Genomic DNA, 56869 nt, shown 5'->3' on the forward strand with positions numbered 1-56869 from the left:
GCTTAAGATATGTATTTTAATTTAACAATGCCCCAATTTTTATCAATGTTTCATAACATATGATCAAAGGTAAGCATCCCAAAACCAATAAATTATCATTCAAAATAATTTGGCATGGCGGTAGGATTGCCTGATTTATCAATATAATAAGCGTTATCACCATCTACGACATAAGTTGCACCTGATAAAAAATCATACGCCAAATCGTATTTAATATCAATCACCACTTTACCTGTTCTATCAATAAAACCGTATTTATGTGGTGATCTACCATGTTCATCCACCTTGTCTGTTTTCATCGTTACTGCCGCTAAGCCTTCTGAAAATCCTTTGGCAGAATCAAACTGTGGGCGGATGGCAATATTACCCGATTTATCCAAAAAGCCATATTTATCTTTTTGCTTAAAAAGAACCAAACCTTCTTCAAACCAATCGCCAATCACTTCATAGTTTGGGTGTATGACAATTTTACCAGTCGTATCAATAAATCCATATTTACCATTTTGCTCAATTTTGGCACGCCCTTCCGAAAATTCCCAAGCTTTGGTATATTGTGGAGCGATAACACTCTGACCAGATGTATCAAGATAGCCATAGTGATCATTTTCACGATACAACGCCAAGCCATCACTAAACGGATAAGCCGCCTGATAAACTGCAGGAATAACAAGCTCGCCTACGGTATTGACATAACCATAGTGATCGTCTTTGATGATTGGTGCCAGCCCTTCAGCATAACCGCAATCAGAACCGATGATAGCAAATTTAGCATCCTCTGGCAGCGGCGTGGCAGCACAAGCTGGCAAATCATCGTCATCAAAGCTGTGTGTGCTGATGGTATTTGCTAGTGTAGGCATCGTGATCATCAAAGTAATCATCGATAATGTGGTTATGATGGGTTTGATATTCATGACAATAATCTCAATATTGACGCAAATTGCTAAGTGGTATTTTGGCATAAAAATTATCAAATTATCAATAGTTGGTATATATTTTTATTCTTTAAAACCAATATTGGTACCAATTGCTTACAAAGATCAAGTAAATTAAGTTATTTTAAGATAATATTAAATGTAATTATCCTAATAAATAATCATCGATTAAATGAGGTATTAAAGATATTAACTCAATGCCTGAATGATCGCAGATTTTAATTTAGCCAAAGCATCATCATTCAAAGATACACCATGCAACCCACTTAAATAAAAGATATCCTCTGCTCGCTCGCCCAAAGTGGTAATGCGTGCGCCATGTACTTGAATATTTAGCTCGCTAAATACTGCACCGACTTTGGCAAGTAATGATGGTCGGTCTTTGGTGATCAGGTGCATTTTATGATGCCCTTGGTGTGCCAATGATGTCGCTTCTGAAAAGTAGACTTGAGTTGGTACGATAAAATGTTTAAGCTTACCATCCACTTCAAAAACTCTCGAAGGTACTGGCACACCACCAGTTTTTAGACCATGTTCAAGCCCTAATATCATCTGATTGGTGCGTTCAGGGCTTAACAATAACGGTATACTACTATCCGTTGGCAACAATCGATCAATAATGACATAAGAGTCCACCGCTGTACTTGTGCCGTCAATATCGGCTGATAAAATTGTCGCATCCAGTACCGATAGACCCAACTGATCCAAAATACAAACCGTCGTGGCAAATAAATTATCCTGATCAGGTGCACAAATCAACAGCTGCATCCCTCGCAAGGACACATCGCCATGCTCTCGGATGGCAATGATTGGTTTGCCTTGTTTTAGCTGATGTTCTGCTGCCAAGATTTCGGCGGATTGCCAAGCGATATCCCTGTGCTTTTGCTTTAAAAAATACTCTTCCCCAAAACCATCCCACAAGGCTTTTAGTCGCTGATTATCCACCATCGGCAATAAGTCTTGTGCTTTATTTTTTCTATCATCAATCACTCGATCTTTATCAACAACATGGACGCCCAAACTGTGTACTTGGTGGACGCTGGTGTACAGCTGCTTAAGTAGTGTCGCTCGCCAAGTATTCCAAAGTTGGCTATTGGTCGCATTCATATCCGCCACAGTCAAGACATACAAATGATTTAGCCGAGTGATGGAACTGGTAAATTCGGCAAATTGAGCAATCACCTTAGGATCGCTGATGTCTTGTTTTTGGGCGGTCAGCGACATCGTCAAATGCTCTAATACCAACCACCGCACAAGCTTACTATCTGCCTCACTCATGCCATGTACCAGACAAAATTCATAAGCATCAGCCGCCCCAAGCTTAGAATGATCGCCCCCTCGACCTTTGGCGATATCATGGAAAATCGCTGCAATGACCAAAATGTCCTTACGGGCAATCCTTTGATAAATCTCAGCCACCAGCCCGTATTTATCTTGATTATCAAGACGATCATCACCAAAGCGATGCAAAATACGCACCAATAATAAGGTATGTGCGTCCACCGTGTAGCGGTGAAACAAATCATACTGCATCAGCCCCATAATTTTACCGAAGGCAGGTAGATAATTACCCAAAACCCCAAAACGCTTCATCAGACGCAAGCGATGAAACAGATAATTTAACTCTTGTAAATTGGCTAAAAATAATTGGCGATGTACAGGATTTTTGCGGTATTCTTCATCAATCAAATCACTTGAAGCGTAAATTGCCCGAAGTGTACTTGCTGCGATCTGACGAATACCCTTTTGACCCATGACCAAAAAAATTTTTAATAAATTGGCTGGATCTGCCGAAAAAGCATCTGGGCGACGGATAGCAATTTTAGTAGGTCTTGATTGATGGTCAGAGCCAGACTGTATCAAATAAAATGTCTCATCAATATCAATCAGGCGTGCAGCAGCTGACAAATAATTTTCATAAAAATATTTACACAACACCTCTGAAAAAGCTGCAATTTTCATGGCATGCTGATAATACACACGCATCATTATCTCTAGAGCTTGTGTGACATCTTGATGGGTGGTATCTAAAGTGCGTGTATAATAGCCAAACCGCTCAGCGATGGCTTTTTGATAATCAAATAACAATCGATCCTCGCCACGACCCGCCAGTGTATGCAGATGATGGCGAATGCACCATAGGTAGTGCTGACCTGCCTGCAAGATGGTACATTCGTTTTCGTTGATAAAATCAGTGGTTGCAAGCACTTTGATATCTGAGCTACCAAAATAAAATCGCCCAAGCCATCCAATCATGTGGATATCTCTAAGCCCGCCAGGTGCGTTTTTGATGTTTGGTTCAAGATTATATTCTGTCGCATTATGTGCCAAATAGCGTGCTTTTGATTCTGCCATTTTGGCATCATAAAAAGACCCTATATCCCAGACCTCTTGAACCGCCTGAGTTGGTTGGCAAGATAAATCTTCATTACCTGCCAAAACTCTTGCCTCAAGCATGGCAGAAGCAATGGTTTGGTCACGGACGGCAGCACGCAGCTCATCGACACTTCGCACCGAAAAAGCAGGCGTGATACCAATATCCCAAAGCATCGCCACAAAAGATTCAATCGGCTTGGTGGCTTTGCCAATCTCATCACCAATCAATAAAATATCCACATCTGAAGCTGGCAAAAGCTCGCTGCGACCATAGCCGCCCACCGCAAATAACGCAAAATCTTTGGGAAATTGATAAAAATCAAACAACTGCCTTAAGATGATATCAATGGCAAGTGTACGCACTTTGAGCAGATTGGCAATATGATGAACCGCATGCATGCCATAAGCGACGACTTGATCATCAATGGCTTGATTTAATTTCTTAAGATAGGCTTGAATCGGCTCGCTGCTTATGAATGTATCTTGAATGGTTGGCGGCAACGCAATAGTTAGATGGCAGGTTTTGGCTAAGTGTTTAAAATTTTGGGCGGTAGAATTTGGCATGATAAATCCAGCATATCAGATACGCATTATCCTAGCACAAACCCATCATCACTCACAAGAAAAATCAAGGCAGCCCTAAGCTGCCTTAACAAAGATAAATTAGACTATGAATGATTATAATCAACTGCTTAAAAAGCTTAAATCCTCATCAGGGCGTGCTGTTGTTACAAGACAACCATTATCTGTGACAATCAATGTATGTTCCCATTGAGCAGATAGCTTACGGTCTTTGGTGATGGCCGTCCAGCCATCTTTCATAATTTTGGTCTGCCACACGCCCTGATTAATCATCGGCTCAATGGTAAATGCCATGCCTGTTTTAAGTTCAATACCTGTACCCGCCTTGCCATAATGCAAAACTTGGGGCTCAGTATGGAAGGTCTGACCAATACCATGCCCACAAAATTCACGCACAATGCTAAAACGCTCAGGCTCAACCACCGCTTGAATGGCAGCACCAATATCACCCAAATGAGCACCATTTTTAACCACTTTCATACCAGCATATAACGCTTTTTGAGCCACTTGGCAAAGACGCTGTGCCATCACTGAACCTTGACCGACAATCCACATCTTAGAGGTATCGCCATAGTAGCCATCTTTAATGACTGTAATATCAATATTAATAATATCGCCTTCTTTGAGCAGCCGTTCATGGTCAGGAATACCATGACAAACCACATGATTAATCGAAGTACAAATTGATTTAGGAAAGCCGTTATAATTCAGTGGTGCAGGAATCGCACCGTGATCAAGAATATACTGGTGTGCAATATCATCTAGCACGCCTGTACTGACACCTGTTTTTACATGTTCATCCAACATCACCAAGACATCAGCGGCAAGCTTGCCCGCCGTTTTCATTTTATCAATGGCAACATCATCTAAAATTGGGATATGTTTTGTCATCATACTTTTCTTAAAATATCATAAATTTATCAACCATTTTACCCCAAAAGCCTTTTAAAAGCTACCTTTGATCAGTTTTAAAGGTCGGTGCTTTTTTGGTACTCATCACATTTCTACCAAGCGATTTAAGTAAGCGTTATTATTAAGCTTATAAATTAATTAAGCCCATAATTAATTAAGCACATTAATCATTAAAATTTAATTGGCAGCTTATTCTTCATCTAACAAATCATGGTCACGAGCTGCCTGTAAAATAATGCTTGAGCGATTGCCACTACGACAAAAAATATGAAGCGGACGCTGACTTTGGTTGTAAAAATCTGCAAATTCTTGGACATGATGCATCTCAAGCATACCGCCTGCAAATGGAATATGCCGATATTCAATGCCATACTCGCCTGCGACTTTGGCAATATCATCAGATGATGGTTGGTTTGGTTCTTCGCCATCTGGACGATTATTGACCAGTGTTTTATATCCTTGATTTGCCAAAGATTTGACATCATCAACTGTAATTTGACCAGAGATTGTGATCAGCTCGCTCATCATATTTTCCTTACACTCAATAAATTTGGTATTAGCTTACTCCGATTTGGGTAATTTGGCAAATGATTTCACGATTTATAGCATATCATCAATTGAGCCTAGATGACCCATGAGTCAAATGCCAAAAAAACCCTGCTTGATTGTCTTAAAAATATGCTAAAATTTAGGGCATATCATCCATCATTACAAATCACTTTTTGTAAATTTAGCAAGTCTCGCTGCCCATCCGTCAGCGTCATGACAAGCCACAGGACAGGGATTAGCCATGCCATTACCATTTTTAAAACAGCGTCTCACCAAGATTATCCCGACCAAAGCACTAAGCACCAATCCCCAAGCACCAATCCCAAATAGCAACTATCCACACTTATTTGAGCCACTGGATTTAGGCTTTACTACGCTCAAAAATCGTGTTGTGATGGGTTCAATGCACACAGGTCTTGAAGATAGATTTTATCATTATGGCAAACTGGCTACTTATTTTGAAGCTCGAGCTAAAGGCGGTGTGGGACTCATCATCACCGGTGGGATTGCACCCAACCGCACAGGATGGCTAATACCTGCAGGCGGTACACTCAACCGCTTGGGTGATATCGTACATCACGCACGCATAACCCGAGCGGTGCATAAGCATGGTGCTAAGATTTTATTACAAATTTTACACTCAGGACGCTATGGATATCATCCTTTTGTTGTCGCACCCAGTCCAATAAAATCGCCCATTTCGCCATTTAAACCTCGCCAAATGAGCCAAAACAATATCCAATCAACCATCGATGATTATGCTCATACCGCCAAACTTGCCAAAAAAGCAGGCTATGATGGTGTTGAGATTATGGGTTCTGAAGGGTATTTAATCAATCAGTTTTTATCAGCTCGTACTAATAAACGCACAGACAGTTATGGTGGCAGCCTAGAAAATCGCATGAGATTTGCTATCGAGGTAGTGCGTGCGGTGCGTAAAGCGGCAGGTATAAATTTTATCATCACTTTTCGTTTATCGATGATTGAGCTGGTCGAAGATGGTGCAACCATGCAAGATGTCATCACGCTTGCCAAAGCCCTAGAGTTAGCAGGTGTGAGTATCATTAATACTGGCATTGGCTGGCATGAAGCACGCATTCCCACCATTGTCACAAGCGTACCTAGAGCAGCATTTACACGCTATACTGCCGCCGTCAAACACGCCATTAACATTCCAGTGATTGCCGCTAATCGCATTAATATGCCGCAAACTGCCGAAGAAATTTTGTCAAGTGGTCAAGCAGATTTGGTGCAAATGGCGCGTCCTTTTTTGGCGGACAGCGATTGGGTGAATAAAGCTGCAAGCAACCAAGATCATCTGATTAATACCTGCATTGGCTGCAATCAAGCATGTTTGGATCACACCTTTGCCAATCAGCGCGCCTCTTGTTTGGTTAATCCTTTGGCGTGCTTTGAAAGTGAAATCAGCGTCAAACCCACCAAAAAGCCCAAGAAAATCATTATTGTTGGTGCAGGGGTTGCCGGTCTATCAGCTGCCGTAACCGCTGCCAGTCGTGGACATCAAGTGACAATTTATGAGCAACATACGCACATCGGTGGTCAGTTTAATATGGCAAAAGTCATTCCCGGCAAAGAAGAATTTTTTGAGACAATTCGATATTTTCGTGAGCAAATCAAACACCTTAATATCACCGTACACCTAAATACCAAGGTGGATAAAGCCATATTAAATCAGTCAAGAGCAGACCATGTGATTATTGCTACTGGCGTAGTTCCACGCATGTTGCCCTCTCTGGAAGGTGCAAACTTGCCACAAGTCATCAGTTATAGCGATCTTTTGACTGGTAAAAAAATCGCAGGTGAGCGTGTGGCAGTCTTGGGTGCAGGTGGCATTGGTTTTGATGTGGCTGAATTTTTAACACATGGCAGCAGTGTATCTGATGCAGTCAATGATGCAACTTACAAGCCCAAAGCAATGGATGTCGATACCTTCTTTACACATTGGGGTGTGGACCAGCAGGCATGTTATCAGACCAAAGGGGCATTGGTTGAACCCAATTATACCACGCCTGTGCGTCAAGTTTATCTGTTGCAGCGTAGTGAAGGCAAGCTTGGTAAAACATTAAATAAGACCACAGGATGGGTACATAAAGCCGCCATCAAACAAGCTGGCGTCATTCAAATTGCAGGTGCCAGTTATGATAAAGTTACCAATGAAGGCTTATGGATCACCATTGATGGCAAGTCTCAGCTTCTGCGTGTTGATACGGTCGTACTGTGTATCGGTCAAGAATCTGTCAATGATTTGATGCCAAAGCTTGGCGATACACCCAAAGCAGACTATCAGGTGATTGGTGGTGCCAAATCCTCCGCTCAATTGGACGCTAAGCGAGCTATTAAAGAGGGTTTTGAGCTGGCTGCAAGATTATAAAATCCTCATATTTCAATTATTTAATATGATAAAATCTCCCAAAGCTTTATAACTTGGGAGATTTTTCAGGCAGCATGTCAGCGTGATTATTTGAATTCAATTATCGATAGCTTAAAGCTTCTGCCACATGTGCTGTTTTGATGTGCTCACTGGCGGCCAAATCTGCAATGGTGCGTGCTACGCGTAAAATACGGTGGTAACTGCGAGCAGACAAATTAAGCTTTGATTGAGCCATTTTGAGCATTTGCTGTTCTTTTTGACCCAATATGGCAAATTGATCAAGTTCATTGACCGTCAGCTCATAATTGGCTTTACCTTGACGAGCAATCGCCATATTGCGTGCTGCCACAACTCTTTGGCGAACATCATCTGATGACTCGCCCTTTGGTGCATTTTGTAAATCCTCAATGGGTAAAGCAGGCACAGTAATATGTAAATCAATGCGGTCTAATAACGGCCCTGACAGCTTGTCTTGATATTTTTTAATTTGCTCAGGTCGGCAGCGGCAACGGTTTGTGGTATCGCCATAATACCCACAAGGGCAAGGATTCATGGCGGCAATCAGCTGAAAATCAGCAGGAAATGACACTTGAGCATTTGCACGAGAAATGGTAATCTGTTTTGACTCAATGGGTTGGCGTAATGTTTCAAGTGTTTTACGATCAAATTCTGGAATCTCATCAAGGAAAATCGCTCCTTTATGAGCCAAACTAATCTCACCAGGTTTGGGTTTTGAGCCGCCACCAACCAAAGCAGTCGCAGAGATGGTATGATGCACGGCACGAAACGGCCGCTCGCCAAACGCATAATTGACACCTGCAATTGAATAGATACTTGCCACCTCTAAAGTCTCTGCATCGGTCAATGGTGGCAAAATACTGGGCAGACGCGATGCCATCAAAGTCTTCCCCGACCCTGGAGATCCTGTAAATAATAGCGAATGACCGCCAGCCGCTGCAATCTCAAGTGCTCGGCGTGCATGATGCTGCCCTTTGACATCTGCCAAATCATACGCATACTGCATCACTTGAGGCTGACTTGGCAAAGTTACGGGCGATAAGAGATGTTCTTGATTTTGGCTGATGCCGCTCACCACATCCAAATGACGACAAACCGTCTCTAAATTCTCAGCAGCCAGCACCGTCATATCGCCCACTTTGACCGCTTCATCAGCATTAATGCTTGGCATAATCAGCGTACGAGGCTTACCATCACAAGGACTGGATTTAATTGCACGAGCGATGGCAAGTGCACCAGAAACAGGTCTAAGCTCTCCATTAAGTGCAAGCTCTCCCACAAATTCAAACTGTGCTAAAACCTTATCATCAATCTGACCACTGGCTGCCAAAATACCCATTGCGATTGGTAAATCCAGTCTTGCCCCATCTTTTGGCAAGTCGGCAGGTGCAAGATTGATTGTCAAACGGCGATTGGGAAATTCGTATCCTGAGTTAATCAGTGCTGAGCGTACCCGATCTTTGCTTTCTCGTACCGAAGCTTCAGGCAGCCCGACAATCGTCAGAGCAGGCAACCCTTGAGAAAGATGAACTTCAACAAATACTTGTGGCGCTTGTAAACCAACAACTGAGCGTGTAAAAACTTTGGCAAATGACATAAAATGAATACTAAATAATGAAAAATAAGCCCAAAAACTACCAGTAATACATGATTTCTAGGCTGTGAATATGAATATTATTAAATCAGTCAGGTGCGACCGTTACCAAAACTCGAATGCTGTCGGGTACTAATGATAGGCTATCAAGTGCCTGCAAACCTTGGGATTTTCGTTGCTCAAGTGCCAAAATTTCATCATCACGAACATTGGGATTCACCGCCTGCAAGCGAACCAGACGCCCAATTTCTTTGTTCATATAATCCCCAAAAGCTGTTTTGGCTTGTGTGCTAATTTGATCAAGCTGCATACCTGCAATGCGTTTGGCGTCTTGGGTTCTGGCATCTATGACCCCTGCGCGCGCCTTGGCAACTTGACGAGCACGACCCTTATCCAAGCGATCGATGAGTGGTAGAATTTTTTCACTGGTGGCAACTTGGCTAAGATCATCGCCTCGTTCACTCAAAAATATACGCAAACTTTGTTTAGGTAAATAAGCTGATAAATTCAATGACTTAGCAGCAATCACCTCAATACGAAACTGATTTTCAATCATCAGCATCCCCTTGGGCAGTGCCGCTGATTTTAACAGGCCAACTTGTGTATTACCAAAAGTACCCGTCAAAATCATCTCAAGGATGGCTTGGATCAGTGGATGCTCATAGGTCATATAATGTATATCCTCACGAGCAAGTGCCTGCTGACGACTAAAGGTCAAGGTCATGCCATCTTCATCCAAAGGCAGGCTTTCAATGCCCTCCACATCAACCTCAGATGCATCAATCGGATGGATAATCCATGAGCCATCACGCTGTACACTATAATCTATACCCACAGCCGTCAAATAACGATCCAAAAACAGCGGCAGCAATTTGTTATCATCAAGCTCACGCATGGCAATCTCAATGCGTGCGGCAACATTTGGGCGGCATGAATTATACTCAAGCAATCTATCACGGCCTGCTTGTAGTGCCTCTTCTAACGCTTGGCGATAGATGGAAGCTTGTGCGATGAGTGTGGCTAAATTTTCACGATTTTGGGGAGTGTCAGCACCTTGAAGCAATGGCTTTAGCTCTGCAATAAAAGCATCTTGGACAGATTGAGCCGTTGGGCTGATTTGATTAAAGATATTTAATGCACCATCATACCAATTATACAAACGCTCTTGGGCAGTACCCATCACAAAAGGCACATGAAGCTTAATCTGTGCAATCTGACCGATACGATCAAGGCGACCAATGCGCTGCTCAAGCGTATCAGGATTGGCAGGTAAATCAAATAATACCAAGTCTTGGGCAAATTGAAAATTGCGCCCCTCCGAGCCAATCTCAGAACATAATAAAATCTGTGCACCAGCATCATCAGCAAAATATGCCGCTGCTTGGTCACGCTCAAGTAAGCTCATCTGTTCTGTAAAAATTGCCGTCTTGATGCCTGCATGTAACCGAAGTGCCGCCTCTAAGCTTTCGATGGTAGCACCGCTACGAGCAATGAGCAACACTTTTTTATGCTTAAGCTTATGGCGTAGTAGCTCAATCAGCCAAGCCACTTTAGGGTCATGCTCAAGCCATGCACCATCTGGATATTGCTCCTCACCCCACAGCTGTTCACGCAATTTGCCCTGGGTGTAGTGTGTATTTTGCCATGCCGTTGGCAGAGGCAGCGGATAAGGGATACTGGTTCGCCCAAAAAACCCTTGAACGCTATCACGAGTATTACGAAATAAAATACGCCCTGTGCCATGGCGATCTAATAGCTCATTGATAATATGTGTACGCAAACGCTCATTGGCATTAATATCAGCCAGCTCTATCTCCTCAAAGCCCAACAGATTTGCGACTGCACAAATTTGTTTGGCGGTGAGTTCTTGTCCATCAATCAACAAGGATGCCACCATCGCCACATCTGCAAAAGTATCTTGGGTGGCAATAAAATCATCCAAATCATCAAAACGGTGCGGATCAAGCAGACGCAAGCGTGCAAAATGACTCTCTACGCCCAACTGCTCAGGTGTTGCGGTCAATAGCAACACGCCTGCAATACTGGCAGCAAAATCGGCAACCAAGTCATACTTATCATTACCGCCTTGTTCGGCGTCCCAATGCAGGTGATGCGCCTCATCGACCACAAGTAAATCAAACCCAGCTGCATATGCTTGCTCATACAAATCATGATGGTCAAGCAATAAATCAATGCCTGCAATAATAAATTGCTCGGTCAAAAAGACATTTTGATCGGGATTATGTTCTTTGATGGCAGCGGTACGCACCAAATCAAACAACGCAAAATCTAAGTTAAAGCGACGCTTAAGCTCAATCATCCATTGATATTGTAAACTGTCAGGCACAAGTACAAGCACACGATTAACCTTACCTGTCAAGATTTGCTGATGCATAATCAGACCTGCCTCAATGGTCTTACCAAGCCCTACCTCATCTGCCAGTAGCACACGGGGCGCAAGTCGCTTTCCGACTTCATAGGCGATATACAACTGATGGGCAATGATATCAACTCTGGCTCCAATTAGCCCACGCAGTGGATGACGCGCAAGCATCGCCTGAATACGCAAGGCATCTTGGCGTAGCTCATACCAATCCGCTCCTTCAATACGCCCTGCCAGCAGACGCTCAAGTGGTTTTGATAAAGTAATATTTGCCGCAAGCCGTGTCTCCATCAAGCTTTTGCCACATGCCAAATGATAACGCATTACCCCTGAAATCTCTTCACAGCGTGCCACTTGATACAAATTACCCTCTTGGTCGGTAATATCATCACCCACCGAAAACACCACTCGTGACAGCAGTGCAGATGCCTTGGCATAGACGCGTGTTTCTTCGCTTTGGGGAAATAAGATATGGACACAGCGGTCATCAACATCAATCACCACACCAAGCCCTAAGCTTGATTCGCTGTCGGATAAATAACGCTGACCAATGGCAAAATTATCACTCATAAAATACTCAGTTAATGTGTTGTTTTCAAAATTGCTTGCTTTTGGCAAACTTGCTATTTTACTAAAAATAAGTAGAATTTACATTAACTTTCTTTATGGCTCTTTAGGGCAATATTTTCAAGATTTAAAAAGCATGACGTATGATATAATTACGCACGATATAATTACGCATGATATAAAAATCAACACATGAATAAAATCAATCAACGGAGATGACACATGAAAGCTGTTTTTTTGGATGCTGGCACATTTTCTAAGCAAGCGTGCCTACCCACGCCCAAAGGCGTGACGGACTATCAAGCATATTCACAAACCCCACAAGATGATGAGATTATCATTCAGCGTTGCTGCGATGCTCAGATTGTGATTACTAATAAAGTTGTCATCACACGCGATATTTTAAAAGCCCTGCCAAAGCTCAGGCTGATTCAGCTGACTGCCACTGGTATGGATAATGTGGATAAACAAGCCTGCCAAGACTTGGGCATAACACTTAAAAATGTCGCAGGCTATTCGGTCAATAGCGTGCCTGAACACACCTTGATGATGATGCTTGCGATTATGCGTGGTGCCAAATACTATCATCAGCGTGCAACCGATGGCACTTGGCAGGCAGATGGGCGATTTTGTTTATTAAATGAGCCGCTGTTTGATTTGTATGGGCAAACCTTAGGCATCATCGGTGCAGGCAATATTGGACGGCGTGTGGGTGAATTGGCAAAAGCTTTTGGCATGCATGTTTTATACGCCGAACATCAAGGCAAAACCCCGCGTAGTTCAGAATATACCGAGTTTGAAACTGTGCTAAACAGTAGCAATGTCATCAGTTTACATTGCCCATTAACTGACGCCACCAAGCACCTAATCAATACCGACACGCTCACCAAAATGCACCAAAAACCACTAATTATCAATGTCGCTCGTGGTGGCGTAGTATGTGGAGCGGACATTGTTGATGCACTCATCAATGATCACATCTTAGGTTATGCCTCTGATGTATTTGAGTCTGAGCCATTTGCCAAAAATGACCCGCTGCTTGGTATCGCTGATCATCCACGCGTACTGTTTACACCGCATAACGCTTGGGGCAGTCTTGCCGCTCAAGAAAAACTTTGGGAAATTTTAGCCAATCAAATCACTGATTTTATCAATAGCCACTCAACCCACAATCCCTAAACTGTCTTATCGCATTAAAAAAGCCTTTCGAGCTATCGAAAGGCTTTTTAAAGATGGTGGCGAGAGGCAGGATCGAACTGCCGACACACGGATTTTCAATCCGTTGCTCTACCGACTGAGCTATCACGCCAAAGTGAGCGTATTAAACCAAAAAAAGTGGCAACGGTCAAGTATTTTTCATGAAAATCACGGATTTTTCTTAAAAATAAAGCATTTTTATCCAATTTTAAGATTTTTCATTCAACTTTTCCATCAAAATCATGCCAAAATTTAACAATTTAAGGTATGATAAAGCATTTATCAATGACCCATTTATCATAAAATATCTAAATACCATGTCCAATCATTTCATCTTTGATTTAAGTACGCATCACATCACCGCCTTTATTCAAAATGCCAATCATCTTGATCAGGTAAGGCAGTGGCAAAGCAAAAACCTACCAAACCTATTAGACATTATCCTAACGCACTCAAGCCTGCCTGAACCATTAAACAAAGCTTGCCGCTATGCGATGAGTAACGGTGGCAAGCGTGTACGCCCACTTTTGGTATTATCAACTTTTTTAACGCTCATTAAAACAGGTCATCAAACAGATGATTTGACCAAAAAAATACAAATGTTATTTCGTGCCATGATGGCAGTTGAGCTGATTCACAGCTATTCTTTGATTCATGATGATTTGCCTTGTATGGATGATGATGCGTTACGCCGTGGGCAACCGACTTGTCATATTGTGTATGGTGAAGATGTCGCCCTACTTGCAGGCGATGCACTTCAGTCCATCGCTTTTGAAGTATTATTTGAGTGTTACGACAAAAATTCAGCCGATGATGCCATTGCATATAAATTAGCCAAACTCTTAAGTTGCCGAGCACGGCGTATGGTATCAGGGCAAATGCTTGACATCAAAGGGGAAAATCAAATGCTCTCTCAAGACAAGCTAGAAGCCATCCATCGTGATAAAACAGGCGCACTCATCGAAGCGGCAGTGATGATGGGTGCGATTTGTGCAGATGTGCAGACTGATACTTTAGGTTATCTTAAGCATTATGCTCGTGCAATCGGATTGGCTTTTCAGGTGCAAGATGATGTGCTGGATATCACCGCCGATACGATAACTTTAGGCAAGCCAGCTGGCAGTGATGAAAAACTTGAAAAATCTACTTATGTCAAATTGCTTGGCGTAAAAGGTGCTCAAGAGTACGCCAATCAACTGTTTGAGGAAGCCAGATCACAGGTTAAATATTGGGGTGATAACAACCTACTGCTTCAAATCACAGATTGGCTCCAAACAAGAAAATTTTGATGCTTAATTGCTACAGCTCAAAATCAGCCGCTTAGGCAGAGCTATTGCTAAGCGTCAAAAGCTTATGCATGGCGGCAGGCAACGGTAAATTATAGGGCGTATCCTTCCATAAATAGTCAATGCCCAAAGCAGTAAGCGTTTGATTAATTTGGTTAAATTGACTATGATTAAGACAAATTGACATGCCATAAAGATGCCAATGAACATGCGTGAGTGTATGGCGTAAATAGGCTGTTGAGGTTTGGGTGGGTATAGGCAGAATCTCAATGAGCTGGCTGTGTAGTAAATCATGCACCTTTTCATCACTTTGCCACGCCTTGAAAATGGCATCGCTTAAGGTGTTATTGTCAAGCTTTTGATTATCATCCAAAGGCAACATAAAAATCGGTAAACTCCAAAGCCCATCCCAAATACCGCCGCCGTTTTGTCGGTGCAACCATAAAGTCAGCCCGCAATGTGTCAGGGATAATGCAATACTGTGCCAATGAGGTTTGGGCGGTGCTTTTTTCTTGACAGGTAACTGACTTTGAACGCCCAACACATAAGCAATACAATCGTCTGTCACAGGGCAAAGATGGCATTTTGGCTGAGTTCGTGTACAAATTGTTGCACCCAAATCCATCATCGCTTGGGCATAGTGTCCACTATACTCTTTCGGGGTTAGTGCGGTGGCAATTTCCCAAAGCCTTTTGTCAGTTGCGCTTTTTGTCACATCACCAAAACCGCGCGATGGCGAGCAAGTACACGCTTGACATTGCCATCGCAGATGACGCCAAACTTCTTAACGCCCATCGCAACGATTGCGCCAGCTGTCGATCGCCCCACCCCTTTGACTGCTTGCCACTCATTGACCGTTTCAGGAAACCTGCCATGAGTATCAATAAAATCAGCCACTTGCTGTGCGCCTGCGTGTAAATTTCTTGCCCGAGCATAATACCCAAGCCCTGCCCAAAAAGACGCTACTTCTTGCCAATCTGCTACAGCAAGCTCTTGTACGGTTGCAAATCGTGCCAAAAACGGCTCAAAAAATTTCAGCACTGTCACAACTTGTGTTTGCTGTAGCATAATCTCAGATACCCACACAGCATAAATATCTGCTGACGGCTGATGATGGTATTGCCAAGGCAGTCCATGGCGACCATGTAACTCAAACCATGTCAGTAACCGCTTGGCAAAACTGTGCCGCTGCTCATCAGACGGATAAACGCCCTGCTCACTCATCTGAGCTATCGTACAAACATCTGTCGTTTTGGTTGTTGTCATCTTAAAAAACTGCTAAAATTCAAAGGGACATTATAAAAACCTTATCAATGAATTACAATGACAATATCCGCTCACAGTTATGATGCACCAAAGCCATGATCTATTTTAAACACCCAAAGCAAATATCAGCCTGGTTGCTCGTTATTATGATGAGTGCAACCAGTACTGCCCATGCCAACGACAGTGCCATCAATTCAGCAGAACAGCTGACAACTCACATCACCACAGCCATCAAGCAAACAATCGTCAAAAGCACAGACAATGACCGTTTATATCAAGACCCCAACCAACAAGCTGATGGTGAGATTGTTGGTGTGCGTTCATTTGATGATAGCTTTAGCGACTGTCAAAGTCAGTTTGCCAATCAGCAAGCACCAACACTGATCGGCAAGCAAGGTGAACGGCTGTCTACCATGGCGCGTGCTTTATGCTTTGAAGGATTTGCCACTTTACATTCAGGCATCGCTCGCACACCGCTATGGTCAGCATCTCATCTGACCCAAGCACGCATCAGCCAAGCCCGAACCTTGGCGCGTGTTGACAGCTTTCACGCAGAGTCCAGACTACCTGCTGATGAGCGTGCTGAGCTGTCTGACTATCGACGCTCAGGCTATGATCGTGGTCATATCGCCCCAAATGGTGATATGGCCACCACCGAATCCCAATATGATAGCTTTAGCCTAGCCAATATCGCACCTCAAAACGGTGAACATAACCGTCATCTGTGGCGTCATATCGAAACACAGACTCGTCAACTGGCAATCGAGTATGGGGAGGTTTATGTCGTGACGGGCGTTGCTTTTTTGGGTAAGACTTCTGAGCGTATTGGCGGACGAGTGCTTGTACCCAGTCATTTTTTTAAGGCGGTATATATTCCAAAATTATCGGCTGCTGGTGTCTATTTTTCCTCAAATGACAGTAGTGAAAATTATCAAATCATCAGCCTAGATGAGCTGGCTCGCCTGACGGGTATCAATGCCATGCCATCACTACCTACTCAGATTCGCCAAACTGCCTACGATTTGCCCAGACCTAGCAGCAATAAAAACCCAGAACAAAAGGTGCTTGATCATCAGCCAAGCAGCTGGTTTGATTTGGTCATCAGTGCCATGCGTTATGTCTTTGAAACACTAAACCGTACTTGATAAAACAAAAATCATTGAGGAATATACCATGATACATCCTTTTGAAAATGATGAGCAAGCGCTGACCATTGGAGATCTGACCATCGAGAATCATTTTGATGTTGTGCAAATCTTCGGTGAACTTTCTATCACTAAATGTCAAGATGGTCTAACTCAAGCGATGGCTTTACAAGATTTTGCTAATCGGTTGGTAGCGGCACTTAAAAATGAACCTTTAGATGAAATAAAGGCTCATGATATGTTACCATCTGAGCAGATTGATAATCCTTTTGCTTAACATTGCTTTTGCTTAACATTGAAAGTGTCGCCCCAATGCTCACAACAAAACGATCACCTTGCCAAATCATGATAAAAATTTCATACTAAGTATTTACAAATGGTCTTAAGCTTCGCTATAATAAAAATGAGTGAACAATTCACATTTATATCACCAAAGCCGATCTATCATACCAAAGTATTTCCAATACGGATCAATACATAAAAGGAGCTTATATGAAGCTATCTACCAAATTATTCACCTTAGGTGCAGGCGTTTTATTGTCAGTCTCAGCATTTGCCAATGATGCCATTGTTGGTAAGTGGAAGATGAGCGAAAAAGGTGAAGAAAAAGCCATCATTACCATCAGTCAAGCTGGCAACGGCTATCAAGGTGTGATGACACAAGGCTTAACCGATAAAGCCAAAAAGCGTGAAGGTACCATCGTATTGACAAATATCTCAAGCCAAGGTGAGGGTAAATATAAAGGCAAAGGTGCTCATCCTACTCTGCCCATCAAAGGCACTGTTAATATTACTGTGAATGGTAACACTATCACCATTAAAAGCATCGCTGGCACCCAAACAGGTGTAAGACAATAATCACGCCATTTGGTAGCAAAAACCAATAAAAAAGCACTGAATGTCAATCAAGTGCTTTTTTTGGCTTTAAACTAAATCAGCGATAAGCTAAATCAGTGATTGGTCATCGGCTCCAATACAGACTTTGCCTTATAAGGCACTTTCATCAAATTCGCCAGTTCGAATGCGAATGACACGCTCAAGCGGACTAACAAAAATCTTACCATCACCAATTTTACCTGTATTTGCAACTTTAATGATTGACTCAATAATTGAATCAACCATCTCATCACGACATGCTATCTCAATTTTAATTTTTGGTAAAAAATCAACCACATATTCCGCCCCACGATACATCTCGGTATGACCTTTTTGGCGACCAAAGCCTTTGACTTCAGTGACGGTGATACCATTGACGCCAATTTCTGAGAGTGCTTCTCGCACATCATCGAGTTTAAACGGCTTGATAATTGCAGAAATCAGTTTCATAAATATTCCTTGGCGGTTGGCAGTGTATATTAATCATAATAAAATTATTATATAAGGCAAGGCAATAATTCACAACATCATTTTGTAACAATTCACCGCTTTGATATCAGCTAATATAGCACACGAACCTGCTACCACTTAGTGCCAATACCTGTTAAAATAGCTCATAGGTCGTGATTATTATTGTGAGAAAATATTATGTCAAAAAAATATGCCGTCGTCGGTTTGGGCAGCTCTGGACTGTCAGCTGTGAATTTTTTGGTCAATCACGGTCACAAAGTTAGCATCATCGATGGTAATCCCAATCCTACCTTGGCAGATAAACTGCCCACAGGCGTTCATTGTCATTTTGGCAGCTTGGACAGTGAACTCTTAAGCTCAGCCGATCAGATCATCATCAGCCCCGGCATTAACCCAAGAACGCCGAGTATTGTCGCCGCCAAAGCTCAAGGCATTCCTGTGATCAGCGATGTTCAATTGTTCATTGATACACTCAAAGCACGAGATCTAACTCAAGCAACAAACACACCAATCATCGCCATCACAGGCTCAAATGCCAAAAGCACTGTTACGACATTAGTAGGCGAGATGGCAAAACATGCAGGCATGATTGTTGGTGTCGGCGGTAATATTGGCACGCCTGCACTTGAATTATTAACGATCCAAAATATGGATTTGGTGGTGCTTGAGCTGTCAAGTTTTCAGCTTGAGCATATCTCAAATTTGGCAGCTCAAGGGGCAACAATTTTAAATCTCTCCGCTGATCATCTTGATCGGCACGATGGCATGGTGGATTATTTGGCACAAAAATTGCGTATTTTTGAAAATTGCCAAACCGCCATCATCTGCCAAGACGATGCCAATTTAGCCAAGCAATGCTTGACCACACTGACAAGCGTTGCCCCAAATCACACCATTATCACAACAAATAGCTTACTTAGCCACCAAACGGCAGATTTTTATTTATTTGATGATGGTGATGGTATGGCATTATATCATCAAAAAAACAAACTTTTACCAATCCATCAATTAAAAATCAAAGGCAAGCATAACCTACTCAATGCCTTATCTGCACTTGCCTTAGGCACAGCTGCCAATCTTCCCATGGATGCCATGCTTGATACCCTTAAGACTTTCAAAGGGCTACCGCATCGCTGTGAATATATTGATGATATTGATAGCAAGGCATATTTTAATGATTCAAAAGGTACAAACATCGGCTCAACCATTGCAGCAATTGATGGGCTTGGCACGGTTTATGGCATATCATCACTGGCATTGATTTTGGGTGGGCTTGGTAAAGGTCAAGATTTTAGTGAGCTGTCAGCATATGTTATGCAGTGGGTGGATAGTGTGTATTTAATCGGTCAAGATGCCCCGATAATTGAGCAAGATTTACTCAAAGGTGATGCACATTTGGCATCTAAAATATATCAGGTTGGTACACTTGATCGGGCAGTATTGGCAGCCAGTCAAAGCACCGCTAGGGCTGTGCTTTTGTCGCCTGCTTGTGCTAGCATGGATCAATTTAAAAATTATAATGAGCGAGGTGATAAGTTTGTTAACATGGTTCACGCTTTAGCCCATGCACCCATTTAGCCCATCCATGCAAACGCCCTGCTTGATTAGGTACATAAATTGTAAGCACCGCTTTTGTCAAGCAGATTGCCCAACAGATTAACCTGACCAAATTACTTGAAATTTCCACATTTTTAATTCGAAAATCCGTTATAATAAACAGTTTATACAAAACCAACTCACAGCAACACTCATGTCCCAATTCTCCGATAAATTTCTTGGTTTTTTTGATAAGCTCAATCCACGAACGGTATTGCTTACCAGTTTGAGCTTGATCATCTGTATCAGCCTTTTGATGATTGCATCAGCATCCATTCCATTTTCTGCTGCTCGCGATTTGGCATCACTGAGGTTTTTTTGGTATCAGTTGGCATATGTCGTCATCGGTACTATGATTGCAATGATTGTTTATCGCATTCCTTTGAGAGTTTATTATCAACGAACGCATATCAATGTGGTATTTTTGATGTGGGTAACCGCTTTGGGGCTACTCATACTTACAGCAATGTTTGGTGATGTGATTAATGGATCGCGGCGATGGCTTGACCTTGGGATATTTAATCTACAAGCTGGTGAAGTTGCCAAAGCTGTCATGGTGTTTGTAACAGCAGATTATGTCGTGCGTCGATCTGCAGAGCTACGGAGCAATGTTTTTACAGGGGTGCGTCTATTGGCATGGTATTTACCAGTGGGCGGACTGTTGCTATTTCAACCAGATTTTGGTACTGTCTTGGTACTATTTGCCACTTTGATTGTCATCATCTTTGTCAGTGGTGCGCCTGCACTACAGTACGCTTGGATTTTATTCATGGCAATCGTTTTAGGAGGCATCGCAGCTTGGCTTGAGCCTTACCGCCGTGAACGAATTTTATCTTTTACCGATGCTTTTGATGATATTCAAGGTTCAGATTTTCAGCTGGCACGCAGTTTGATCGCTTATGGTCGTGGGCAATTAAGCGGCATTGGTTATGGGGATAGTGTCCAAAAATTATCACACCTACCCGAAGCACACACTGATTTTCTGCTTGCCATCACAGGAGAGGAACTTGGCTTTTTGGGTGTGGCAACAGTTTTATTTTTGGAGATGCTGATTATTCTTAGCATTATGGTCATTAGCCTAAGAGCATTAAAATGCCGACAACTTCGCTTAAGTTATACCATTTTTGGTTTTGCGGTGGTTATATTTGGTCAGGTCATCATCAATGCTGGTATGACCATGGGACTTGCACCCACCAAAGGCTTAACCATGCCATTTTTTAGTTTTGGTGGCTCATCCATGGTTGTGCTTTTGATTATGATTGGTTTTATTTTAAGAGTAGATAAAGAAAGCCTTGAGATTCATGCACAGCGTCTCAACGATAAATATTAGACCATCTTAACTTAATTTACCTATCTTTGATTGTTGATTAACATGACCGTTTTTATAGGATTGTGTGATTGATTGGTATCTATCCATCTGCTTGTACCATATCTCCCAATTAAGCCCGCTCACTGTTTATCACTTGGTTTTATACCCAAGCCAACTTATTTTATGACCTATTTGTATGCTATTAGATATCACCCGCTTTGAATATCGTACTTATAAAAAAGAATTATCAGCACTTATTCATTTAAGTACGCCCATGCTGCTTGCCCAAATCGCCCAAGTAGGTACAAGTTTCATCGATACCATTATGGCAGGCGGTGCGGGCAAAGGTAATTTAGCGGCAGTGGCTCTAGGCGGCAGTGTTTTTATTACTGTTTATGTCACCTTAATGGGTGTGATGACTTCGCTCAATCCCATGATTGCACAACTATTTGGTGCCAAAAAGTCGCATGAGATTGGTGAAATGGGGCGACAAGGTCTTTGGTATGGGGTACTTATGGGTGTGCTTGGCATGATTTTAATGTGGCTTAGCATCACACCTTTTGGACTTTGGTTGGATATCGATGAAAGCACTTTTATTATCACCAAGCAGTATTTATGGTTTATTGGTCTTGCCATGCCTGCGGCAATGATACATCGTGCTTTACATGCCTATGCTTCTAGCCTAAATAAGCCCAAAATCATCATGTGGGTCAGCTGGCTATGTTTTTTGATTAATATTCCACTGAATTGGATTTTTGTCTATGGTAAGTTTGGTATGCCAGCATTGGGCGGTGCAGGTTGTGGCTTGGCAACCGCAATTGTATTTTGGCTAAATGCAATCATTCTTTTCATCTTAATCCAAAAAGACAAGCAACTACAAGCCTTTGGGCTAATGGATAAGTTTAGCCTGCCTAATGTTAAAATCCTGCATGAGATTACTCGGCTTGGCATACCCATTGGCTTATCATTTTTTATTGAAGTTAGTATATTTACTTGTATTATGTTTTTGGTCGCTAGGTTAAATGGCAACACAGAAGATTATGTCGCTGCCCAACAGATTGCGATCAGTTTAACCAGTTTAATTTTCATCATTCCCCAAAGCTTAGGGATTTCGACCACCGTGCGTGTCGGTTACAGCTTAGGGTGTGAAGAGTTTAATCGTGCTCGCTATATTTCAGGCGTTTCTATTGCCACAGCCATACTCATATCCATCGTAACAGCAATTTTCTTGGTGGCTTTTCGCTATCCTTTGGTGAGCATGTATACCGATGATATGGCGGTGATTGGCATTGCAGGCAGTGTTATTTTATATGCCGCTGCTTTTCAATTGGGCGATGCCATACAATGTGTTGCAAGCTATGCTTTGCGTGGTTATAAAGTCACCACCATTCCGATGGTGATTCATATCATTGCATTTTGGGGATGTGGCTTAATTCCAGGGTATTTTATGGCATTTCATGGCGGTATGGGGATTTATGGATTTTGGACTACCTTGGTAGTTTCGCTCGGCGTGGCGGCAGTGCTACTACTTTGGTATCTTGAAATTCATAGCAAAAAAGTCATCGCCCAAACTCGGATTCGCACCCTATAAAATCATATAGCCCCAAAAAAAGGGCTATCAAATTATTCATCATTGGCAGAGCGAATACGCTTGACTTGTTTATCAACAGTTTTAGCTTCCCCATCAACCGTTGTTCCAAAGCCGCCATGCTTACCAAAAGGATTTGACTTCATACCACCTTGAGCAAAAGGGTTTTGACCCATGCCCCCAAAAGGGTTTTTACCACCCATTTGACTCGCCATCATCTGCATCATTTTATCTTGATTTTTGACGGCATAATTTTTGGCGGCGGCGGTCAGTCTGGTTTGGATAAATGGCACTAATAATACCAAAGCTGCAACATCCGTTAAAAGACCTGGAAGTAACAACAACAGCCCCGCCACGCCCATGGCGATGGATTTAACCAGTGTTGACTCAGCAGGTTGATTACTCGGATTGGGTATCACACCACGCTGCATGGCTTTCATTTGCTGTGCCATTGGATTAAGCGATTTTGCAGCTTTTTTAATCATCATAATTCCAATGATTGCTGCGATGATGAACCAAAAAAACACATACCAACCACTGATAAATTGTGCCACCAAATACCAAAGCAGCATTTCAATGACAAACCAAATCAGGGCAATACCCACCAATGCACCCACGCCCATCTCCTTTAAATCTAATAAATAAATGAAAATATATAAATAAAATACGCTATAATATCAATAAATTAGGACATTTGGCAAGTTTTCAAGTATTTTTTATTGTTTAGTATTTTTAGTAATAATTTTGATGATAATTTTTTGGTAATCATTGTATGACACTTATTATTGGCATTGACCCTGGTTCACGCTTGACAGGTTATGGTATTATCAGTACAAATAATGATCAATTAACCTTTTTAGATGCTGGCACCATCCGTACAAACAGTAGCGACATCACCGAACGCATTGCTCAGATTTTTGCTGGAGTTTCTCGGATTGTTAATCATTATCAAAAATACAGCAATAAACCCATACAAGCTGCCATTGAGCAAGTGTTTATGGCAAATAATCCTGACTCTGCCCTAAAGCTTGGACAAGCTCGTGGCGCCGCCATCGCCGCTTTGACAGCTCAAGATTTACAAGTCAGTGAATACACCGCTCGTCAAATCAAGCAGGCTGTCTGTGGCTACGGTGCTGCCGATAAAGAGCAAGTCACTGCCATGGTCTGTCGTATTTTATCATTGGATATTATCCCACAAGCTGATGCCGCCGATGGTTTGGCGTGTGCCATCTGCCATGCCCATTCATCACACTCAATGCATAAATTATTTGGTGTAAGTACGCTGGGCAACCGTACTGGTAACAAAAAAAAGGGTCGCTGGCGGTTGGACGAAGAATCACTGCTTAGGCTCAAAAATCGTTAATTTGAAGGCATCTAAACAAATCCATCTTACACCTCCAAAATCAATAATGCAGATGATGATAGCAAAAACTGATCAGCATAAAAATACCACCTTAACTATATAAAGGTGGTATTTTGATCAAATCAATGACTTAAACTTTTTCGATTTCTTCAGCTTGTGGGCCTTTTTTGCCTTCGCCTAAGATGAAAGCAACTTTTTGACCTTCTGCCAAAGTTTTAAATCCTGAGCCTGTAATGGCACTATAATGTGCAAATACATCTTGACCACCATTATCTTGAGCGATAAAACCAAAACCTTTTGATTCGTTGAACCATTTTACAGTGCCAAGAACTTTTTGTGACATAACAATTTTCCTAATTTGGATGAATGAAAAGCGTAAAAACGCAACTTATGCTATTCATGCAATAAAACATACAAAAACGATCGGGATAACAGGCGGGTTGCCCCATCTTCATTCAATCTTCCAAATAAGAAACTTACTGGTCTTGCCTAAAGAATGCTTGATACCACTGCGTCTATCTGCAGTTGGGAAAGTGGCCAGTATCAGCCAGCTTTGGGTACATAAATACCATGAAAACTATTATAACAAATTTTATTAAAAAAGGGAATTATTTTTCATCATTGATGACTAATAAAGTAATCGCCATCAAAAATCACGGCAATCCAAGCTCAATCCATCATTTAATCAAATTAAATTTGAATTAAGCCCATGCTTTCAAGTAAGGCAGTCAAACATAAGATGCTATAGACCAAACCAAAGGATTTGCAAAAGCTTAAGTATTTTTTGGGTAATGCCACTTCGGCAGGATCATCAACCTCAATGCCACGCATCAACATTGCCGAATATGCCAAACCCAAAAGCCCATACAGCGGATACACCATCGCTACCACCAAGCCCAAACCGACAAGATCCAAAAAATACCAAGCCAAACACGCTGCCACCATCCATGCCGAGGTTGATAGACTGATGAACATAAATATACTATTTTTAAGCAGCAGCTTGCCACCGTTACGCTCAAGCAATGTTGATTCAATCATCACAAAGATGGCGATCATCAAACTTAGTGCAATAAATACAACTTCTAAAGAAAAATCAGGCATAAAAGACTTATCAATATCAAAATAGCATTCATTATAACGGTTTCATTGAATAATTTCAAAAAAACAGCCACCAATTTGGCAGCTGTTTTAGATATTGATTCAAATCAATCAGTTCTTTTGTTTATCAATAATCTTATTGCCGCCAATCCAAGGCATCATTGCACGCAATTTTTCGCCTGTTGTTTCGATAGGATGTGCAGCATTATTACGACGGCGAGCGGTCATAGATGGATAATTGGTTTGACCTTCAGCGATAAACATCTTAGCATATTCACCATCTTGGATACGCTTCAAAGCATGACGCATGGCGGCACGAGATTGCTCATTGATGACCTCAGGACCAGTCACATATTCACCATATTCAGCGTTGTTACTAATTGAGTAGTTCATGTCAGCGATGCCACCTTCATACATCAAATCAACGATGAGTTTTAGCTCATGCAAGCACTCAAAATATGCCATCTCAGGTGCATAGCCTGCCTCAACCAAAGTCTCAAAGCCCATTTTGACAAGCTCAACTGCACCGCCACAAAGTACCGCTTGCTCACCAAATAGATCTGTTTCGGTTTCATCTTTAAAAGTGGTTTCGATGATGCCAGAGCGACCACCGCCCACACCTGCTGCATAAGATAGTGCAAGCTGCTTTGCCCCACCTGATGCATCACGCCAAATGGCGATCAAATCAGGAATGCCGCCGCCTTTGGTAAATTCAGAACGAACCGTATGACCTGGTGCTTTTGGTGCAACCATGATGACATCTAAGTCAGCGCGTGGCTCAACTTGGTTGTAATGAATAGCAAAGCCATGTGCAAAAGCCAAAGTTGCACCTTGTTTGATATTTGGCTCAATCACCTCTTTATAAAGTTCACGCTGAAACTCATCTGGCGTCAAAATCATCACCACATCAGCACCTGCAACCGCTTCGCTGGTTTCAGCCACTTTAAGACCAGAATTTTCAGCCTTTTTCCATGAAGCAGAACCTTGACGCAAACCAACAGTCACATCCACACCGCTATCTTTTAGGTTTAATGCGTGTGCATGACCTTGAGAACCGTAGCCAATGATGGCGACTTTTTTGCTTTGGATGATTGATAAATCACAATCTTTGTCATAATAAATATTTAGGCTCATAAAGTTTCCTTAAAAATTTGCCAAAATTGGCAGGGTTAAAATAATTCATTTATGGTTAATTAATGATCGCTAATTAATCACTGTATTGTTCATGGCAGTCAATTCATTTTATAAAATACATTTTTTGTAAACTAATAAACTGCCTAAAACATGGTTGATAGGATTAAATCGCCAAAGTTTTCTCACCACGAGCGATACCAATCACACCTGAGCGTACCACTTCTAGGATACGGTCACGACCAATCACATCGATAAAACCATCCAATTTGCCAGCATCACCAGTAATTAAAATTGTATACAAGTTTGTGCTGACATCGACTATTTGGGCACGAAATATATCGGCATTACGCTTGATTTCTTCACGGTTTGAACCCGTTGCACGCACCTTAATGAGCATCAACTCTCGTTCAACATGATGACCGCCTGACAGCTCGGACAGATTTTGGACTTTAACCACCTCGATCAGTTTATGCAGCTGCTTGGTGATTTGTTCGATTTTGTCATGTGTTGTAATGGTTGTCAAAGTCAGCCGTGAGATCGTTGGGTCATCCGTGGCTGCTACATTGAGCGTATCAATATTATAGCCACGCTGAGAAAATAAACCGACAACACGAGACAGCGAACCTGCTTCGTTTTCCATTAATACAGAAATCAGATGTTTATGTACTTGATTTGGCATTAGGTACGCTCCCCTTTTGATAACCACATATCACGCATTGATTGGCCAGCGACTTGCATCGGATAAACATGTTCACCTTTATCCACATAGACATCAATAAATACCAAACCATCCATTTCTAGGGCTTGTTTTAGCTCTTCTTGCATGGTAGCAGGATTGGTAATTTTTACACCTTTATGCCCATAACTTTCTGCCAATTTAACAAAATCAGGTAAAGATTGCATATAAGATTGAGCATGGCGACCTTCATAAAGCATATCCTGCCACTGCTTAACCATGCCAAGCTGAGCATTATTTAAATTTAAAATTTTAACTGGTAGATTATACTGTAGACAAGTTGACAGCTCTTGGATGTTCATTTGGATTGAGCCTTCGCCAGTGATACAAACAACTGTCTTTTTTGGGTGAGCTAATTTTGCTGCCATAGCATAAGGTAAACCAACGCCCATTGTACCTAAGCCACCTGAGTTTAACCATTGGCGTGGCTCATCATACTTATAATACAATGCAGCAAACATCTGATGCTGACCAACATCGGAGGTAATGATTGCTTCACCATTCGTCAGCTTATAAAGCATCTCAACCACATGCTGGGGCTTGATGGCATGTGTTTTGGCAGTCATATCATCTGCATCATAGCGAAGACCATGGCGTTTACGCCATTCATTGATTTGTTGCCACCAATCATTGAGCGCATGTTCATCGATACACTTATCAATCTCTGCTAGCAAGGCAAGCATTTCATTTAGTACCAGCTTAACATCGCCAACAATCGGAATGTGTGCCATAATCGTCTTTGAGATACTGGCTGGATCGATATCAATATGAATGATCGTTGCATTTGGGCAGAATTTTTTGACATTATTGGTCACACGGTCATCAAAACGCACACCCACTGCCAAAATCACATCAGCATGATGCATGGTCATGTTCGCTTCATATGTGCCATGCATACCAAGCATTCCAACAAATTGTTCGCCTGAGCCTGGATAAGCACCCAGTCCCATTAGGGTATTAGTAACAGGTAGTTTGAGCGTATCGGCTAATTGACGCAGCTCTTTACTGGCATTACCAAGCACCACCCCACCGCCTGAATACAGTACAGGGCGTTTGGCTGATAGTAGCGTTTCGATGGCTTTTTTGATTTGTCCGCCATGACCTTTATTGGTAGGCTGATATGATCTGATATTGACTGTCTTTGGCATGATATAAGCAAATTTATCACTTGGGTTGGTCATATCTTTTGGAATATCAACCACGACAGGACCAGGACGACCCGAGCCTGCAATATAAAATGCTTTTTTGATGATTGTTGGAATGTCTTCGGCATGGCGAACTTGAAAACTGTGCTTAACGATGGGGCGTGAAACGCCGACCATATCACACTCTTGAAACGCATCATCACCAATCAAACTAGATGGTACCTGACCTGCCAACACAACCATTGGGATTGAATCCATATAAGCAGTTGCAATGGCTGTTACAGTGTTGGTTGCACCTGGACCTGAAGTCGCCAAAACAACGCCCGTCCTGCCTGTTGTACGACTGTATGCATCGGCCATATGCCCTGCGGCTTGTTCATGACGCACCAAAATATGTTCAATTTTATCTTGCTTAAATAAAGCATCATAAATATGTAATACCGCACCGCCTGGATAGCCAAAAATATACTCGACACCTTCATCAATCAATGCTTGAACAAGCATCTCAGCGCCTGACATCATGGCTATTTCACCGCGTGCGATGATATCTTGGAGTTCACGAAAGTGCGCAGCAGCATCTTTGGTTTGAGTATGCCCCGTCATATTTGGGGATTGGGTAGTTTGTTGCGTCATAAGTTACATCCTTTTGTCATCGTGACAATATTCAGACGAAGAGCGTGGATTGATTCATATCAGGCAATCGGCTGCCATACGCAGATGAACTTACAACAAAGTGACTTGGAAAAATCCAAAACAACAAAGGGAAATTTCTTGCGTCTTGCAGACTGGTAAGTCCTATTGCAATGTACAGTCGTGCGTCATCAGACGGTAATCTAATGGCACCAAATGCACAAACGCAGCACCTGATAAATAGCTACGCCGACTTCAGATGACGCCAATCAAAATTACCGACCGATGAGCGTCATCAAAATAATGCCACTTATCTTACCTGAAAACTTTCATCTTGCCAACCTGTTTTTAGTACTTTTTAAAAATTTATCAAATAAATCAGTTATATCTTTGCCATGTTTACCAATCCCTCCACTTTACTCGCCCTAAAATTCGATAAAATGACTGTCTTTAGCACCAACCGAATGATACAATATCAGCCAGTTGATGATTTGGTGTTGTGTCATGACTGGTAAATTAATAAAAACAGCTAAAAATACCGTGTGCCAAGTTGCTTTAGGGCTAGGTATCTGCGTCAATGATGCTCACAGCACCATGATTTTTCAAAGTGTGGGGGTATTTGGAGAGCCAGTTTTTAGCCAAATAGCACCCATTGGCAAGCCATCCACAGCCATCAAAGTACATTATTTTAGCGTCCCAAAAAATCATCAAAATACACAAGCCTGCCATTATCTTAAAACCAACCTTAACACCTTGAAATCAGGGGGTGTCATATACGAAATTGGTGAAAACGGTCAACAAACTAAACTCACACCCGATCGGATCCAACAAAAAATTCACCACATTCAAACCGCTATCGACAATCATTGTCGCAACTCAGTCTATGCTCATTAGTGCATAAAATATATATTAATTGGTTATCCAATGACTAAAAAACCCAAGCACTGATTTAGTACTTGGGATTTTTATGATGATGCGATATGATATCAAGATATTACTTTATTTAAAAATCTTTGAATGATAGAACGCAGACGATCAATTATTGTGGGATACGCAATACTTGACCTGGATAAATCTTATTAGGATCTGACAGCATGGGCTTGTTAGCATCAAAGATTTTCATATAATCATTCGCATTGCCGTACATTTCCTTGGCAATTTTTGATAAGCTATCACCTGATTTAACGGTATAAAATCGTGATTCAGGTTCAGCAGATTCCACCTCAATATTGTCAACCACCGTCTCAACATGCTGGACATTACCCACCGCAAGGCGTGCTCTTTCACGGTCGGCTTGCGTTTTGGCAACACCCGATAATGTGACTGTGTCTGTATCGCCATTATAATTGACTTTTAAGCCACTGATATTGACATTTTGAGCTTGAATACGAGCAAGAAGTAAATTGGCAATCTCTTGAGCGGTTGGCTCTTCTGCAGGTGTTGCAGCTGGAGCAGCGGTTGGTTGGGCTGCGTCTTGTTTTTTATTACGATGAAATAATTTGTCACCAATATCTTTTGCAAAGCTAAAAACACCCATTACATTCTCCTTAATTATGAATTTTTGATTTAATCAGATAGCACAATTTGTGCTAAAGTTATCCTAAGCCAAAGCCAAGATAATGCATAGTGAAATTTGACAGTAAAAGCGTTACAATGTGTAGAATTAGCCTACCAAATATTTTCTGCCATAAAAAAGTCACCTCAAAACGAGATGACCTTAGGAGATAAGCTGTCAGACCAAGCCAGTTGATTTAAGCAACTTTGTCAGAAACATAGTCGATGGCTTTTTGAACCGTCGTCAGTTCCGCTGAATCTTCATCAGGAATGGTGATGCCAAAGCTGCTTTCAAATGCCATAACCAACTCAACCAAATCCAAAGAATCAGCACCCAAGTCATCCATAAAAGATGCCTCGTTTTTGATTTCGTCAACACTTAAACCAAGCTGTTCTGCGACTGCGTCTTTTACTTTAGCTTCGATATCACTCATGGTAATTTCCTTTATAATGATTAACCCTGTAGCACCATGCTACCGTAGGTTTGGATAAAACTTAATAAATATCATAATGTATTTATTGAAAAAGTGCAAGTATTTATGAATACATATGTTCACTTTTTATTATGATAGTGGCAAATTAAGACTTTTGTCAATGAATCAATCCTTGTCAAAATCATCACATTTACATGTACATGCCACCATTAACTGCCAATACTGCACCTGTAATATAGCTGGCATCATCACTGGCTAAAAATGATACAGCTGCCGCAATTTCTTCAGGCTGAGCCATACGACCGATTGGAACAGCATCTAACATAGAGTTAACCAAACGCTCATCTAGTGCTTCGGTCATGTCTGTTTCAACAAATCCTGGTGCAACACAGTTGACTGTTACGCCACGCGAACCAATCTCTCGAGCTAATGCACGACTAAAACCCTCCACGCCTGCTTTGGTGGCAGCATAGTTTGCTTGACCTGCATTCCCCATCTGTCCGACGACCGAGGTAATATTAATAATCCGACCTTGGCGTGCTTTCATCATACCACGAACCGCACGGCGACTCATACGATAAACAGCGGTTAAGTTGGTATCAATCACACTTGCCCAATCTTCATCTTTCATACGCATGAGTAAGCCATCTTTGGTAATGCCTGCATTGTTGACCAACACATTGATTCCACCATAAACACTGTCAATTTCTTCAAATAGCTTATCAATATCTTCATGGTTGCAAACATCTAAGATGCGACCAATACCACCTGATTCACTCAGATAATCGCCAATCGCCTCTGCGCCTTTTTTGCTGGTGGCTGTTCCGATAACAAAATGCCCTTCATCGGTAAAACGCTTAGCAATTGCCTTGCCAATACCACGACTTGCACCTGTGACTAATACAATTTTTCGACTCATACCAAATTCTCCAATTTTTCTAGGCGTGCCAATTTATCTGTTGGTAAAGCGGTTATCGGTGTTGCTTGACGCTTGGCCAAATTTGACAAAACATTACCTGGACCGCATTCAAGTATCAAATTAATACCACGCTCTGATAATTTTTCCATGGTTTTTGACCACAATACAGGCATCGATAACTGTTCAATCAAAGCTGTCTTAATTTGTGTTGTCTGTGTATGAATTTTAGCATGGCGGTTTTGTATGACAGGAATACTTGCTTCACCAAAATCCGTCTCACCCAAAAGTTTTGCCAAAGCATCACTGGCAGGATTCATCAAAGCACAGTGAGAAGGCACAGAAACCTTGAGCGGAACAGCTTTTTTACCAAGTGCCTCTACTGCTGACAAAACACCTGACACGCCCACCGCTGTGCCTGCGACGACCACCTGCCCTGGGCTGTTAAAATTAGCAGCATTAACTGTGCCTGTGGTTGTGCTAACTTCTTCACATAAGCTTACCACCTGTTCATCATCCAAGCCTAAAATCGCTGCCATCTGAGTATCAATACTCTGTACAGCTTCTGTCATAAATTTACCACGCTCATGCACCAACTTCACTGCATCTTTGAGGTTTAGTACACCTGCTGCGACCAAAGCACTATATTCCCCTAGCGAATGTCCAGCAAGATACATCGGCTTAATGGATTGGGCTGATAAGATTGGCTCAATAATTTGCCAAATTGCGATACTTGAAGTTAATAAAGCAGGCTGCGTATATTGAGTCTTATTCAAACAGTTTTCATCCTGTGTGACTGACCATAAATCAAAGCCCAAAGCTTCACTTGCTTCATCAAATGTCGTACGCACACTTTTGAATGCTTTATCAAGCTCATCCATCATACCGACAGATTGAGACCCTTGACCGGGAAAAACTACCGCCAAACGCTTTGTCATACCGCTGTTGGCTTCTGTCATAATTCACCTGTTTGTACATTGACGATAAAAATACCGTATAAACCATATTACCAATTCTTAAGCACCCATTTAATTTGGTACAAGAAAGTTTGCCAATTCTACCATAAAAATAAACATTTGTTTACCCAAAACTATCTCAAATCACAAAAAATTTTAGATAGTATGAATGTGCTTTGTTTTAAATGGCATTTTGTCAATAATATCATGACAATAACAAAAAAACCAAGCCCGTTCATATTGGCTTGGTTTTATGACTATAAAATAGTGCTTAGCTATCTTGACTTACTTTAAATAGCTGACGACCACGATAAAAACCATCTTTGGTCGCATGATGGCGAAGGTGTTTTTCGCCAGTGGTTGAATCGATGCTTAGCTCAGCGATAGCGATATGGTCGTGTGAACGACGCATGTCACGGCGTGAGCGGCTCTTGCGGTTTTGTTGAACTGCCATGATAGCTCCTAATAATCAGTCAGGCAAGTTTGCCCTAAAGAAAAACGGTTCGTGCGTCTTTGTCAATTTGTGTCAATGCGATTTAGCATCAATCGCTGTCCATCATAGACCTATGCACAATAAACGCTGTATTATACGCAAAAAACTTGTAAATTTCAAAGCCTAATCGCATAAATTTACAAGTTTTTTAATAAAAAGCTACTTTTGTGATAACTTTTAAAGTCATTTGGGCAATTTTTAAGATAATTTTCCTTTAAGCTGAGCTAATGAAGCAAAAGGATTTTCTTGCTCTTCCTCATATTTTTCTTCATTAAGCATTTGAACTGGCATATCACAGTCTTGATGCTTTGGCGATAAAGGCAAAGTTAATAACAGCTCATCTTCTAGCAAGTCCTTAATGGGCAGCTTTGCTGTTTTTGTTGCAAGCTCATCAACCAAAATATATTCAGCATCATTAATACGCCCAATATCACCATCCGATGACAAAACTGCCAAGCGATATTCTCCTGAAACATCGATACCTAAAGACTCCAAGCATCTTTGACAAGTCACAAAAACCTCTCCTGATACTTGATAGTTTAGCCAAACAATGCCTTCTTGTTTAGTTAGTACAAATGTTAAGTCTAGCACACTATCAGCGACCGTTTGCTCACTCAAGCGTTTAAGCTCGGTACTTGATAAACTGCCCTGCCATTTAAATCCAATATCTGCCCATTTATCAAGCATAATATTGGCGGGCAAGCTTTGTTGTTTGGGGTGGTGATTTACAGTTTTTGTCATCATATTATAAAGCTATGTGTGCAATTTGCCCATTATTATGGCATAAGTTCATCGTGGTTAAAAGGGGTTTTTAATTTCAGCATCTTAGTATGGCAATTTGCCAAAATACATTATAATATCTCAAAATCAATCAGCCAAAGCCAATTTACTTTAAAAGCTTCAATTATGATAAACTTCAATCATCTTTCACCAGATGTGAATAAATGCCAACAGGCAAGCACCATCCAGTATGCCAAATACATTCAGACACTATGGCAGCAATTTCATCAAAGACCCATTGCTAAACTTCAAATCATCTTGGAGAAAATTTCACCGCCGCCATGGCAAAATTTTTATCATCGCTGGCAGCTCATCCAAAATAATACAAAAGATGAGGCACAAGATGAGCAAATACTGACTGACTGGTTAATTCACTTATTTGATTTGCTATTTAATCATATGTATTTTGACCAAATTCCGACCGTGCTGGTGCGTGGTGAAAGCGAACCTGAATATTTTCCCAGTGAGCATAATGCACCTGCACGCATTGAATTTGCACATGGTTTTTTTCAAAGTGCATTACATGAAATTAGCCACTGGTGCATCGCAGGACAAGCTCGTCGCAAGCTCAATGACTTTGGTTACTGGTATGAATCCGATGGTAGAAATGAACAAACTCAGCGGTTATTTGAGCAAGTTGAAATCAAGCCACAAGCCATTGAAGCTTTATTAACTTTAGCTTGCGGTCGATATTTTTATGTCTCACAAGACAACCTAAATGCAAATTTTGATATCTCAAACAGCACCTTTGCCCAAGATGTCTTTAACCAAGCTAAATTTTATCTATCAAACCCAAGCACCCTGCCCACAGACGCGCAACTTTTATTATGGGTTATCTTAACACTCAGCCATTCAAACTACTACACAACAATTAAGATGAGGTAAACAAATGCAAAAATTTTATATTCATCCTGACAATCCCCAAAAGCGTGTGTTAATACAAGCTGCCAATTTACTCAAAAATGACCAATTAATTATTTATCCAGACCCAAGCGGATATCGCTTAGCCGTCAGTCTTGATGCCAAACAATCACTTGCCCAAGCATTACGCTTTGGTCAATACGAGCCTAAATTTTGTTTAATATGTCGCCATATCAGTGAAATATCAACCTTTGCCAAAATCAGCGATTTTGCCCATCGAAATTTAAAAAATACTCTCAATAAAAACACTCATTTTTTATTAAATCCAACCAAATCCGCTCCAAAGAAATTTGTAAATTCTAGCGGCAAAAATATTTGTGCCAGCCTTGCCCACACACCAATCGTACTGAGCTTAATTGAAGCACTAAATGCACCATTTATTAGCATGCCAATTTATCTTAATGGAGAAAAAGTAACATACGATAGCACCTATGAGCTTGAAGCTATGATGGAAAATTTGGTCGACGGATTTTTGGACGCAGGTGAATTACAAGACCAACCATCACCAGTTGTCTCGTTAATAGATGCAAGCTGATATTATGATAGAAATTAAGAACAATATTGCATTAAAAATAAAACCCTGATAAATAATCAGGGTTTTTAATGAAGCAGTAAAATCCATTATGGACGATCTACCAATTCAACATAAGCCATTGGTGCATTATCGCCATCACGAAAACCGCACTTGATGATACGCAAATATCCACCTGGACGAGCTTGGTAACGAGGGCCAAGCTCACTGAATAATTTACCAACCATATCCTTATTACGCATACGGCTGAAAGCAAGACGGCGGTTTGCAACGCTATCTTCTTTTGCCAAAGTAATCAAAGGCTCTGCCACACGGCGAAGCTCTTTTGCTTTTGGCAAAGTAGTTTTAATTAGCTCATGCTCAAATAATGAATTAGTCATGTTTTGGAACATAGCCTTACGATGGCTGCTGGTGCGACCCAGCTTGACTCCGCTTTTACGATGTCGCATGGTCAAGTATCCTTTAAATTAGCGGCTACGATAAGAAAAACGATCATCGACACGCAAATCACTTGGCGGCCAGTTATCTAAACGCATACCAAGTTCAAGATTTTTAGATGCAAGCACATCTTTAATCTCAGTCAATGATTTCTTACCAAGATTTGGTGTCTTCAATAGTTCAGTTTCTGAACGCTGTACCAAATCACCGATGTAATAAATATTTTCAGCTTTCAAGCAATTTGCCGAACGAACCGTTAACTCAAGATCATCCACTGGGCGTAACAGCACAGGATCAATCTCTTCTTTTTCTTTGATAGGCTCAGGCGCTTCTTCAGCTTCAAGATCCACAAAAATAGCAATTTGTTGTTGTAGAATCGTTGCAGCTTTGCGAATAGCTTCTTCTGGGTCAATCGTGCCGTTGGTCTCAAGCTCGATAATCAGTTTATCAAGATCGGTACGCTGTTCAACACGAGCATTTTCAACATCATAAGCCACTCTAATAATTGGGCTAAAGCTTGCGTCAAGCTTTAAGCGACCAATAATTTTAGAATTGGCATCTTCACGACGCTGATTAGCAGGCTCATAGCCACGACCTGTCACTACATGTAGTCGCATCTTCAGATGGCCACGCTCACTCAATGTGCCAAGCACCAAATCAGGATTAGCGATTTCAACATTGTGTGGTAGCTCAAGATCAGCAGCAGTCACAACTCCTGCACCCCGTTTATCCAAAGTCAAATATGCTTCATTCTGGTCATGCAGAATAATCGCTAAAGACTTCAGATTTAAAAGAAGATCAAGTACATCTTCTTGCAACCCTTCTAGTGTTGAATATTCATGATCAACACCTTCAATCTCAGCTTCTACTACTGCAGCACCTGATAAAGAAGAAAGTAGAATACGGCGTAGAGCATTACCTAGCGTATGCCCAAAACCGCGCTCTAACGGCTCGAGCGTGACCTTTGCAGTCGTTTCATTGACCGTATCGACATTAATCGCACTCGGTGTTAGAAACTCAGTTGCATTTGTCATAGTGTCACCTCGATTTAATTCGGATTATTTAGAATATAGCTCAACAATCAAGTTTTCATTGATTTCAGCTGGTAATTCACTACGCTCTGGCGCAGATTTGAAAGTACCTTGTAGTTTACTGTGATCAACTTCTAACCATGCTGGGATGCCACGCTGTGTCGCAAGCTCAACTGCGTTTTTAATACGAAGTTGCTCTTTTGATTTTTCATGCACTGCGATCACATCACCATCTTGAACTTGAATTGAAGGAATGTTAACGCGTACAAACTCATCACGACCAGCTTTTTTTAGCATGATAGCACGATGGCTAACCAATTGACGCGCTTCTGCACGCGTTGCACCAAAGCCCATGCGATAAACAACATTATCAAGGCGGCGTTCAAGGGTAACCAACAAGTTTTCACCAGTTGCACCACGCTCACGTGCTGCTTCTTTATAATAGTTAGAAAACTGACGCTCTAATACACCATACATGCGTTTAACTTTTTGTTTTTCACGAAGTTGTGATGCGTATTCAGAGGTTTTATTTTGGCTATTACCATGCTGACCAGGTACACGACCTGCTTTTTTTGTCTTAACATCGTAAGGCTTTACACCTGATTTTAATTGCAGGTCAGTACCTTCACGGCGAGACAATTTTAATTTTGGACCAATATAACGAGCCATAAGTCTATCTCCTTAAACGCGGCGCTTCTTGGGTGGGCGGCAACCGTTGTGTGGAATTGGTGTTACATCGCTTATGCTATTAATTTTATAACCCAATGCACCCAGTGCACGAACCGCAGACTCACGACCTGGTCCTGGACCTTTTACCAAGACATCAACATTCTTAACACCATAGGTTTCTTGTGCTGTTTTACCAGCAACCTCAGCTGCAACCTGAGCTGCAAATGGTGTAGATTTGCGTGAACCGCGGAAGCCTTGTCCACCAGAAGTGGCCCAAGCCAATGCATTACCTTGACGATCAGTAATCGTTACAATGGTGTTATTAAAAGACGCATGAATATGGGCGATACCTTCAGATACCGAACGACGAGCCACTTTTTTGCGGCTACGAGTGTCTTTTGCCATCTTTTAGCTTCCTAAGTTAGTTACTTTTTAATTGCTTTGCGTGGACCTTTACGGGTACGCGCATTTGTTTTAGTACGCTGACCATTAACTGGTAGACCACGACGATGACGAAGACCGCGATAGCAACCAAGATCGACCAAACGTTTGATATTCATTGAAACTTCACGACGAAGATCACCTTCTACTGTGTAGTTTGCAACTTCTGCACGAACAGCATCCAGTTGTGAATCATCTAACGAACCAATTTTAGTGGTTTCTTCGATACCAACAGCAGCAAGGATTTGCTTAGCAGTTGTACGACCAATACCAAAAATGTAAGTTAGCGAAATCACAGCATGTTTGTTGTCCGGAATATTTACACCGGCAATACGAGCCATTGATTTCTCTCCATTAGCACAAATACAGTTGTATTTGCTAAGTTTAACTGCTATCTCATAAATGATAGCATAGCAAGAAGCGGATAATACATTATCCGCTATAATAAATCAAGTATTAATTTGTAAATTAACCTTGACATTGTTTGTGGCATAGCTCTGCATTGTAAATAACAAGTACTTTATCTTTGCGATACATGAAGTCACAACTGCCACAGATTTTTAATTTTAATATGCTTCTAAAGAAGCGTATCATTATGACGATTTAATAATCGTCTGATCATGGTATTGATGTGTCATTAAATGTGCTTGTAATTGAGCGATAAAGTCCATCAAAACAACAACCATAATCAATAAAGATGCCCCACCTAGTGGAATTGGTACATTAAATACAGACTGTATAATCATCGGCATCAAACAGATGATTGTCATATACATTGCACCGATAAAAGTTAGGCGATTTAAAACAAAATCTAAATATCGCTTAGTTTGCTGACCTGGTCGTATTCCTGGAATATAAGCACCACTTCGCTTCAAATTTTCTGCAACCTCTTTAGGATTAAACATTAATGCCGTATAAAAATAACAGAAAAATATAATCATCACACCAAATAACAATAAGTATAAAGGTTGTCCAGGCTGAAGTACTAAAGTGATATTTTGAATAATCTCTTGGGTCAGCGTTGGATTTTCACTAACTGTAGTCCATTGACCTAAGCTGGCTGGAAGTAGCAATAGCGAGCTTGCAAAAATTGCTGGAATTACACCAGCCATATTGATTTTTAAGGGTAAATGTGACTGCTGCTGTGCATAAATTTTACGACCTAATTGCTGTTTTTGAGCATAGTTCACAGGTACACGGCGCTGTGCACGCTCAATAAAAACAATGGCCGCTATCACTGTAATACCCAATACGACAAATAAAAGCATAACAATCAAATTTAAATTTTGACTGAAAGCCTGTGAAATCATGCCTGGCGCACTGGCTATGATACTCGCTAAAATAAGCATAGAAATACCATTGCCCACACCTCGCTCAGTAATTTGCTCACCAAGCCACATTAAAAACATCGATCCTGCGACTAAAGAAGTCACTGCCGGAATATAAAAACTCAAACCAGTTGTCAATGTCAAGCCACCAGCAATCAAACCAGTAGACATACCAACTGCCTGAACAAATGCAAGTGCTAAAGTTCCTTGGCGCGTATATTTATTCAGCGTTCTGCGTCCAGATTCACCTTCTTTTTTTAACGCTTCAAGAGAAGGTATGATGGCAGACATCATCTGCACAACAATCGAAGCAGAAATATAAGGCATAATGCCTAGTGCCATAATAGACATACGCTCTAATGACCCTCCAGAAAACACATTAAACATACCCAAAAAGGTATTGCTATTACTCTGGAAAAAATTAGCTAAGCTAACAGGGTTCATGCCTGGAACTGGAATATGAGAACCAAGTCGATAAACAATCAGCGCCCCAAATAAAAAAAGCATACGCGTCCATAATTCATCATACTTTCTTACGAAAGTAAAAGGATTTAAGGGAATGCTAGAACGAGATACTGACTGCCTTGACATAGATTACTCCTCGACACTACCACCGGCAGCTTCGATTGCTTGTTTTGCACCTTTTGTAACTTTTACACCTTTAAAAGTCAATGCACGGCCCACCTCACCAGATAAAATAATGCGTGCACGCTTCATATCACCACGAATAATATTCGCAGCTTTAAGGGTATCTAAGCTCACAGTATCGCCATCAATCTTATTAAGCTCAGATAGACGAACTTCAGCAGTTGTCATAGCCATCTTCGAAGTAAAACCAAATTTTGGTAAACGACGATAGATAGGCATTTGACCGCCTTCAAAACCCGCAGGAATGCTTGAGCCAGAACGCGAAGTTTGACCCTTAACACCACGACCACCAGTTTTACCTAAGCCTGAGCCAATACCACGACCACGACGGAATGCTTTTTTCTTAGCACCCAATGCTGGTGATAGTTCATTCAGTTTAAGACCCATTACGCTTCCTCCACTTTAACCATGTAATGTACACGATTTACCATACCACGAGTTGATGGAGTATCCTCAACTTCAACAGTATGACCAATGCGACGTAGTCCCAAACCTTTCAAACAAGCTTTATGACTTGCCAAACGATGGGCACTCGACTTTACTTGAGTAACTTTCATTTTTTTCATCGTAACTCACCTATTTCTTAGCCCAAAATTTCTTCGACAGATTTGCCACGCTTTGCGGCAACTTGCTCTGGCGATGTCATGTCACGCAAACCTTTGAAAGTTGCTTGTACAACATTGGCTGCATTGGTAGAACCATAGCATTTTGCCAATACATTCTGTACACCTGCAACTTCGAGTACAGCACGCATTGCACCACCAGCAATAACACCAGTACCTTCAGAGGCTGGTTGCATATAAACTTTTGATGCACCGTGACGAGCATTGATTGGGTGCTGTAGTGTATGACCAGCTAAATCCACCGTAATCATATTACGCTTAGCAGCTTCTAGGGCTTTTTGGATGGCTGCAGGCACTTCACGAGCCTTACCACGACCAAAACCAACACGACCGTTACCATCACCAACAACAGTTAATGCGGTGAAAGAAAAAATTCGACCACCTTTTACAACTTTTGCTACACGGTCAACGGCAACTAATTTTTCTACCAAACCGTCAGTTTGTTCAACTTTTGCCATGATTAGAACTCCAATCCGTTTTCACGAGCAGCGTCAGCTAGTGCTTTAACACGGCCATGATATTTAAAACCACTACGATCAAATGCAACTTTAGTGATACCAGCAGCTTTTGCACGCTCTGCAATAAGAGCACCAACAGCTTTAGCTGCTTCCACATTACCTGTTGCACCTGAACGCAAAGTTGCATCTAAAGTAGATGCTTGAGCAACAACCACACCACCCGTTGGTGAGATGATTTGTGCGTAAATATGACGAGGCGTGCGGGTTACTGTCAAACGGTCAACACCCAAATGACGGATATGTGCACGAGTTTTTTTCGCTCGACGAAGACGAGCTGATTTTTTATCGAACATTATGGCTCACCTTATTTTTTCTTAGCTTCTTTACGAAGAACAACTTCATCGCTATAACGAACACCCTTACCTTTATAAGGCTCTGGTGGGCGGAAGCTACGAATTTTAGCAGCTGCTTGACCAAGCTTTTGCTTATCGCTTGATTTAAGCAAAATTTCAGTTTGGCTTGGGCTTTCAGCCGTAACACCTTCAGGTAGCGTGTATTCGATTGGATGAGAAAAACCTAAACTTAGGTTTACTTTATTACCTGCAACTTGTGCACGATAACCAACACCAATCAGTTGCAGACGACGCTCAAAACCTTCACTAACGCCTTTAACCATATTGTTCAATAGAGCACGCACTGTACCAGTGTGCATCCACGCTTCTTTAGTGTCTACAACTGGAGATAGTACAACAATACCATCTTCTTGTTTTAGCTCGACCAATTCATGCAGGCTCAAAGATAAAGTGCCATTCTTACCTTTGACTTCAACCTGCCGATCGTTCAAAGTAACGTTGGTACCTTCTGGTAGCGTTACTGGGGCTTTAGCCACACGAGACATAGGAATTTCCTTTAAATGAAAACTAAACTACCATCAGATAAATGATAGCCATAAAAAACTAACAGGCATTAAAGCCTGCTAGTTTAACATATCTATACTTAGCTGTAAACTAAATATTCTAGATTTTTATCAGTAATTACATGTAATTAATTATGCAACCAATGCGATGATTTCACCACCAATACCAGCTTCGCGTGCCGCACGATCACTCATAATGCCACGACTGGTTGAGATAATGGCAACGCCAAGACCTTTTTGAACGCTTGGAAGTTCATCTTTACCACGATATTGGCGTAAACCTGGGCGACTATAACGCTTCAATTGCTCAATAACGCCTTTGCCTTGGTAGTATTTTAATTCAATATCTAATACCTTTTTACCATTTTCAGCTTCACTGACTTCAGCAGAAGTCAAATAGCCTTCAGCTACCAATAAATCAGCAATGGATTTGCGTAGTTTAGAAGCAGGCATCTGTACAGATGGTTTATTTCTTGCTTGTGCGTTGCGAATGCGAGTTAGCATGTCGGCAACTGGATCTTGCATACTCATAGCGTAACTCCTTATTACCAGCTAGCTTTACGAACGCCAGGCACATCGCCTTGCATTACATGTAAACGCAACATATTGCGTGAAAGACCAAATTTACGGAAATAACCATGGGGACGACCAGTTACGCCACAACGGTTACGCAAACGCACCGGAGATGCGTTACGTGGTAACGCTTGCAATGCCAACATTGCATCTAAGCGCTCTTCTTCGCTAGCATTGGTATCGCTAATGATAGCTTTTAGCTGAGCACGCTTTTCAGCATACTTAGCAACAGTTTTTTCGCGTTTTAATTCGCGATTAATCATGCTTTTTTTAGCCATAACGTTTTACCTTATCTGAATGGGAAGCCAAATGCTTTTAGCAATGCACGACCTTGATCATCATTTGCTGCGGTTGTCGTGATGGTCACGTCCAATCCACGGATACGATCGATTTTATCAAAGTCTACTTCAGGGAAAACGATCTGCTCTTTGATGCCCAATGAATAGTTACCACGACCATCAAATGCTTTGGCAGAAAAACCACGGAAGTCACGGATACGCGGGATTGCGATGGCAACCAAGCGATCTAAGAATTCATACATTTGCTCGCCACGCAAGGTGACTTTACAGCCGATTGGCCACTCTTCACGGATTTTAAAGCCTGCAACTGATTTGCGTGCTTTGGTTACAACAGGTTTTTGACCAGCGATTGCGGTCATATCTGCCAAAGCACCTTCAAGTAATTTTTTATCTTGTGCTGCACCACCAACACCCATATTTAAAGTGATTTTGGTGATTTTTGGTACTTGCATGACATTTTCTAAACCCAGCTCTTCTTTGATTTGCTGTTTTAGCTTGTCATTATATAACGATTTTAATCTTGCCATTACTATATACCCTTAGTTTTTTATGCAGTCGCCACTACTTCACCAGTTGAACGATAGATACGCTCTTTTTTGCCATCTTCATTCACTTGATAAGCAATACGATCTGCTTTTTGGGTGTTTGCGTTATAAATCGCAACATTTGAAATATGTAAAAAAGCTTCTTGCTTAACGATACCACCTTCCTTGCCTAGCATTTGGTTAGGTTTTTGGTGTTTGGTTACAATGTTAATGCCTTCAACTTTTACACGGTCTGCTTTCACCGCCAAAATTGTGCCTTGCTTGCCTTTATCTTTGCCAGCAATCACAACCACGGTGTCGCCTTTACGTAACTTTGCCATAATAAGCCTCTAAACAATTACAGTACTTCTGGTGCCAATGAAACAATTTTCATGAATTGTTCACTGCGCAGTTCACGAGTAACAGGTCCAAAAATACGCGTTGCAATCGGTGCTTTGTTATTATTCAACAATACTGCTGCATTGTCGTCAAAACGAAGCACTGAACCGTCTGGGCGGCGAACGCCTTTTTTGGTACGCACAACCACTGCATTCATCACATCGCCTTTTTTAACACGGCCACGCGGAATTGCTTCTTTCACTGTTACTTTGATGATGTCGCCAACAGATGCATAACGACGATGTGAGCCACCCAGTACTTTAATGCACTGAACGCGTCTTGCACCACTGTTATCTGCAACTTCCAGCATTGTTTCAGTCTGAATCATCGCATTACTCCAATAATAATAAAGCAATAAAAGTCATTTGCCACTAAAAGTGGATACATATCTAAAAGATATATATTATACTCTCAAATGACTTTTAATGCAAATGTCTTAAATTTTTACAGCAGTTTCAACTACATCCACCAAAGCCCAAGTCTTAGTCTTGGAGAATGGACGAGTTTCTTTGATGCGTACGATATCACCTTCTTGGCAAATATTATTTTCATCATGTGCCTTAATTTTGGTAGAACGACGAACTTGTTTACCATACATTGGGTGACGGATTTGGCGTTCGACCAACACAACGATAGATTTATCCATCTTATTGCTGATAACTTTACCAGTTACAACGCCAACTTCTTGGGTTTGGGTGTTATCGCTCATGCCTCACCTCTTTGTTTTTCATTAATCAAAGTCAAAATCTTAGCAATCGTACGACGATTGTTTTTGATTTCATGAGTATTGGCAAGCTGACCTGTGGCCTTAGCCATACGCAGACGGAACGCATCAAGTTGCTTTTCATCAAGCAATTGAGCCAACTCATCTACTGATTTTTCGCGTAATTCGTTGGTTTTCATTACATTATCGTCCGTTTAACAATGGTAGTCTTAAATGGTAGCTTGGCGGCTGCCAAAGTCAGTGCTTCACGAGCAAGGTCTTCACTAACACCTTGGATTTCATAAAGCATTTTACCTGGTTTGATTTCCGCTACCCAATACTCAACAGGCCCTTTACCTTTACCCATACGAACTTCTAATGGTTTTTCGGTAATTGGTTTATCTGGGAATACACGAATCCAAATTTTACCGCCACGCTTAATGCGACGAGTGATTGTACGACGCGCAGCCTCAATTTGACGCGCAGTCATACGACCACGACCGATAGATTTTAGACCAATTTCACCAAAAGCAACTGTATTACCACGCTGGGCAAGACCTGTGTTACGCCCTTTGTGCATTTTGCGAAACTTGGTACGTTTTGGTTGTAACATAGCTTAACCTCTGTCTGTGTTGCGGCGATTAGAACGACCACGGCGTTTTGGTGCGCGTGTTTTATCTTCAACAACTGGGTTGTAGGCACTATTCATACCGTCTAAAACTTCACTACGGAAAATCCAAACTTTAACACCGATAGTACCGTAAGTAGTTTCTGCACGCACTGATGCATAATCAATATCAGCACGCAATGTGTGTAGCGGCACACGACCTTCACGATACCATTCGGTACGAGCAATCTCAGCGCCACCTAAACGACCAGAAAGCTCAACTTTAATACCTTGAGCACCTGAACGCATACTATTTTGAACAGCACGCTTCATCGCACGGCGAAACATAACACGGCGTTCAAGCTGGCTGGCAATACCTTCGGCAACCAAACGAGCATCCAAATCAGGTTGAGAAATTTCTTGGATATTAACCTGAGCTGGAACACCCATCAGTTTGGTTAGCTCTTTTTGTAGGCTTTCGATATCTTCACCTTTTTTACCAATGATAATACCAGGGCGTGCACTATGAATCGTGATTTTTGCAGCACCAGTTGGACGCTCAATGTAAATATGGCTAACCATTGCACCTTCCAATTTTTTACGCAAAAAATTACGAACTTGGAAGTCATTCAGCAAATACTCTGAATATTGCTTAGGATTGGCATACCAGTTAGCGTTGTGCTTTTTGATAACGCCCAAACGAATACCAATTGGATGTACTTTTTGACCCATGATTATTCCCCTACTTTAACAGTGATGTGACAAGTGCGTTTACTGATACGATCAGCACGACCCTTGGCACGGGGCATGATACGCTTTAAGGTAATACCTTCATCAACATAAATGGTAGTGACACGCAACTTATCAATGTCCAAGCCATTATTGTGTTCAGCATTAGCAATGGCTGAATCTAGGCATTTTTTAACCAGTTTAGCACCTTTTTTGTTGCTAAATGTTAGAATGTCCAAAGCGCGCTCAATTGGCTTACCACGAACTTCGTCCGCAACCAATCTTACTTTCTGTGCCGAAATGGCGGCACCACGTAATTTTGCAGTTACTTCCATGGTAGCACCTTATCTTTTAGATTTCTTATCAACGCCATGACCACGATAAGAACGGGTCGGGGCGAATTCACCGAGTTTATGACCAACCATCTGTTCACTTACAATAACTGGCACATGAGTGCGACCATTATGAACTGAGATGGTTAGACCTACCATTTGAGGTAGAATCATCGAGCGACGTGACCAAGTTTTGATCGGTTTGCGGCTGTTGCTTTCTAGAGCATTTTCAACCTTAGCAAACAAATGCGCATCGATAAATGGACCTTTTTTCAATGAACGAGGCATGAAACTTTTCCTTTATTTCTTGGCACGACGGCGACGGATAATCATACTGTCAGTACGCTTGTTAGAACGAGTCTTAAGACCCTTAGCTTTCTGACCCCATGGGCTGGTTGGGTGTTTACCGAAGTTGCGACCCTCACCACCACCGTGTGGGTGGTCAATTGGGTTCATTGCTGTACCACGAACGGTAGGACGAACACCACGCCAGCGTGCTGCACCTGCTTTACCTAGTGATTTTAGGTTATTTTCAGTGTTAGATACTTCACCAATAACCGCACGGCAATTAGCATGAATACGGCGAGTCTCACCTGAACGCAAACGCACGATGACATAAGCACCATCACGACCCAATAACTGAACCGCTGCACCAGCAGAGCGAGCAATTTGAGCGCCTTTGCCAATTTTAAGTTCAATATTATGAATTACTGTACCGACAGGGATATTTTTCAATGGTAAGCAGTTGCCTGGACGGATAGGAGAACCTTCTCCAGATTGAACCTGATCGCCAACACTTAATTTCTTAGGTGCAATAATGTAACGACGCTCACCATCTGCATACTTCAAAAGAGCAATATGTGCTGTACGGTTAGGATCATATTCAATACGCTCAACAACAGCTGGAATACCATCTTTATTGCGTTTAAAATCAATTAAGCGATAGTGCTGCTTATGACCACCACCGATATGGCGGGTGGTGATACGGCCATTATTGTTACGGCCACCAGTTTTAGCTTTTGATTCAACAAGTGGTGCATAAGGACGACCTTTATAAAGGTGTGGATGCACAACTTTTTCAACAAAGCGGCGACCTGGTGAGGTTGGTTTTGCTTTTACGATAGGCATTTTTTATTCCTTATTCGTTAGTCGCTGTTTCGCCAGTGGCTTCTTCACCAGCACCGATTTGTACGTCTGAACCAGCTTTTAAGGTTACATACGCTTTTTTCACGTCAGAACGCTTACCAACAACACGGCCAAAACGCTTGGTTTTGCCTTTGGTATTAAGTGTGTTTACTTTGACAACTTCAACACCTTCAAACATCAGCTCAACAGCTTGTTTGATTTCGCGCTTGGTTGCAGTGCTATCAACTTTGAAAACTTGCACACCAAGAGTGTCGCCCAGACGCTGAGATTTTTCTGAAAATACAGGTGCTTTTAGTACCTGATATAGTCTTGCGTTGCTCATGCAAGTGTCTCCTCAAATTGTTTGGCTGCTTCAACAGTCATAATCACTTTGTCAAAAGAAACCAAGCTTACTGGATCAACTTCACGAGTACCCAATACATTCACATATGGGATATTGCGTGCAGCCAAGTACAAGTTTTCGTCAACTTCATGAGTTACGATCAATGCGCGTGGGGCATTCAGTTCAGCCAGCTTAGCGATAAGCTCTTTGGTTTTTGGTGCTGATACAGCGATGTCATCAACCAAAACCAAACGCTCTTGACGAACCAATTCCGCCAAAATGCACTGCATTGCACCACGATACATTTTGCGGTTTACTTTTTGAGACCAATCTTGTGGTTTGGCAGCAAATGCACGACCACCACCAACCCAAATAGGGCTACGGATAGAGCCTGCACGAGCACGACCAGTACCTTTTTGACGCCATGGTTTTTTACCACCACCAGAAACTTCGCCACGAGTTTTTTGAGCACGAGTACCTTGACGAGCACCAGCTAGGTAAGCAGTTACGACTTGGTGTACCAAGGCTTCGTTAAACTCACGACCAAAAGTGATCTCTGATAGTTCAACCGCTGCACCTGTAACAGTTTTTAAATTCACGTTAATCCCCTTTACTAGGCTTTGACTGATGGGCGTACGATAACATCGCCACCATTAGCACCTGGAACAGCACCTTTGATGACCAGTACACCTTTTTCGGCGTCAACAGAAACGATTTCCAAGCCTTGAACAGTAACTCGTTTATTACCCATTTGACCTGGCATTTTTTTGCCTTTAAATACACGACCTGGGGTTTGGTTTTGACCTGTAGAACCCAAAACACGGTGAGAAACAGAGTTACCGTGGGTTGCATCTTGAGTGCGGAAGTTATGACGCTTCACACCACCTTGGAAACCTTTACCCTTGCTTTGACCAGTCACATCGACCAACTGACCAACTTCAAAGATATCAGCTAGGATATTACCGCCGATTTCACGACCTTCTAAATCGCTTTCTTCTGCACGGAATTCCCAAACACCACGACCAGCAGCAACGCCAGCTTTTGCGAAGTGTCCTTTTTGAGCAGCAGTCACACGGCTGTCACGACGCTCACCTGTGGTGATTTGGATTGCGTTATAGCCATCGGTGTCTACTGTTTTGATTTGCGAGATGCGGTTGGCATCAACCTCAACCACTGTGACAGGAATAGAAACGCCTGCTTCAGTGAAGACTCGGGTCATGCCGCATTTTTTACCGACTAAACCAATCGCCATTTTAGACCTCTTTATATTAATAGTTTAATAGTTCAAACCAGACTTATGTTCATTAGCCCAAAGCGATCTGAACATCAACACCAGCTGCTAGATCCAGCTTCATCAATGCATCAACAGTCTTATCTGTTGGTTGCACGATGTCAATCATACGCTTATGGGTGCGAATTTCGTACTGGTCACGAGCGTCTTTGTTGACGTGTGGTGATGTCAATACGTTGAACCGCTCAATACGAGTCGGCAACGGTACAGGACCGCAAACTTGTGCGCCTGTACGCTTTGCAGTATCGACAATCTCTTGTGCCGACTGGTCAATCAGACGATGGTCGAACGATTTTAGTCGGATACGGATTCTCTGGTTAGCCATGCCAACAAGCTCCTAATTAAGTGCTTTAAACTTTCATCAATGAATGAAAGTTAAACCGTTAAAATTTACTTTCGAATTATAAAAAGCAAAATAATCTTATCCCTGCCAACCGTATGTCAAAAGCAAGGTAGCAGGGGTGTTTGTTCAATAGTGCCAAAAACGATGCTTTGGCTGTGGCGTTGCTTAGTACTTCCTTTGAGTTGAACAAGGTTCATTGTTGAAGTAAACTTTTCACATTCTTTGCAAAAAGTGCAACGCAGTTCAAATGATTTGTCTATTATACACGAAAAATTTATCAATGCAAGGTATATATGAGACTTTTTGCTAATTTTTCTTAAATTTGACCGATAAATTGGTCTTCAATAACCAAAAATTCATCAAGAACATCAACAGTGAATGTTAATCAAGTGCAATGTTGTACTGCTCGGGCGTGAAAAAGTTTTCAATCTCAAAACGAATGGGTTTGCCAATCAAATATTCTAAGTCTGCCACTGTACCAGCTTCGCTAGATAGCATCATATCAATCACGCTTGAATGAGCGATGACGGTAAATTGTTTAGGCTTATTAAAGGTGCGTCCATAGCGCATGATTTCACGAAATATCTCAAAGCATACCGTTTCTGCAGTCTTAATATAGCCTTTGCCATCACAGACAGGACAAGGCTCACACAGCTGTTGTGGCAGTGATTCTCTGGTACGCTTGCGTGTCATCTCTACCAAACCAAGCTCGCTGACTTGAGTGATATTCGTTTTGGCATAGTCATGGGTGAGCTGCTCTTGTAAGCTTGCTAGTACATCGGCTCTGTGCACCTCTTCGGACATATCGATAAAGTCAAGAATAATGATACCACCAAGGTTTCGCAGACGAATTTGGCGAGCGATGGCATGTGTTGCCTCTAGGTTGGTTTTATAAACCGTATCCTCCAAACAGCGTGCGCCAACATAAGAACCTGTATTGACATCAATGGTTGTCATCGCTTCGGTTTGGTCAATGATTAAATAGCCACCTGATTTAAGCTCAACACGGCGTTTTAGGGCATTTTGCAGATCTTCTTCGACACGATATAAATCAAATAAAGGAGTCTCGCCTGCATAATGCGTCACCATCGGTGCAATGAAAGGTACAAACTCTTGGGCAAAATGTGCTACCTCATGATACATCATCTCATTATCAATCAGCACTTTGGTTGTTTTTTCATTAACCAAATCACGGATACATCGAAGCGGCAGTGATAGCTCTTGGTAAATCAACTCACTGCGTTTATTGGAATGTAACCGTGTCGCTGCTTGGCGTGCGATGATGGTTTGCCAAAGTTGTAATAAATAATAAATGTCCTCTTTAAGCTTAGACTCACTCATCTCCTCAGCGGCAGTGCGTGCAATCAGTCCGCCTTTTAAGTTGGCGTTTTGCATAAGTTGCGTCAGAATTTCTTTTAATCGTGTCCGCTCTTCAGTTTCTTCGATGCGTATCGATACCCCAACATACTCATCATTTGTAGGTAAATACACCAAATAACGAGATGGTAAAGAGATGTTCGTCGTCAGGCGAGCACCTTTTGTACCAAGTTCATCTTTGACGACTTGCACCAAAATTTTATCGCCTTCTCTTAGGCGATATTGAATTAATTCAGCGTTTGGTGACTCAGGTTTTTTGGGTAAAGCAGGTCTTTGGATATCGATGGCTGAGCTATACCCATTTTGCTCAGCACGCTCATCTTGAGAAGCGTTACTTTGATGTGCGATGCGAAGCTGTGTAATCGGTGCTGGTGGTGCTTCGTCTAAGCTGTCGCTACTACGCTTGGGTTTTTGCATATCATTGGCATGTAAAAATGCAGTTCTGGCTTGTCCAATATCCACAAACGCTGCCTGCATACCCGGCAAAACTCGCGCCACAGTACCCAAATAAATATTGCCAACCAAACCCAATTTTTGGTGGCGTTCAATCAAAATTTCACTGGTAACGCCATCGGTCAGCACCGCCATGCGCGACTCCATGGGTGTATAATTAATTAATAATTCTTCTGACATTATTTACTCTTTATTTATAACTTGGTAATCTTTATCTGATACTTATGGTAAGTGATATTTTCTTAATGTGCAAGTTTAATGCCCCTAGATGGGTTTATTGATTTCATAAATCTGATATCAGTCTATGCAATTTAAACATCGTCATATATAAATGCATTGGTCAATACAATCAATGAACAAAATGGGGCTAATTGACTGTTTGTAAAGCCATTTTATCAATCAAAGCCAATGTCTGTGCTAATGGCAATCCAACAACATTGGTATAACTGCCATCAATCGATAGCACCCAAGCCATCGCACCGCCCTGAATGGCGTAAGCAACTGCCTTATCCTGTGGTTCGCCGCTTGCCCAATAAGTTGCCATCATCGCTTGGGTGATTTTAACAAAAGTTACTTTGGTACACTCACAAATGACTGCTTGGTCAACAATTTGACTTGCATCAATCACGCTAATACACACTGCCGTCCAAATCTCATGCGATGTATCTGAAAGCATCTGCCACATACGATATGCATCCGCCTGATCTTTGGGCTTGGTCAGTACCAAATCATCAATCACGCCAATGGTGTCTGCGGTGATCAAAAGGCACTTATCTGGCAAATGGCTGTTCAGGGCTGCTTGCTGTGCCTTGGTCAGCACCATGCGATTAATATAGTCTGTTGGTGCCTCTTTGGCTTGCCAAGACTCATCAATCTCAACTGCGTTTACAACAAATTTCACGCCTGCAGCCAAAAGCAGCTCTTGGCGTCTTGGTGATGTGGATGCCAACACAATCGGCAAAGTTTTTATATCATTCATAATCGGTTTAAGATAGTAGACAACAAACGCATTATCCGCTTTTTGACCAGCTTGGTCAAATGGCTCACTGATAAATATTTATAAGTAAAAACCGCTCAGATTTAAAAGTTTGTTTTGTGCCTGTTTCAAGCTATGGTACAATTAACCATTTTATTAGGCTTTATGTCGTTAACTTTATAAGACAAATCAAATTCAGTTTAGTGCGATTGGCTTTTCGTGGCATGCGATGGCGTGAGATCACAACCAATCCATAAAAGCATGACTTATCTGCTTACTGATCAATTTAAACAAATTTGTATGATTTTTAGGAGCATTCATGACCATCACCACCGAAGACATTTTGGACTGTGCAAATTTATCACGCCTTGCTCTTGATGAAAAAACCGCCCAAAACTATGCAGGCAATTTGGATAAAATCCTAGCCATGATGGACATATTAGATGGCGTAAACACTGATAATATCAAGCCTTTGGCAAATATCCACGAAGCTTGTAATGAGCTGCGTGCTGACATTGCCAATTCTGACATTGGCCGAGACGGTTTTCAAGCGGTTGCCCCTATGGTGCAAGATGGGTTATATTTGGTGCCACAGGTGATTGAATAACAAGGCATGGTCTAAAAAATGGCAGTATGTTTTTAGACCCCATCTGGATTTAACATTTAAATAAAACAAAATTCAACATAAAAAAGGCATTTTATGACAGATTTACACCACCTATCCGTCCATGAATTAGCAGACGGTCTAAAAAACAAACAATTTAGCAGCCATGAACTGGTAGAGCATTTTGCCAATCGCATTAACCGCTTAGATGGTCAAATCAACAGCTTCATCACCAAAGATTTTGACAATGCCCTAGCCCAAGCCGAACTTGCCGATAAACTGCGTGCAAAAGGCGACAACCGTCCACTTTTGGGCGTACCAATGGCTCATAAAGACAACCTATGTACCAAAGGGGTTTTGACCACTGCTGGCTCAAAAATGCTCTACAACTTCATATCGCCTTATGATGCAACGGTCGTTGATAGCATCGCAAACAGTGGCTTTGTGAGTCTTGGTAAACTTAACATGGACGAATTTGCCATGGGTTCGGACAACGAAAGTTCATATTTTGGGGCAGTGCATAACCCTTGGGATGTCCAGCGTGTGCCAGGTGGGTCGTCAGGGGGTTCAGCGGCGGCGGTGGCGGCAGGTTTTGTGCCTGTGGCGACAGGCTCAGATACAGGCGGTTCTATTCGCCAGCCTGCCAGTTTTTGTGGCATCACAGGCATCAAGCCCACTTATGGGCGTGTGTCTCGCTATGGCATGATTGCTTATGCTTCAAGCCTTGACCAAGCGGGCACTTTTGGCAAATCTGCCCTAGACTGTGCCTACCTGCTCGCCCCAATGACAGGGCATGACCCCAAAGACGCCACATCCATCAATCGCCCCAGTGAGGATTATGTGGCGGACATTTTGGCAACAGCCACAGACGGCAAACCTTTGACAGGCAAAAAAATCGGTGTGGCAAAAGCGTATTTTGGAGCAGGGCTTGATGATGAAGTAGAAAAATCCATTCGTGCTGCCCTAGCCACATATGAAGAGCTGGGGGCAAAAATTGTAGAAGTGGACATTACCGACCCTGCCATCACACTTGCCACCTATTATCTGCTCGCCCCCGCTGAGGCCAGCTCAAACCTATCTCGCTATGATGGCGTGCGTTTTGGTTATCGCTGTGAAAATCCCAAAGACTTACACGACTTATACACTCGCAGCCGCTCTGATGGCTTTGGCGAAGAAGTGCAACGCCGTATTATCATGGGTACTTATGCTCTCTCGGCAGGGTATTTTGACGCTTATTATACCAAAGCTCAAAAGGTACGCCGTCTTATCGTGGACGACTTTAAAAAGGCATTTGAAAAATGCGACATCATCGCCAGTCCCACCGCCCCAACGGCTGCTTATAAACTGGGTGAAAGCCTTGACCCTGCCAGTATTTACCTTGGCGATGTCTACACCATTGGTGTGAACTTGGCAGGTCTGCCCGCCCTATCGCACCCTGTGGGACAAGCAAACGGCCTACCTGTGGGATTGCAGCTTATTAGTAAGCATTGGGCGGAAAGCGAGCTGTTAAAAACCGCTCACATTTACCAAAGCCATACCGATTTTCATCAGGCAAAGGCGGATTTGGTGAAGTGATTTTTGGATTGGGGTGAATGATAAACTTATCCCAAACAATAATAAATTTATCCCAAACAATAAAAGGAGATAATGATGCAACGCCGTCATTTTTTACAAAAAACCTTATTGGCACTACCTATTATTTTTTCTGGCAATTTATTAACTGGATGTAAAACGAATTTATCTGATGATTATTTGCCCGATGATAAGATAACAAACAATCCAAATTTATTACAAAATAAATTAAAAGAGATATTGCCAATTTGGGAAAATAAATTTAATGCCAAAATTGGTATGACGATTATTGCTGACAATGGTGAACTATCCAGTCATCGTGGTAATGAATATTTTCCTGTTAATAGTACCATTAAAGCCTTTATTGCAAGTCATATATTATTACTTGTAGATAAAGAAAAATTGGATTTAAACGAAAAAATCATCATTAAAGAAAGCGATTTGATAGAATATTCTCCTGTCTGTAAAAAATACTTTGATGAGAATAAACCAATTTCTATTAGTGAATTGTGCGAAGCTACCATAACACTGAGTGATAATGGTTCTGCTAATATCTTGTTGGATAAAATTGGGGGTTTGACTGCATTCAATCAATTTTTGAAAGAGATTGGGGCGGATATGGTGCTGGCAAATAATGAGCCTTTATTAAATCGCTCACATTATGGTGAAACCAGTGATACCGCAAAACCAATTCCTTACACAAAAAGCCTAAAAGCACTGATTGTAGGCAATATCCTATCCAATCAAAGCAAAGAACAGTTGATAACTTGGCTTATCAATGATAAAGTTGCTGATAATTTATTGAGAAAATATTTACCAAAAAATTGGCGAATTGGCGACAAAACAGGCACAGGTAGTGAATCAAAAAATATCATTGCTGTGATTTGGAATGAAAATAATAAACCTTATTTTATCAGCCTATTTATCACCCAGCCCCATGATGGTAAATCCCTTGATTTTAAAAATCAAAAAGATGAAATAATGGCACAAATTGGTAAAGAAATTTATCCATTTTTATAATCCATTAAATTTTTATAGTGAATAGAAAAATTTATGACCCAACAAGCCCCCCTAATTGACGGCTATGAAGTCGTGATTGGTATTGAGATTCATTGCCAATTAAACACCGACAGCAAAATCTTTTCAAACGCCCCCACCGCCTTTGGGCAAGAGCCAAACACCCAAGCCACCATAGTGGATTTGGGCTTTCCAGGGGCGTTGCCTGTCTTAAATGCAGGCGTGATTGAGCGTGCCTTAAAATTTGGCATGGGTGTCAATGCCAAACTTGGCACTTATAACACTTTTGACCGCAAAAATTACTTTTATCCTGACCTGCCCAAAGGCTATCAAATCACGCAAATGGCAAATCCTATTGTGGGCGAGGGTTATATTGACATTTTGGTCAATGCAGGGCAAAAGGATGAATACACCAAACGCATTGGTATCACACGAGCTCACCTAGAAGAAGACGCTGGTAAATCGGTGCATGATGCTGTACCGCAGATGACGGGTGTGGATTTGAACCGTGCAGGCACCCCGCTCATTGAGATTGTCTCTGAACCTGACATGCGTTCGGTTGATGAGGCGGTTGCTTATGTCAAGACCATTCACGAACTGGTTACATGGCTGGGTATCAGTGATGCCATCATGGCAGAGGGTTCATTTCGGGCAGACATTAATGTGTCGGTACACAAGCCAAACACGCCCTTTGGTACTCGCTGTGAGCTTAAAAACCTAAACTCATTTCGCTTTATTCACCGTGCTATCAAGTCTGAGATTGAACGCCAAATTGATGTCATCGAAGACGGTGGCAAAGTCGTGCAAGCCACACGCCTATATGACCCTGAGCGTGATGAAACTCGTGCCATGCGTACCAAAGAAGAAGCCAACGATTACCGCTACTTTCCAGACCCTGACCTGTTGCCTGTCATCATATCAGATGAGACACTTGCCAAGGTGCGTGCCGATATGCCAGAGCTGCCAAGCGTACGCAAAGAGCGATTTGTGAGTGAATTTGGCTTGACCGCCTATGATGCCAATGTACTAAATGGCAGTCGTGAACTGTCGGATTATTTCTTGCAAGTACTTGATGTCATTGGCAAAAATAACGCCAAAATCGCAGCCAACTGGGTCATGGGCGAGCTGTCAGGCTCACTGAACAAAAATGAGCTGACCATTGACCAATCACCCATCAGTGCCAAGCGTTTGGCAGGGCTGATTGTGCGAATTTTGGATGATACCATCAGCGGTAAAATCGCCAAAGAGGTGTTTGGTCATCTGTGGGAGTCTGACAAAAGTGCTGATGAAATTATCAGCGAGCATGGACTAAAACAAGA

General features: G+C 41.9%; 65 protein-coding genes, 1 tRNA gene and 1 pseudogene (1 of these 67 cut by a window edge). 17 read left to right on the forward strand and 50 right to left on the reverse strand.

What is annotated here, in order from left to right; translation table 11 throughout:
- Positions 1 to 95 precede the first annotated feature (95 nt).
- The 4 genes from HMPREF2573_RS05665 to HMPREF2573_RS05680 form a co-directional block, all read right to left on the reverse strand.
- Positions 96 to 959, reverse strand: coding sequence for a WG repeat-containing protein (locus HMPREF2573_RS05665; protein WP_070472872.1), 864 nt, complete (start codon positions 957 to 959; stop codon positions 96 to 98).
- Between the two features lie 162 nt (positions 960 to 1121).
- Entirely contained in the window at positions 1122 to 3872 is a 2751-nt protein-coding gene (gene glnD / locus HMPREF2573_RS05670; RefSeq protein WP_070472875.1) for a [protein-PII] uridylyltransferase, read from the reverse strand.
- Between the two features lie 120 nt (positions 3873 to 3992).
- Positions 3993 to 4781 carry a type I methionyl aminopeptidase gene (gene map / locus HMPREF2573_RS05675; protein ID WP_003670561.1) on the reverse strand — a complete coding sequence of 263 codons (789 nt, stop codon included), beginning with the start codon at positions 4779 to 4781 and terminating at the stop codon, positions 3993 to 3995.
- A gap of 210 nt (positions 4782 to 4991) precedes the next feature.
- Positions 4992 to 5327 (reverse strand): protein tyrosine phosphatase family protein, encoded by a 336-nt coding sequence (locus HMPREF2573_RS05680; protein WP_003663769.1) that lies wholly within the window; start codon positions 5325 to 5327, stop codon positions 4992 to 4994.
- A 265-nt stretch (positions 5328 to 5592) separates the two neighbouring features.
- Between HMPREF2573_RS05680 and HMPREF2573_RS05685 the strand changes: the two genes are divergently transcribed.
- Positions 5593 to 7743, forward strand: coding sequence for an NADPH-dependent 2,4-dienoyl-CoA reductase (locus HMPREF2573_RS05685; protein WP_070472879.1), 2151 nt, complete (start codon positions 5593 to 5595; stop codon positions 7741 to 7743).
- Positions 7744 to 7843: 100 nt separating this feature from the next.
- Here the strand turns inward: HMPREF2573_RS05685 and HMPREF2573_RS05690 are convergent, their stop codons facing one another.
- The gene (locus HMPREF2573_RS05690) at positions 7844 to 9358 is read right to left on the reverse strand and encodes a YifB family Mg chelatase-like AAA ATPase (RefSeq protein ID WP_003657715.1); all 1515 of its coding nucleotides are present in this window, start codon (positions 9356 to 9358) and stop codon (positions 7844 to 7846) included.
- Positions 9359 to 9443: 85 nt separating this feature from the next.
- A complete protein-coding gene (gene rapA, locus HMPREF2573_RS05695; RefSeq protein ID WP_003657714.1) occupies positions 9444 to 12308 on the reverse strand; it encodes an RNA polymerase-associated protein RapA in 2865 nt (954 codons plus the stop codon).
- A gap of 219 nt (positions 12309 to 12527) precedes the next feature.
- On the opposite strand from rapA, the gene HMPREF2573_RS05700 reads away from it, so the two are divergent.
- Positions 12528 to 13484 carry a D-2-hydroxyacid dehydrogenase gene (locus HMPREF2573_RS05700; protein WP_003658602.1) on the forward strand — a complete coding sequence of 319 codons (957 nt, stop codon included), beginning with the start codon at positions 12528 to 12530 and terminating at the stop codon, positions 13482 to 13484.
- 54 nt (positions 13485 to 13538) lie between these two features.
- Here HMPREF2573_RS05700 and HMPREF2573_RS05705 read toward each other — a convergent pair.
- Positions 13539 to 13614, reverse strand: a tRNA-Phe gene (locus HMPREF2573_RS05705).
- A 130-nt stretch (positions 13615 to 13744) separates the two neighbouring features.
- Between HMPREF2573_RS05705 and HMPREF2573_RS05710 the strand changes: the two genes are divergently transcribed.
- Positions 13745 to 14791: a polyprenyl synthetase family protein gene (locus HMPREF2573_RS05710; RefSeq protein WP_003658604.1), complete on the forward strand. Its 1047-nt coding sequence runs from the start codon at positions 13745 to 13747 to the stop codon at positions 14789 to 14791.
- 31 nt (positions 14792 to 14822) lie between these two features.
- Here HMPREF2573_RS05710 and mutY read toward each other — a convergent pair.
- Positions 14823 to 16054, reverse strand: a pseudogene (mutY, locus tag HMPREF2573_RS05715) (A/G-specific adenine glycosylase).
- Between the two features lie 95 nt (positions 16055 to 16149).
- On the opposite strand from mutY, the gene HMPREF2573_RS05720 reads away from it, so the two are divergent.
- From HMPREF2573_RS05720 to HMPREF2573_RS05730, 3 genes are all read left to right on the forward strand, one after another.
- Complete coding sequence (locus HMPREF2573_RS05720) at positions 16150 to 17199, forward strand: DNA/RNA non-specific endonuclease (protein WP_070472881.1); 1050 nt, start codon at positions 16150 to 16152, stop codon at positions 17197 to 17199.
- Positions 17200 to 17227: 28 nt separating this feature from the next.
- Positions 17228 to 17476 (forward strand): hypothetical protein, encoded by a 249-nt coding sequence (locus HMPREF2573_RS05725; protein WP_003658608.1) that lies wholly within the window; start codon positions 17228 to 17230, stop codon positions 17474 to 17476.
- Between the two features lie 215 nt (positions 17477 to 17691).
- Positions 17692 to 18057 (forward strand): DUF2147 domain-containing protein, encoded by a 366-nt coding sequence (locus HMPREF2573_RS05730; RefSeq protein ID WP_003656921.1) that lies wholly within the window; start codon positions 17692 to 17694, stop codon positions 18055 to 18057.
- Positions 18058 to 18186: 129 nt separating this feature from the next.
- On the opposite strand, the gene glnK is transcribed toward HMPREF2573_RS05730, so the two are convergent.
- Positions 18187 to 18525 (reverse strand): P-II family nitrogen regulator, encoded by a 339-nt coding sequence (glnK, locus tag HMPREF2573_RS05735; protein WP_003656923.1) that lies wholly within the window; start codon positions 18523 to 18525, stop codon positions 18187 to 18189.
- Between the two features lie 198 nt (positions 18526 to 18723).
- Here glnK and murD point away from each other — a divergent pair, with 198 nt between their 5' ends.
- From murD to HMPREF2573_RS05750, 3 genes are all read left to right on the forward strand, one after another.
- Positions 18724 to 20124, forward strand: coding sequence for a UDP-N-acetylmuramoyl-L-alanine--D-glutamate ligase (gene murD / locus HMPREF2573_RS05740; RefSeq protein ID WP_003658610.1), 1401 nt, complete (start codon positions 18724 to 18726; stop codon positions 20122 to 20124).
- A 172-nt stretch (positions 20125 to 20296) separates the two neighbouring features.
- Entirely contained in the window at positions 20297 to 21472 is a 1176-nt protein-coding gene (locus HMPREF2573_RS05745) for an FtsW/RodA/SpoVE family cell cycle protein (RefSeq protein ID WP_003656928.1), read from the forward strand.
- Positions 21473 to 21647: 175 nt separating this feature from the next.
- Positions 21648 to 23042 carry an MATE family efflux transporter gene (locus HMPREF2573_RS05750; RefSeq protein WP_003656929.1) on the forward strand — a complete coding sequence of 465 codons (1395 nt, stop codon included), beginning with the start codon at positions 21648 to 21650 and terminating at the stop codon, positions 23040 to 23042.
- A gap of 32 nt (positions 23043 to 23074) precedes the next feature.
- Here HMPREF2573_RS05750 and HMPREF2573_RS05755 read toward each other — a convergent pair whose 3' ends face one another.
- Positions 23075 to 23656 carry an FxsA family protein gene (locus HMPREF2573_RS05755; protein WP_003658612.1) on the reverse strand — a complete coding sequence of 194 codons (582 nt, stop codon included), beginning with the start codon at positions 23654 to 23656 and terminating at the stop codon, positions 23075 to 23077.
- A gap of 155 nt (positions 23657 to 23811) precedes the next feature.
- On the opposite strand from HMPREF2573_RS05755, the gene ruvC reads away from it, so the two are divergent.
- Positions 23812 to 24402, forward strand: coding sequence for a crossover junction endodeoxyribonuclease RuvC (gene ruvC, locus HMPREF2573_RS05760; protein ID WP_003656930.1), 591 nt, complete (start codon positions 23812 to 23814; stop codon positions 24400 to 24402).
- Positions 24403 to 24532: 130 nt separating this feature from the next.
- Here the strand turns inward: ruvC and HMPREF2573_RS05765 are convergent, their stop codons facing one another.
- The 5 genes from HMPREF2573_RS05765 to HMPREF2573_RS05785 form a co-directional block, all read right to left on the reverse strand.
- Positions 24533 to 24745, reverse strand: a complete 213-nt coding sequence (locus tag HMPREF2573_RS05765; RefSeq protein WP_003656932.1) for a cold-shock protein — start codon at positions 24743 to 24745, stop codon at positions 24533 to 24535.
- Between the two features lie 347 nt (positions 24746 to 25092).
- Positions 25093 to 25503: a hypothetical protein gene (locus tag HMPREF2573_RS05770; RefSeq protein WP_003656934.1), complete on the reverse strand. Its 411-nt coding sequence runs from the start codon at positions 25501 to 25503 to the stop codon at positions 25093 to 25095.
- Between the two features lie 108 nt (positions 25504 to 25611).
- Positions 25612 to 26634: a ketol-acid reductoisomerase gene (ilvC, locus tag HMPREF2573_RS05775; RefSeq protein WP_003656936.1), complete on the reverse strand. Its 1023-nt coding sequence runs from the start codon at positions 26632 to 26634 to the stop codon at positions 25612 to 25614.
- A gap of 163 nt (positions 26635 to 26797) precedes the next feature.
- Positions 26798 to 27313, reverse strand: coding sequence for an acetolactate synthase small subunit (gene ilvN, locus HMPREF2573_RS05780; RefSeq protein ID WP_003656937.1), 516 nt, complete (start codon positions 27311 to 27313; stop codon positions 26798 to 26800).
- The gene (locus HMPREF2573_RS05785) at positions 27313 to 29037 is read right to left on the reverse strand and encodes an acetolactate synthase 3 large subunit (RefSeq protein ID WP_194161836.1); all 1725 of its coding nucleotides are present in this window, start codon (positions 29035 to 29037) and stop codon (positions 27313 to 27315) included. Before HMPREF2573_RS05785 ends, ilvN begins: the two co-directional genes overlap by 1 nt.
- A 612-nt stretch (positions 29038 to 29649) precedes the next feature.
- Between HMPREF2573_RS05785 and HMPREF2573_RS05790 the strand changes: the two genes are divergently transcribed.
- The gene (locus HMPREF2573_RS05790) at positions 29650 to 30039 is read left to right on the forward strand and encodes a hypothetical protein (RefSeq protein ID WP_003656941.1); all 390 of its coding nucleotides are present in this window, start codon (positions 29650 to 29652) and stop codon (positions 30037 to 30039) included.
- A 145-nt stretch (positions 30040 to 30184) separates the two neighbouring features.
- Here HMPREF2573_RS05790 and lysM read toward each other — a convergent pair whose 3' ends face one another.
- The 6 genes from lysM to HMPREF2573_RS05820 form a co-directional block, all read right to left on the reverse strand.
- Entirely contained in the window at positions 30185 to 30682 is a 498-nt protein-coding gene (gene lysM / locus HMPREF2573_RS05795) for a peptidoglycan-binding protein LysM (protein ID WP_070472885.1), read from the reverse strand.
- Positions 30683 to 30896: 214 nt separating this feature from the next.
- Positions 30897 to 31133, reverse strand: coding sequence for an acyl carrier protein (gene acpP, locus HMPREF2573_RS05800; RefSeq protein ID WP_003656945.1), 237 nt, complete (start codon positions 31131 to 31133; stop codon positions 30897 to 30899).
- 190 nt (positions 31134 to 31323) lie between these two features.
- The gene (gene fabG / locus HMPREF2573_RS05805; RefSeq protein ID WP_003656948.1) at positions 31324 to 32052 is read right to left on the reverse strand and encodes a 3-oxoacyl-ACP reductase FabG; all 729 of its coding nucleotides are present in this window, start codon (positions 32050 to 32052) and stop codon (positions 31324 to 31326) included.
- On the reverse strand, positions 32049 to 33008 hold the full coding sequence (gene fabD, locus HMPREF2573_RS05810; protein ID WP_070472888.1) for an ACP S-malonyltransferase: 960 nt from the start codon (positions 33006 to 33008) through the stop codon (positions 32049 to 32051). The genes fabG and fabD overlap by 4 nt, the downstream gene beginning before the upstream one ends.
- A 268-nt stretch (positions 33009 to 33276) precedes the next feature.
- The gene (rpmF, locus tag HMPREF2573_RS05815) at positions 33277 to 33459 is read right to left on the reverse strand and encodes a 50S ribosomal protein L32 (RefSeq protein ID WP_003656952.1); all 183 of its coding nucleotides are present in this window, start codon (positions 33457 to 33459) and stop codon (positions 33277 to 33279) included.
- A 237-nt stretch (positions 33460 to 33696) separates the two neighbouring features.
- Positions 33697 to 34239, reverse strand: coding sequence for a YceD family protein (locus tag HMPREF2573_RS05820; protein WP_227506572.1), 543 nt, complete (start codon positions 34237 to 34239; stop codon positions 33697 to 33699).
- A gap of 165 nt (positions 34240 to 34404) precedes the next feature.
- On the opposite strand from HMPREF2573_RS05820, the gene HMPREF2573_RS05825 reads away from it, so the two are divergent.
- Positions 34405 to 35163: an elongation factor P hydroxylase gene (locus tag HMPREF2573_RS05825; protein WP_049157930.1), complete on the forward strand. Its 759-nt coding sequence runs from the start codon at positions 34405 to 34407 to the stop codon at positions 35161 to 35163.
- Positions 35164 to 35167: 4 nt separating this feature from the next.
- The gene (locus tag HMPREF2573_RS05830) at positions 35168 to 35734 is read left to right on the forward strand and encodes a Sua5/YciO/YrdC/YwlC family protein (protein ID WP_003656956.1); all 567 of its coding nucleotides are present in this window, start codon (positions 35168 to 35170) and stop codon (positions 35732 to 35734) included.
- An 86-nt stretch (positions 35735 to 35820) separates the two neighbouring features.
- Here the strand turns inward: HMPREF2573_RS05830 and rplQ are convergent, their stop codons facing one another.
- From rplQ to HMPREF2573_RS05975, 29 genes are all read right to left on the reverse strand, one after another.
- Entirely contained in the window at positions 35821 to 36180 is a 360-nt protein-coding gene (gene rplQ / locus HMPREF2573_RS05835; protein ID WP_003656958.1) for a 50S ribosomal protein L17, read from the reverse strand.
- A gap of 18 nt (positions 36181 to 36198) precedes the next feature.
- Positions 36199 to 37203, reverse strand: a complete 1005-nt coding sequence (rpoA, locus tag HMPREF2573_RS05840) for a DNA-directed RNA polymerase subunit alpha (protein ID WP_003656959.1) — start codon at positions 37201 to 37203, stop codon at positions 36199 to 36201.
- A gap of 24 nt (positions 37204 to 37227) precedes the next feature.
- A complete protein-coding gene (gene rpsD, locus HMPREF2573_RS05845) occupies positions 37228 to 37869 on the reverse strand; it encodes a 30S ribosomal protein S4 (RefSeq protein ID WP_003656961.1) in 642 nt (213 codons plus the stop codon).
- Positions 37870 to 37881: 12 nt separating this feature from the next.
- Entirely contained in the window at positions 37882 to 38274 is a 393-nt protein-coding gene (gene rpsK / locus HMPREF2573_RS05850) for a 30S ribosomal protein S11 (protein WP_003656963.1), read from the reverse strand.
- A gap of 20 nt (positions 38275 to 38294) precedes the next feature.
- On the reverse strand, positions 38295 to 38651 hold the full coding sequence (gene rpsM / locus HMPREF2573_RS05855) for a 30S ribosomal protein S13 (protein WP_003656965.1): 357 nt from the start codon (positions 38649 to 38651) through the stop codon (positions 38295 to 38297).
- 252 nt (positions 38652 to 38903) lie between these two features.
- Positions 38904 to 40229 (reverse strand): preprotein translocase subunit SecY, encoded by a 1326-nt coding sequence (secY, locus tag HMPREF2573_RS05860; RefSeq protein WP_036334861.1) that lies wholly within the window; start codon positions 40227 to 40229, stop codon positions 38904 to 38906.
- Between the two features lie 3 nt (positions 40230 to 40232).
- Positions 40233 to 40673, reverse strand: coding sequence for a 50S ribosomal protein L15 (gene rplO, locus HMPREF2573_RS05865; RefSeq protein ID WP_003658622.1), 441 nt, complete (start codon positions 40671 to 40673; stop codon positions 40233 to 40235).
- On the reverse strand, positions 40673 to 40852 hold the full coding sequence (rpmD, locus tag HMPREF2573_RS05870) for a 50S ribosomal protein L30 (protein ID WP_003656968.1): 180 nt from the start codon (positions 40850 to 40852) through the stop codon (positions 40673 to 40675). The genes rplO and rpmD overlap by 1 nt, the downstream gene beginning before the upstream one ends.
- Before the next feature lie 17 nt (positions 40853 to 40869).
- On the reverse strand, positions 40870 to 41367 hold the full coding sequence (rpsE, locus tag HMPREF2573_RS05875; RefSeq protein WP_003656969.1) for a 30S ribosomal protein S5: 498 nt from the start codon (positions 41365 to 41367) through the stop codon (positions 40870 to 40872).
- A 2-nt stretch (positions 41368 to 41369) separates the two neighbouring features.
- Positions 41370 to 41720: a 50S ribosomal protein L18 gene (gene rplR, locus HMPREF2573_RS05880; RefSeq protein WP_003656970.1), complete on the reverse strand. Its 351-nt coding sequence runs from the start codon at positions 41718 to 41720 to the stop codon at positions 41370 to 41372.
- 11 nt (positions 41721 to 41731) lie between these two features.
- Complete coding sequence (gene rplF / locus HMPREF2573_RS05885; RefSeq protein ID WP_003656971.1) at positions 41732 to 42265, reverse strand: 50S ribosomal protein L6; 534 nt, start codon at positions 42263 to 42265, stop codon at positions 41732 to 41734.
- 150 nt (positions 42266 to 42415) lie between these two features.
- Positions 42416 to 42814 carry a 30S ribosomal protein S8 gene (gene rpsH / locus HMPREF2573_RS05890; protein ID WP_003656972.1) on the reverse strand — a complete coding sequence of 133 codons (399 nt, stop codon included), beginning with the start codon at positions 42812 to 42814 and terminating at the stop codon, positions 42416 to 42418.
- Between the two features lie 14 nt (positions 42815 to 42828).
- A complete protein-coding gene (gene rpsN / locus HMPREF2573_RS05895) occupies positions 42829 to 43134 on the reverse strand; it encodes a 30S ribosomal protein S14 (protein ID WP_003656973.1) in 306 nt (101 codons plus the stop codon).
- Positions 43135 to 43145: 11 nt separating this feature from the next.
- On the reverse strand, positions 43146 to 43682 hold the full coding sequence (rplE, locus tag HMPREF2573_RS05900) for a 50S ribosomal protein L5 (protein ID WP_003656974.1): 537 nt from the start codon (positions 43680 to 43682) through the stop codon (positions 43146 to 43148).
- Between the two features lie 20 nt (positions 43683 to 43702).
- Complete coding sequence (rplX, locus tag HMPREF2573_RS05905; RefSeq protein ID WP_003658625.1) at positions 43703 to 44020, reverse strand: 50S ribosomal protein L24; 318 nt, start codon at positions 44018 to 44020, stop codon at positions 43703 to 43705.
- Between the two features lie 17 nt (positions 44021 to 44037).
- Positions 44038 to 44406: a 50S ribosomal protein L14 gene (gene rplN, locus HMPREF2573_RS05910; protein WP_003656976.1), complete on the reverse strand. Its 369-nt coding sequence runs from the start codon at positions 44404 to 44406 to the stop codon at positions 44038 to 44040.
- A gap of 108 nt (positions 44407 to 44514) precedes the next feature.
- On the reverse strand, positions 44515 to 44787 hold the full coding sequence (gene rpsQ / locus HMPREF2573_RS05915) for a 30S ribosomal protein S17 (protein WP_003656978.1): 273 nt from the start codon (positions 44785 to 44787) through the stop codon (positions 44515 to 44517).
- Positions 44784 to 44981 (reverse strand): 50S ribosomal protein L29, encoded by a 198-nt coding sequence (gene rpmC / locus HMPREF2573_RS05920; protein WP_003656979.1) that lies wholly within the window; start codon positions 44979 to 44981, stop codon positions 44784 to 44786. Before rpmC ends, rpsQ begins: the two co-directional genes overlap by 4 nt.
- Entirely contained in the window at positions 44981 to 45394 is a 414-nt protein-coding gene (gene rplP, locus HMPREF2573_RS05925) for a 50S ribosomal protein L16 (RefSeq protein ID WP_003656980.1), read from the reverse strand. Before rplP ends, rpmC begins: the two co-directional genes overlap by 1 nt.
- Before the next feature lie 3 nt (positions 45395 to 45397).
- Complete coding sequence (gene rpsC / locus HMPREF2573_RS05930; protein ID WP_003656981.1) at positions 45398 to 46120, reverse strand: 30S ribosomal protein S3; 723 nt, start codon at positions 46118 to 46120, stop codon at positions 45398 to 45400.
- A gap of 2 nt (positions 46121 to 46122) precedes the next feature.
- Positions 46123 to 46452, reverse strand: coding sequence for a 50S ribosomal protein L22 (gene rplV, locus HMPREF2573_RS05935; protein ID WP_003656983.1), 330 nt, complete (start codon positions 46450 to 46452; stop codon positions 46123 to 46125).
- A 9-nt stretch (positions 46453 to 46461) separates the two neighbouring features.
- Complete coding sequence (rpsS, locus tag HMPREF2573_RS05940) at positions 46462 to 46737, reverse strand: 30S ribosomal protein S19 (RefSeq protein WP_003656984.1); 276 nt, start codon at positions 46735 to 46737, stop codon at positions 46462 to 46464.
- Between the two features lie 12 nt (positions 46738 to 46749).
- Positions 46750 to 47577 carry a 50S ribosomal protein L2 gene (rplB, locus tag HMPREF2573_RS05945; RefSeq protein WP_003656985.1) on the reverse strand — a complete coding sequence of 276 codons (828 nt, stop codon included), beginning with the start codon at positions 47575 to 47577 and terminating at the stop codon, positions 46750 to 46752.
- A 10-nt stretch (positions 47578 to 47587) separates the two neighbouring features.
- On the reverse strand, positions 47588 to 47917 hold the full coding sequence (gene rplW, locus HMPREF2573_RS05950; protein ID WP_003656987.1) for a 50S ribosomal protein L23: 330 nt from the start codon (positions 47915 to 47917) through the stop codon (positions 47588 to 47590).
- A complete protein-coding gene (gene rplD, locus HMPREF2573_RS05955; RefSeq protein ID WP_003656988.1) occupies positions 47914 to 48516 on the reverse strand; it encodes a 50S ribosomal protein L4 in 603 nt (200 codons plus the stop codon). The genes rplW and rplD overlap by 4 nt, the downstream gene beginning before the upstream one ends.
- Positions 48517 to 48530: 14 nt before the next feature.
- Positions 48531 to 49169, reverse strand: a complete 639-nt coding sequence (gene rplC, locus HMPREF2573_RS05960; RefSeq protein WP_003656990.1) for a 50S ribosomal protein L3 — start codon at positions 49167 to 49169, stop codon at positions 48531 to 48533.
- 52 nt (positions 49170 to 49221) lie between these two features.
- On the reverse strand, positions 49222 to 49533 hold the full coding sequence (gene rpsJ / locus HMPREF2573_RS05965; RefSeq protein ID WP_003656991.1) for a 30S ribosomal protein S10: 312 nt from the start codon (positions 49531 to 49533) through the stop codon (positions 49222 to 49224).
- A 399-nt stretch (positions 49534 to 49932) separates the two neighbouring features.
- On the reverse strand, positions 49933 to 51561 hold the full coding sequence (locus HMPREF2573_RS05970; RefSeq protein ID WP_003658629.1) for an Rne/Rng family ribonuclease: 1629 nt from the start codon (positions 51559 to 51561) through the stop codon (positions 49933 to 49935).
- Between the two features lie 187 nt (positions 51562 to 51748).
- Positions 51749 to 52360 (reverse strand): Maf family protein, encoded by a 612-nt coding sequence (locus tag HMPREF2573_RS05975; protein ID WP_003656996.1) that lies wholly within the window; start codon positions 52358 to 52360, stop codon positions 51749 to 51751.
- A 316-nt stretch (positions 52361 to 52676) separates the two neighbouring features.
- On the opposite strand from HMPREF2573_RS05975, the gene gatC reads away from it, so the two are divergent.
- The 4 genes from gatC to gatB all read left to right on the forward strand — a co-directional run.
- Positions 52677 to 52964 (forward strand): Asp-tRNA(Asn)/Glu-tRNA(Gln) amidotransferase subunit GatC, encoded by a 288-nt coding sequence (gene gatC, locus HMPREF2573_RS05980; RefSeq protein WP_003658632.1) that lies wholly within the window; start codon positions 52677 to 52679, stop codon positions 52962 to 52964.
- A 93-nt stretch (positions 52965 to 53057) separates the two neighbouring features.
- Positions 53058 to 54536, forward strand: coding sequence for an Asp-tRNA(Asn)/Glu-tRNA(Gln) amidotransferase subunit GatA (gatA, locus tag HMPREF2573_RS05985; RefSeq protein ID WP_070472891.1), 1479 nt, complete (start codon positions 53058 to 53060; stop codon positions 54534 to 54536).
- A gap of 75 nt (positions 54537 to 54611) precedes the next feature.
- Positions 54612 to 55553: a class A beta-lactamase BRO-1 gene (locus HMPREF2573_RS05990; RefSeq protein ID WP_003657002.1), complete on the forward strand. Its 942-nt coding sequence runs from the start codon at positions 54612 to 54614 to the stop codon at positions 55551 to 55553.
- Positions 55554 to 55586: 33 nt separating this feature from the next.
- Positions 55587 to 56869 carry the 5' portion of an Asp-tRNA(Asn)/Glu-tRNA(Gln) amidotransferase subunit GatB gene (gene gatB, locus HMPREF2573_RS05995; protein WP_070472894.1) on the forward strand. It continues 190 nt past the right edge of the window, so 1283 of the gene's 1473 nt are visible here — the first part of the coding sequence; its start codon is at positions 55587 to 55589; the stop codon falls past the right edge of the window.

The sequence above is a fragment of the Moraxella sp. HMSC061H09 genome (assembly GCF_001809255.1).
Taxonomy (GTDB): Bacteria; Pseudomonadota; Gammaproteobacteria; order Pseudomonadales; family Moraxellaceae; genus Moraxella; species Moraxella catarrhalis.

Coding starts and splice junctions, on each gene's coding strand:
- HMPREF2573_RS05665 (WP_070472872.1), bottom strand. CDS start 959: ATGCCAAAATACCACTTAGCAATTTGCGTCAATATTGAGATTATTGTC.
- glnD (WP_070472875.1), bottom strand. CDS start 3,872: ATGCCAAATTCTACCGCCCAAAATTTTAAACACTTAGCCAAAACCTGC.
- map (WP_003670561.1), bottom strand. CDS start 4,781: ATGACAAAACATATCCCAATTTTAGATGATGTTGCCATTGATAAAATG.
- HMPREF2573_RS05680 (WP_003663769.1), bottom strand. CDS start 5,327: ATGAGCGAGCTGATCACAATCTCTGGTCAAATTACAGTTGATGATGTC.
- HMPREF2573_RS05685 (WP_070472879.1), top strand. CDS start 5,593: ATGCCATTACCATTTTTAAAACAGCGTCTCACCAAGATTATCCCGACC.
- HMPREF2573_RS05690 (WP_003657715.1), bottom strand. CDS start 9,358: ATGTCATTTGCCAAAGTTTTTACACGCTCAGTTGTTGGTTTACAAGCG.
- rapA (WP_003657714.1), bottom strand. CDS start 12,308: ATGAGTGATAATTTTGCCATTGGTCAGCGTTATTTATCCGACAGCGAA.
- HMPREF2573_RS05700 (WP_003658602.1), top strand. CDS start 12,528: ATGAAAGCTGTTTTTTTGGATGCTGGCACATTTTCTAAGCAAGCGTGC.
- HMPREF2573_RS05710 (WP_003658604.1), top strand. CDS start 13,745: ATGCCAAAATTTAACAATTTAAGGTATGATAAAGCATTTATCAATGAC.
- HMPREF2573_RS05720 (WP_070472881.1), top strand. CDS start 16,150: ATGATCTATTTTAAACACCCAAAGCAAATATCAGCCTGGTTGCTCGTT.
- HMPREF2573_RS05725 (WP_003658608.1), top strand. CDS start 17,228: ATGATACATCCTTTTGAAAATGATGAGCAAGCGCTGACCATTGGAGAT.
- HMPREF2573_RS05730 (WP_003656921.1), top strand. CDS start 17,692: ATGAAGCTATCTACCAAATTATTCACCTTAGGTGCAGGCGTTTTATTG.
- glnK (WP_003656923.1), bottom strand. CDS start 18,525: ATGAAACTGATTTCTGCAATTATCAAGCCGTTTAAACTCGATGATGTG.
- murD (WP_003658610.1), top strand. CDS start 18,724: ATGTCAAAAAAATATGCCGTCGTCGGTTTGGGCAGCTCTGGACTGTCA.
- HMPREF2573_RS05745 (WP_003656928.1), top strand. CDS start 20,297: ATGTCCCAATTCTCCGATAAATTTCTTGGTTTTTTTGATAAGCTCAAT.
- HMPREF2573_RS05750 (WP_003656929.1), top strand. CDS start 21,648: ATGCTATTAGATATCACCCGCTTTGAATATCGTACTTATAAAAAAGAA.
- ruvC (WP_003656930.1), top strand. CDS start 23,812: ATGACACTTATTATTGGCATTGACCCTGGTTCACGCTTGACAGGTTAT.
- HMPREF2573_RS05765 (WP_003656932.1), bottom strand. CDS start 24,745: ATGTCACAAAAAGTTCTTGGCACTGTAAAATGGTTCAACGAATCAAAA.
- HMPREF2573_RS05770 (WP_003656934.1), bottom strand. CDS start 25,503: ATGCCTGATTTTTCTTTAGAAGTTGTATTTATTGCACTAAGTTTGATG.
- ilvC (WP_003656936.1), bottom strand. CDS start 26,634: ATGAGCCTAAATATTTATTATGACAAAGATTGTGATTTATCAATCATC.
- ilvN (WP_003656937.1), bottom strand. CDS start 27,313: ATGCCAAATCAAGTACATAAACATCTGATTTCTGTATTAATGGAAAAC.
- HMPREF2573_RS05785 (WP_194161836.1), bottom strand. CDS start 29,037: ATGATGTCAGGCGCTGAGATGCTTGTTCAAGCATTGATTGATGAAGGT.
- HMPREF2573_RS05790 (WP_003656941.1), top strand. CDS start 29,650: ATGACTGGTAAATTAATAAAAACAGCTAAAAATACCGTGTGCCAAGTT.
- lysM (WP_070472885.1), bottom strand. CDS start 30,682: ATGGGTGTTTTTAGCTTTGCAAAAGATATTGGTGACAAATTATTTCAT.
- acpP (WP_003656945.1), bottom strand. CDS start 31,133: ATGAGTGATATCGAAGCTAAAGTAAAAGACGCAGTCGCAGAACAGCTT.
- fabG (WP_003656948.1), bottom strand. CDS start 32,052: ATGAGTCGAAAAATTGTATTAGTCACAGGTGCAAGTCGTGGTATTGGC.
- fabD (WP_070472888.1), bottom strand. CDS start 33,008: ATGACAGAAGCCAACAGCGGTATGACAAAGCGTTTGGCGGTAGTTTTT.
- rpmF (WP_003656952.1), bottom strand. CDS start 33,459: ATGGCAGTTCAACAAAACCGCAAGAGCCGCTCACGCCGTGACATGCGT.
- HMPREF2573_RS05820 (WP_227506572.1), bottom strand. CDS start 34,239: ATGACAAAAACTGTAAATCACCACCCCAAACAACAAAGCTTGCCCGCC.
- HMPREF2573_RS05825 (WP_049157930.1), top strand. CDS start 34,405: ATGATAAACTTCAATCATCTTTCACCAGATGTGAATAAATGCCAACAG.
- HMPREF2573_RS05830 (WP_003656956.1), top strand. CDS start 35,168: ATGCAAAAATTTTATATTCATCCTGACAATCCCCAAAAGCGTGTGTTA.
- rplQ (WP_003656958.1), bottom strand. CDS start 36,180: ATGCGACATCGTAAAAGCGGAGTCAAGCTGGGTCGCACCAGCAGCCAT.
- rpoA (WP_003656959.1), bottom strand. CDS start 37,203: ATGACAAATGCAACTGAGTTTCTAACACCGAGTGCGATTAATGTCGAT.
- rpsD (WP_003656961.1), bottom strand. CDS start 37,869: ATGGCTCGTTATATTGGTCCAAAATTAAAATTGTCTCGCCGTGAAGGT.
- rpsK (WP_003656963.1), bottom strand. CDS start 38,274: ATGGCAAAAGACACTCGTAGCCGCAAAAAAGTGGCTCGTCGTTCGGTA.
- rpsM (WP_003656965.1), bottom strand. CDS start 38,651: ATGGCTCGTATTGCCGGTGTAAATATTCCGGACAACAAACATGCTGTG.
- secY (WP_036334861.1), bottom strand. CDS start 40,229: ATGTCAAGGCAGTCAGTATCTCGTTCTAGCATTCCCTTAAATCCTTTT.
- rplO (WP_003658622.1), bottom strand. CDS start 40,673: ATGGGTCTTAAACTGAATGAACTATCACCAGCATTGGGTGCTAAGAAA.
- rpmD (WP_003656968.1), bottom strand. CDS start 40,852: ATGAAAAAAATGAAAGTTACTCAAGTAAAGTCGAGTGCCCATCGTTTG.
- rpsE (WP_003656969.1), bottom strand. CDS start 41,367: ATGGCAAAAGTTGAACAAACTGACGGTTTGGTAGAAAAATTAGTTGCC.
- rplR (WP_003656970.1), bottom strand. CDS start 41,720: ATGTTCGATAAAAAATCAGCTCGTCTTCGTCGAGCGAAAAAAACTCGT.
- rplF (WP_003656971.1), bottom strand. CDS start 42,265: ATGTCTCGTGTGGCTAAAGCCCCAGTAACGCTACCAGAAGGTACCAAC.
- rpsH (WP_003656972.1), bottom strand. CDS start 42,814: ATGAGTATGCAAGATCCAGTTGCCGACATGCTAACTCGCATTCGCAAC.
- rpsN (WP_003656973.1), bottom strand. CDS start 43,134: ATGGCTAAAAAAAGCATGATTAATCGCGAATTAAAACGCGAAAAAACT.
- rplE (WP_003656974.1), bottom strand. CDS start 43,682: ATGGCAAGATTAAAATCGTTATATAATGACAAGCTAAAACAGCAAATC.
- rplX (WP_003658625.1), bottom strand. CDS start 44,020: ATGGCAAAGTTACGTAAAGGCGACACCGTGGTTGTGATTGCTGGCAAA.
- rplN (WP_003656976.1), bottom strand. CDS start 44,406: ATGATTCAGACTGAAACAATGCTGGAAGTTGCAGATAACAGTGGTGCA.
- rpsQ (WP_003656978.1), bottom strand. CDS start 44,787: ATGAGCGATAACACCCAAACCCAAGAAGTTGGCGTTGTAACTGGTAAA.
- rpmC (WP_003656979.1), bottom strand. CDS start 44,981: ATGAAAACCAACGAATTACGCGAAAAATCAGTAGATGAGTTGGCTCAA.
- rplP (WP_003656980.1), bottom strand. CDS start 45,394: ATGTTACAACCAAAACGTACCAAGTTTCGCAAAATGCACAAAGGGCGT.
- rpsC (WP_003656981.1), bottom strand. CDS start 46,120: ATGGGTCAAAAAGTACATCCAATTGGTATTCGTTTGGGCGTTATCAAA.
- rplV (WP_003656983.1), bottom strand. CDS start 46,452: ATGGAAGTAACTGCAAAATTACGTGGTGCCGCCATTTCGGCACAGAAA.
- rpsS (WP_003656984.1), bottom strand. CDS start 46,737: ATGCCTCGTTCATTGAAAAAAGGTCCATTTATCGATGCGCATTTGTTT.
- rplB (WP_003656985.1), bottom strand. CDS start 47,577: ATGCCTATCGTAAAAGCAAAACCAACCTCACCAGGTCGCCGCTTTGTT.
- rplW (WP_003656987.1), bottom strand. CDS start 47,917: ATGAGCAACGCAAGACTATATCAGGTACTAAAAGCACCTGTATTTTCA.
- rplC (WP_003656990.1), bottom strand. CDS start 49,169: ATGGCGATTGGTTTAGTCGGTAAAAAATGCGGCATGACCCGAGTCTTC.
- rpsJ (WP_003656991.1), bottom strand. CDS start 49,533: ATGGCTAACCAGAGAATCCGTATCCGACTAAAATCGTTCGACCATCGT.
- HMPREF2573_RS05970 (WP_003658629.1), bottom strand. CDS start 51,561: ATGTCAGAAGAATTATTAATTAATTATACACCCATGGAGTCGCGCATG.
- HMPREF2573_RS05975 (WP_003656996.1), bottom strand. CDS start 52,360: ATGAATGATATAAAAACTTTGCCGATTGTGTTGGCATCCACATCACCA.
- gatC (WP_003658632.1), top strand. CDS start 52,677: ATGACCATCACCACCGAAGACATTTTGGACTGTGCAAATTTATCACGC.
- gatA (WP_070472891.1), top strand. CDS start 53,058: ATGACAGATTTACACCACCTATCCGTCCATGAATTAGCAGACGGTCTA.
- HMPREF2573_RS05990 (WP_003657002.1), top strand. CDS start 54,612: ATGCAACGCCGTCATTTTTTACAAAAAACCTTATTGGCACTACCTATT.